Origin of the sequence: Micromonospora sp. NPDC023966 (assembly GCF_040639095.1) — a bacterium.
In the GTDB taxonomy this organism is placed as follows: Bacteria; Actinomycetota; Actinomycetes; order Mycobacteriales; family Micromonosporaceae; genus Micromonospora.
Map to the genome: position 1 here is coordinate 168,347 of NZ_JBEZZJ010000008.1, position 40,649 is coordinate 208,995.

At 72.3% G+C, this 40,649-nt stretch carries 33 protein-coding genes and 3 pseudogenes (1 of these 36 cut by a window edge); 22 read left to right on the forward strand and 14 right to left on the reverse strand.

The features are described from left to right. Nucleotides 1-281: pseudogene (locus AB0F68_RS14390) on the forward strand (pentapeptide repeat-containing protein); its annotated part reaches 75 nt to the left of the window's first position; the annotation flags it as partial. 143 nt (nt 282-424) lie between these two features. Here the strand turns inward: AB0F68_RS14390 and AB0F68_RS14395 are convergent. Then, entirely contained in the window at nt 425-2,467 is a 2,043-nt protein-coding gene (locus AB0F68_RS14395; RefSeq protein WP_357336892.1) for a glycosyl hydrolase family 28-related protein, read from the reverse strand. 249 nt (nt 2,468-2,716) lie between these two features. Here AB0F68_RS14395 and AB0F68_RS14400 point away from each other — a divergent pair, with 249 nt between their 5' ends. The 9 genes from AB0F68_RS14400 (at nt 2,717) to AB0F68_RS14440 (ending at nt 17,234) form a co-directional block, all read left to right on the forward strand. After that, on the forward strand, nt 2,717-3,718 hold the full coding sequence (locus AB0F68_RS14400) for a LacI family DNA-binding transcriptional regulator (protein WP_357336896.1): 1,002 nt from the start codon (nt 2,717-2,719) through the stop codon (nt 3,716-3,718). A gap of 382 nt (nt 3,719-4,100) precedes the next feature. Beyond that, nucleotides 4,101-5,480: a sugar ABC transporter substrate-binding protein gene (locus AB0F68_RS14405; RefSeq protein ID WP_357336906.1), complete on the forward strand. Its 1,380-nt coding sequence runs from the start codon at nt 4,101-4,103 to the stop codon at nt 5,478-5,480. A gap of 80 nt (nt 5,481-5,560) precedes the next feature. After that, on the forward strand, nt 5,561-6,517 hold the full coding sequence (locus AB0F68_RS14410) for a sugar ABC transporter permease (protein WP_357336908.1): 957 nt from the start codon (nt 5,561-5,563) through the stop codon (nt 6,515-6,517). A 12-nt stretch (nt 6,518-6,529) separates the two neighbouring features. Continuing rightward, complete coding sequence (locus AB0F68_RS14415; protein WP_355665506.1) at nt 6,530-7,417, forward strand: carbohydrate ABC transporter permease; 888 nt, start codon at nt 6,530-6,532, stop codon at nt 7,415-7,417. Nucleotides 7,418-7,497: 80 nt separating this feature from the next. Further along, nucleotides 7,498-9,156, forward strand: coding sequence for a glycoside hydrolase family 13 protein (locus AB0F68_RS14420; protein ID WP_357336911.1), 1,659 nt, complete (start codon nt 7,498-7,500; stop codon nt 9,154-9,156). 130 nt (nt 9,157-9,286) lie between these two features. Continuing rightward, a complete protein-coding gene (locus tag AB0F68_RS14425; protein ID WP_357336916.1) occupies nt 9,287-12,151 on the forward strand; it encodes a discoidin domain-containing protein in 2,865 nt (954 codons plus the stop codon). Between the two features lie 92 nt (nt 12,152-12,243). Beyond that, nucleotides 12,244-16,524 (forward strand): discoidin domain-containing protein, encoded by a 4,281-nt coding sequence (locus tag AB0F68_RS14430; protein ID WP_357336918.1) that lies wholly within the window; start codon nt 12,244-12,246, stop codon nt 16,522-16,524. Between the two features lie 114 nt (nt 16,525-16,638). Next, a complete protein-coding gene (locus AB0F68_RS14435; RefSeq protein WP_357336921.1) occupies nt 16,639-16,956 on the forward strand; it encodes a hypothetical protein in 318 nt (105 codons plus the stop codon). Continuing rightward, nucleotides 16,950-17,234, forward strand: coding sequence for a hypothetical protein (locus tag AB0F68_RS14440; RefSeq protein WP_357336923.1), 285 nt, complete (start codon nt 16,950-16,952; stop codon nt 17,232-17,234). Before AB0F68_RS14435 ends, AB0F68_RS14440 begins: the two co-directional genes overlap by 7 nt. A 15-nt stretch (nt 17,235-17,249) precedes the next feature. On the opposite strand, the gene AB0F68_RS14445 is transcribed toward AB0F68_RS14440, so the two are convergent. The 5 genes from AB0F68_RS14445 to AB0F68_RS14465 form a co-directional block, all read right to left on the reverse strand. Further along, a complete protein-coding gene (locus AB0F68_RS14445) occupies nt 17,250-18,308 on the reverse strand; it encodes a cellulose binding domain-containing protein (RefSeq protein ID WP_357336926.1) in 1,059 nt (352 codons plus the stop codon). Nucleotides 18,309-18,357: 49 nt separating this feature from the next. Beyond that, nucleotides 18,358-19,689: a low temperature requirement protein A gene (locus tag AB0F68_RS14450; protein WP_357336928.1), complete on the reverse strand. Its 1,332-nt coding sequence runs from the start codon at nt 19,687-19,689 to the stop codon at nt 18,358-18,360. Nucleotides 19,690-19,765: 76 nt separating this feature from the next. Beyond that, entirely contained in the window at nt 19,766-20,392 is a 627-nt protein-coding gene (locus tag AB0F68_RS14455) for a GNAT family N-acetyltransferase (RefSeq protein WP_357336930.1), read from the reverse strand. 46 nt (nt 20,393-20,438) lie between these two features. Further along, nucleotides 20,439-20,780, reverse strand: coding sequence for an MmcQ/YjbR family DNA-binding protein (locus tag AB0F68_RS14460; RefSeq protein WP_357336932.1), 342 nt, complete (start codon nt 20,778-20,780; stop codon nt 20,439-20,441). Nucleotides 20,781-20,811: 31 nt separating this feature from the next. Continuing rightward, nucleotides 20,812-21,402 carry a TetR family transcriptional regulator gene (locus AB0F68_RS14465; protein WP_357336935.1) on the reverse strand — a complete coding sequence of 197 codons (591 nt, stop codon included), beginning with the start codon at nt 21,400-21,402 and terminating at the stop codon, nt 20,812-20,814. Nucleotides 21,403-21,504: 102 nt separating this feature from the next. Between AB0F68_RS14465 and AB0F68_RS14470 the strand changes: the two genes are divergently transcribed. The 3 genes and pseudogenes from AB0F68_RS14470 to AB0F68_RS14480 all read left to right on the forward strand — a co-directional run. Beyond that, nucleotides 21,505-21,975 carry a MarR family transcriptional regulator gene (locus AB0F68_RS14470; RefSeq protein WP_357336937.1) on the forward strand — a complete coding sequence of 157 codons (471 nt, stop codon included), beginning with the start codon at nt 21,505-21,507 and terminating at the stop codon, nt 21,973-21,975. Further along, nucleotides 21,972-23,612, forward strand: coding sequence for an MDR family MFS transporter (locus AB0F68_RS14475; protein ID WP_357336939.1), 1,641 nt, complete (start codon nt 21,972-21,974; stop codon nt 23,610-23,612). Before AB0F68_RS14470 ends, AB0F68_RS14475 begins: the two co-directional genes overlap by 4 nt. A 227-nt stretch (nt 23,613-23,839) precedes the next feature. Next, nucleotides 23,840-24,361 (forward strand): annotated as a pseudogene (locus AB0F68_RS14480) (phosphatase PAP2 family protein); the annotation flags it as partial. Nucleotides 24,362-24,570: 209 nt separating this feature from the next. Here AB0F68_RS14480 and AB0F68_RS14485 read toward each other — a convergent pair. Then, a pseudogene (locus AB0F68_RS14485) lies at nt 24,571-26,679 on the reverse strand (cellulose binding domain-containing protein). 256 nt (nt 26,680-26,935) lie between these two features. On the opposite strand from AB0F68_RS14485, the gene AB0F68_RS14490 reads away from it, so the two are divergent. Both AB0F68_RS14490 and AB0F68_RS14495 read left to right on the forward strand, forming a co-directional pair. Then, nucleotides 26,936-27,685, forward strand: coding sequence for a lytic polysaccharide monooxygenase (locus tag AB0F68_RS14490; RefSeq protein WP_357336942.1), 750 nt, complete (start codon nt 26,936-26,938; stop codon nt 27,683-27,685). A gap of 71 nt (nt 27,686-27,756) precedes the next feature. After that, nucleotides 27,757-28,320 (forward strand): DUF305 domain-containing protein, encoded by a 564-nt coding sequence (locus AB0F68_RS14495; RefSeq protein WP_357336945.1) that lies wholly within the window; start codon nt 27,757-27,759, stop codon nt 28,318-28,320. 12 nt (nt 28,321-28,332) lie between these two features. On the opposite strand, the gene AB0F68_RS14500 is transcribed toward AB0F68_RS14495, so the two are convergent. Then, nucleotides 28,333-28,833 carry an anthrone oxygenase family protein gene (locus tag AB0F68_RS14500; RefSeq protein WP_357336947.1) on the reverse strand — a complete coding sequence of 167 codons (501 nt, stop codon included), beginning with the start codon at nt 28,831-28,833 and terminating at the stop codon, nt 28,333-28,335. A gap of 82 nt (nt 28,834-28,915) precedes the next feature. On the opposite strand from AB0F68_RS14500, the gene AB0F68_RS14505 reads away from it, so the two are divergent. Beyond that, the gene (locus tag AB0F68_RS14505; protein ID WP_357336950.1) at nt 28,916-29,848 is read left to right on the forward strand and encodes an AraC family transcriptional regulator; all 933 of its coding nucleotides are present in this window, start codon (nt 28,916-28,918) and stop codon (nt 29,846-29,848) included. A 163-nt stretch (nt 29,849-30,011) separates the two neighbouring features. After that, nucleotides 30,012-31,598 (forward strand): DHA2 family efflux MFS transporter permease subunit, encoded by a 1,587-nt coding sequence (locus AB0F68_RS14510; protein WP_357336954.1) that lies wholly within the window; start codon nt 30,012-30,014, stop codon nt 31,596-31,598. 82 nt (nt 31,599-31,680) lie between these two features. On the opposite strand, the gene AB0F68_RS14515 is transcribed toward AB0F68_RS14510, so the two are convergent. Next, nucleotides 31,681-32,196, reverse strand: a complete 516-nt coding sequence (locus AB0F68_RS14515) for a DinB family protein (RefSeq protein WP_357336957.1) — start codon at nt 32,194-32,196, stop codon at nt 31,681-31,683. Between the two features lie 157 nt (nt 32,197-32,353). Between AB0F68_RS14515 and AB0F68_RS14520 the strand changes: the two genes are divergently transcribed. Genes AB0F68_RS14520 through AB0F68_RS14540 form a run of 5 tightly spaced genes read left to right on the forward strand, consistent with a single transcriptional unit; the run spans nt 32,354 to nt 35,817 of the window. After that, entirely contained in the window at nt 32,354-32,794 is a 441-nt protein-coding gene (locus tag AB0F68_RS14520; protein WP_357336959.1) for a hypothetical protein, read from the forward strand. A 30-nt stretch (nt 32,795-32,824) separates the two neighbouring features. Continuing rightward, entirely contained in the window at nt 32,825-33,310 is a 486-nt protein-coding gene (locus AB0F68_RS14525) for a GNAT family N-acetyltransferase (RefSeq protein WP_357336961.1), read from the forward strand. A gap of 57 nt (nt 33,311-33,367) precedes the next feature. Further along, nucleotides 33,368-34,306: a sigma-70 family RNA polymerase sigma factor gene (locus AB0F68_RS14530; RefSeq protein ID WP_357336964.1), complete on the forward strand. Its 939-nt coding sequence runs from the start codon at nt 33,368-33,370 to the stop codon at nt 34,304-34,306. A gap of 54 nt (nt 34,307-34,360) precedes the next feature. Beyond that, complete coding sequence (locus AB0F68_RS14535; RefSeq protein WP_357336966.1) at nt 34,361-34,915, forward strand: dihydrofolate reductase family protein; 555 nt, start codon at nt 34,361-34,363, stop codon at nt 34,913-34,915. Then, a complete protein-coding gene (locus AB0F68_RS14540; RefSeq protein WP_357336972.1) occupies nt 34,855-35,817 on the forward strand; it encodes an SDR family oxidoreductase in 963 nt (320 codons plus the stop codon). The genes AB0F68_RS14535 and AB0F68_RS14540 overlap by 61 nt, the downstream gene beginning before the upstream one ends. Nucleotides 35,818-35,894: 77 nt before the next feature. Here AB0F68_RS14540 and AB0F68_RS14545 read toward each other — a convergent pair whose 3' ends face one another. The 5 genes from AB0F68_RS14545 to AB0F68_RS14565 all read right to left on the reverse strand — a co-directional run. Next, complete coding sequence (locus AB0F68_RS14545) at nt 35,895-36,578, reverse strand: hypothetical protein (RefSeq protein ID WP_357336974.1); 684 nt, start codon at nt 36,576-36,578, stop codon at nt 35,895-35,897. A 106-nt stretch (nt 36,579-36,684) separates the two neighbouring features. Further along, nucleotides 36,685-37,455 carry a dimethylargininase gene (gene ddaH, locus AB0F68_RS14550; RefSeq protein ID WP_357336975.1) on the reverse strand — a complete coding sequence of 257 codons (771 nt, stop codon included), beginning with the start codon at nt 37,453-37,455 and terminating at the stop codon, nt 36,685-36,687. Nucleotides 37,456-37,486: 31 nt separating this feature from the next. Beyond that, complete coding sequence (locus AB0F68_RS14555) at nt 37,487-37,963, reverse strand: GNAT family N-acetyltransferase (RefSeq protein WP_357336978.1); 477 nt, start codon at nt 37,961-37,963, stop codon at nt 37,487-37,489. A gap of 131 nt (nt 37,964-38,094) precedes the next feature. Next, complete coding sequence (locus tag AB0F68_RS14560) at nt 38,095-39,225, reverse strand: NAD(P)/FAD-dependent oxidoreductase (RefSeq protein WP_357336980.1); 1,131 nt, start codon at nt 39,223-39,225, stop codon at nt 38,095-38,097. A gap of 164 nt (nt 39,226-39,389) precedes the next feature. Further along, nucleotides 39,390-40,649 (reverse strand): transposase (locus AB0F68_RS14565; protein WP_357336982.1); only part of this gene is annotated, 1,260 nt, incomplete at its 5' end.

A 40,649-nucleotide genomic window follows, 5' to 3' on the forward strand; every position in this document is an offset into this window, starting at 1 on the left:
CCGACGTCCGCCTCAAGGACGTCCCGTTCGACGGCTGTCGCTCTGACTACGACAGCATCCCCACCTGGTCCACCTGCCGCCTCCCGGGCATCGCCCTGCGCTCCTGCGACCTAACCGGCCTGGAACTGGACGCCTGCCATCCCGTCAGCGCCGACCAGGGGTCTGCCACGACTGAAGGCAGACCTCGGAAACCTGCGGGGCGTCATCGTCGGTGAGAACCAGGTTCCTGACCTCACCCGGTTTGCCATCGACGCCCTCGCGCCACCGTACGCAGCGACTGACGCCAGGGACGGGCTCAGGCGGCGGGCGTACCCCGAAGCGGTCGTGCATCGTCGACGGCCTCCCTCGGCGGAGGGGACGGCTGAGCCACATGGAAGCGGCCCGGCGGGTGGTCACCCGCCGGGCCGCTCCGAAAGGGATCAGGTCACCAGGGCGTCGGGGCCGGTGGCGGCACCACCGGCGGGCGGTCGTTGCAGGTGATGGTGTTCGGCAGCAGCCAGAGGGCGAGCCAACCGCCGTCGTTGCCGCCCAGGTCGGTGAGGCTGAACTCCGACCCGGCCGGGGTGAAGTGGAACGAGCCGCAGTTGTTCACCCCGACGGCGCCGACGTTGCGGGCGTCCACGTTGGCGAAGGACGCGGAGCCGGCGGCCCGGGCGCTCACCACCGAGGTGCCGGTGCCGTCGACCCGGATGTCGCGGAAGTGCACGTTGCTGATCGAGTATTGGTCCTTCACCGGCCAGTCGCTGACCAGCATGATCGCGTTGTAGGTGTTGTCGAGGTAGCTGTCGCCGACCACCTGGATGTCGGCGTCGATGCTGCGGTCCAGTGCGTAGAACCAGATCGCACCGAGGCCGATGTTCCAGTTCAGCTCGTAGGTGCCGGCCCGGACCGTGGTGTTGCCGGTGATCCGGAGCTGGCCGGTGAACGGCTCGGCGCCGAACCGGGAGCCGACCTGGATGGCGCTGCCCTCGCGGACCGGGTCCGCGATCAGGTTGTGCGAGACGGTGAGGTCGGTGCCCCCGTAGAGGGCGATGCCGTTGGCGAGGACCGGGGACTGCACCGTGTTGTGGTCGAAGGTGTTGTCCGCGTTGCCGGTCCGCTCCGACCACATGGCCAGCGCGTCGTCGCCGGTGTTGCGGATGAAGCTGTGCGAGATCGAGGAGTGGGTGACGCCGGTGTGGAAGTTGAGCCCGTCGGCGATCTGGTCGGCGATGACCGTGTTGGTGACCCGCAGGTCCGTCATTGGGCCGTCGAACCACAGGCCGACCTTGGTGTGGTGCAGGTAGAGACGGTCGACGGTGGAGTGGTTGAGCGCCCCGCCGATGGCGTTGACCTGGTCGGTGTCGATGCGTTCGCGGACGTCGCCCTCGATGGCGAAGCCGGAGAGGTGGACGTCGCTGCTGCCGCCGTCGGCGGCGTCGCGGCCGTAGAAGCCGACGCCGGTGTGCACCGAGCCGTCGGGGGACGGGGTGTCCAGGGCGACCTCGCGGCCCTTGACGACGGTGTACCAGCTGCCGGCGCCCGCGATGGTCACGTCGTCGACGATGATGTGCCGGTTCACCTGGTACGTCCCTGGCGGCAGGTACAGCGTGCGGTCCACCCGGCGGGCGTAGGCGACCGCCCGGTCGAAGGCGTCGGCGGAGTCCCGCCGGCCGGTCGGGTCGGCGCCGAACGCCAGCACGTTCACGGCGTGGGGCAGCACCCGGGGCGGAGCGACGAGGTGTGAGTCCAACAGGTCGATCACGGTCCACGCCGCGGCCGTGCCGGTCGGCGCGGTCAGCCGCACCACTTCACCGGCCCGGTGGGTTCGGCCCAGCAGCAGCCGCTGCTCGTCGTAGAAGTGGTGCGGGCGGAACGGCTTGGTGATGGTGGGCGTGGGGGTGGGGGTGGTGGCCGCCGGCACGCAGGAGCACTCGGTGATCCACCAGCCGGGGTGGAGCAGGTCGGCGTCGGGGTCGTTGGTGAACGGGTACTGGTTGTAGAGCCAGGCGTACTGCGAGGTCAGCGTCATGGTGCGGGTCGGGCCGCGGCCCACGGTGACGCGCAGCGGCGCGGTGATCCCGCCACCGCCGGGCGCGTCGGGGATGCTGTACCGGACGGTGAGCGCGTTGGCCGCCGTCGGGAGGGTGAACTCGACGTACTGGCCGGGGGAGAGGCGGACCGCCCGCCGCCCGGACGCCTCGCCGGCGAGCGTGTAGGCGGCCCGGTCCGGGCCGATGTGCGTGCCGTTGGTCCGCGCGTTTTCGGCCTCCTGCTCGACGAAGTCCACGGTGGCGCCCCGGCCGGCGACCAGCGCCGGGTCGAGCCCGGCGCGGGTGACCACCGGGGCCGGGCCGGTGGGGCCGGCTGCCAGGGCGGCGCTCCCGGTTGGTACGGCCAGCGCGACGGCGGTGGCCGCCGCCGCGAGGATCCTGGCGATCGGCACGGCCGGGCGTCGGCCCGCCGCGCCTTCCACGCTCCGCTGCATCGGACTACCCACTTTCACGGGGGACGGGGGAGACGGTGGTGGCGTCGGCGCGGAGGGGGCGCGCCCGCCGAAGGGTGCCTCATGTTATTCCTGGGGCTTGTCGATATTCAAGCGCCTGTTTGTTCGAATCTTGCGAGACGTGGATCGCGGTCACGGGCACTCCGTCTGGGATACCCGGGGCCGAAGCCAGGTCGACGACCGTCAGGGCCTTGTTCATTTCTTGCAAGAACCTGACGTACGATTGCCGCCGTGACGAAGCGGTTGACGGAGGTGGCCCGCAAGGCGGGCGTCAGCGAGGCGACCGTGAGCCGGGTGCTCAACGGGCGTGGGGGAGTGTCCGAGGCGACCCGGACGGCGGTGCTGACCGCGCTCGACGTGCTCGGCTACGAACGGCCGACCAAGCTGCGCGGTGAGCGGGCCCGGCTGGTCGGCCTGGTCCTGCCCGAGCTGCAGAACCCGATCTTCCCGGCGCTGGCCGAGGTGGTGACCGGCTCCCTCGCCCAGCGCGGCTTCACCCCCGCGCTCTGTGCCCGCACGATCGGTGGGGTGTCCGAGTCGGACTACGTCGAGATGCTCCTCGACCACCAGGTCTCCGGCGTGATCTTCGCGGGTGGGTCGTACGCCCTTGCCGACGCCACGCACGAGCACTACCGCCGGCTGACCGACCGGGGCCTGCCCGTGGTGCTGGTCAACGCCGGCGTCGACGAGTTGGGCTTCCCCCGGGTCTCCACCGACGACGCGGTGGCGGTGGAGCAGGCGTACGGGCACCTGCGTTCGCTGGGACACGAGCGGATCGGCATGGTGCTCGGGCCGGAGGGACACGTGCCGTCCCGGCGCAAGCGGGACGCCATGGTCCAGGCCGCGGGCTGGACCGACGACGCCGGGTTCGTCGAGCGCTCCAGCTTTTCGATGGAGGGGGCGCGGGTCGCGGCGACGAAGCTGGTCGAGCGCGGCGTGACCGGCATCATCTGCGCCAGCGACGTGCTGGCCCTGGGCACCATCCGGGCCGCGCGGCGGCTCGGCCGAGCGGTGCCGACCGACGTGTCCGTGGTGGGCTTCGACGACTCCGCCTTCATGACCTGCACCGACCCGCCGTTGACCACCGTGCGGCAGCCGATCGAGACGATGGGACAGGCCGCGGTGGACCTGCTGGTCACCCAGATCGAGGGCGCCGGCGTGCTGCACGACGAGCTGCTGTTCGAGCCGGAACTGGTGGTGCGCGGTTCCACCGCGCCCGCCCCCGGCCGCTGACCACACCGCCGGAGGCCTACTGACGCCTCCGGCCCGGAACCGCCTTCCTGGCCACTGAACGGCCGTCGACCGCTGCTCGCGGTCGGCGGCCGTTTCGTCGCTGCCCGGTGGGCCGGGCCCTAGAGGGCGAAGGCCGGATCCCGGACGCGCGCCCCGAAACCCGTCGCCATCTGCCGTCACAAAGTCGTCTCCTTTCAAAAGTCAGTCGAAACCTTGCCGCTATCAGTCGGCCTCGCTACAGTGACTCCACTCACACCTGGCCCCGCCCCAATCGGGGGCAGGTCGCGTGGCGGATGCAGGTCGACAGTGGGCATCCCCGCGGTGACGAGCACCGCAGATCAGCGAAGGCCATGGATACACCCGTTCCCGAAGGGATGGACAGATGTCCGTACCGCAGTACCGGAAGGCTGCGGCGATAGCGCTCGTGGCCGGCCTGGGGCTCAGCCTGGCGGCTTGCTCCACGAAGAGCGACGACGCGGCGAAGGACGCCAGCGGCAAGGTCACCATCACCGTCGACTGCCAGCCGGTCGGCGCCCAGAAAGAGCTGCTGAAGAACTGGAACGACGACGTAGCCGAGTTCCAGCGGCAGAACCCCAACATCGTCATCAAGAGCGTCAGCGTCGGCGAGCAGTGCAACAACCCGCCGGACTTCACGGCCCGCCTCGCCGGCGGCACCGTGACCGACGTGTTCTACGGGTACATGACCGATCTCCAGCAGGTGCTCGACTCCGGTCAGGCCATGGACATCACCGAGTACGCCAACAAGGACACGATCCCGACCTGGGACAGCGTCGACCCGGCGCTCAAGGGGGTCTTCACCGACGGCGGCAAGCTCTACGCCGTCCCGGTGAAGAACTACTCGATGGGCCTGGTCTACAACAAGGTCCTGTTCCAGCGGGCCGGCCTCGACGTGAACAACCCGCCCAAGACCTGGGCGGAGGTCCGGGAGGCGGCCAAGAAGATCTCCGCGCTGGGCAACGGCATCGCCGGCTACTCCGAGTACAGCGCGGGCAACACCGGCGGCTGGCACTTCACCTCCCTGCTCTACTCGCAGGGCGGTCAGGTGCTGACCGAGGACGGCAAGAAGGCCGACTTCAACAACCCGATGGGCAAGCAGGTCCTGCAGAACCTCAAGGACATGCGGTACGGCGACAACAGCATGGGCAGCCGCCAGCTGCTCCAGTGGGGTGACCTGCTGACCAACGCCGGCGCGGGCAAGGTCGGCATGTTCATCGGCGCCCCGGACGCCACTCAGGCGATCGTCAGCCAGTTCCAGGGCAAGTTCCAGGACTGGGCGATGAGCCCGCTGCCCGGCCAGGACGGCCCGGCGAAGGCGACCCTCGGCGGCGGCGAGGGCTACTTCTTCAAGAAGGGCCTCACCCCGGACCAGGTCAAGGCCGGTCTGAAGTGGATCGCTTACCAGAAGTTGACGCCGGGCAAGGGCCAGTTCGACTACGTGCGGTCCAAGCCGCAGAACTACCCGGTGGGTCTGCCCCAGCCGCTGCTCTTCGCCAACGGGAGTGAGGCGCAGAAGCAGGAACTCGAGCTGCGCAAGGCCAACGCGAACGTCGACACCGCCAACTTCGCGCTCTTCGAGGCGAACCCGGTCCCGATCAAGGGTGAGCCCCGCAACGCGCAGGCGATCTACGCGGTGCTCGACGCCGCGATGTCCGGGGTGCTGACCAACCCGAACGCGAACATCGACGCCCTGCTCAAGACGGCCGAAGAAAAGGTCAACCAGCTGCTGGCCGCCGGCAGCTGACCAGCCGGGGTGGGGGCCGGCGCACCGGCCCCCACCCTCCGCCCCGCACCGTCCGGCCACCGACTTCCGCAGGAGTTGCCTTGGCGATCACCACCGTCCCGGGTACCACCAGGCCACCGGGTCGCCCAGAGCCGCCGTACCCGTCACCGCGCCGGCGTACCGGCCTCGGCCGCAAGGTACGGGACAACCTCACCGGGCACGCGTTCCTGATCGGGGCGTTCCTCTGCTTCGCGGTCTTCTCCTGGTACCCGATGGTCCGCGGCGTCGTGATGAGCTTCCAGCGCACCCGCCGAGGCGAGACCACCTGGGTGGGCTGGGACAACTACGCCCGCATCATCGACGACCCCAGCTTCTGGACCGCCTGGCAGAACACGTTCTACTTCACGGCCCTCGCACTCGTCGTCGGCTACGCGGTGCCGTTCTTCGTGGCGATCCTGCTCAACGAGTTCCGCCACGCCAAGGGCTACCTGCGGATCCTGGTCTACCTGCCGGTGATGCTGCCGCCGGCCTCGGCGCTCTTCCTGTTCAAGTTCTACGCCTACGACCCCAGCGAGGCGGGACTGTTCAACGCGATCCTCACAGCGCTGCACCTGCCCACGTCCGAGTGGATGCAGTCGCCCGGGATGACCATGCCGGCCATGGTGCTCGCGTCGACCTGGATGAACATGGGCAGCGCGGTGCTGATCTACCTGGCGGCGCTGCAGAACATCCCCGGCGAGCTCTACGAGGCGGCCGAACTCGACGGCGCCGGGATCTGGCGGCGGATCCGGCACGTGACCATCCCGCAGACCCGGCTGATCCTCGCGCTCCTGGCGATGATCCAGATCGTCGCCACCATGCAGCTCTTCATCGAGCCGCTGATCCTCGCCAACGGCGCGGGCACGGGCGACTCCGCGACCTCGGTGGCGTACCTCATCTACCAGCACGGGTTCTTCCAGAACGACCTCAACGGCGCCGCGGCGCTCGGCGTGATCATGCTCGTGGTGCTGGCCGGCTTCTCCGCCGTCTACGTGCGGCTGACCGCGAAACAGGACTAGGACGGACGAGGAATGGCACAGGACTCCGGGACCCGGACCCTCATCTCCCAGGCTCAGCTCCAGCGGGGGCGCGGCCGGGTGCTCTACTGGACGCTGCTCGCCGTCGTCGTGGTGGTGTTCACGCTCGTCTTCATCGGCCCGCTCTACTGGATGGTCACCGGCGCGCTCAAGTCCGGCCAGGAGATCGCGCAGACCCCGCCGTCGCTGTTTCCGAAGGATCCCCAGCCGCAGAACTACGTCGACGCGTGGAACAACCTGGACCTCGCCAAGCTGCTGTTCAACACGTTCTACTACGCGACCGGGGCGGTGCTGTTCCAGCTCGTGCTCGACACCGCAGCGGCGTACTCCCTGTCGAAGCTCCGGCCGGTCCTCGGCAACGTGATCCTCGGCCTGATGCTGGCGACGCTGATGATCCCGGCGATGGTGCTCATCGTCCCCCAGTACGTGACCGTGATCGACCTGCCGATCCTGCACCTCAACCTGCTCGACTCGCCGTTCGCGATCTGGCTGCCCCTGGTCGCGAACGCGTTCAACATCTTCCTGTTGAAGCGGTTCTTCGACTCGATCCCGGAGGACCTGATGGCGGCGGCCCTGGTGGACGGGGCGACGCCGCTGCGGACCCTCTGGTCGATCATCCTGCCGATGTCGCGCCCCATCCTCGGCGTGGTCTCGATCTTCGCGGTGACGGCGGTCTGGAAGGACTTCCTCTGGCCGAAGCTGGTCATGCCGTCGCCCGAGACCCGGACGGTCAGCGTCGGCATCTACGCCTTCGCGGGCGGCACGCCCATGAACGTGGTGATCGCCGCCTCGGTGATCGCCGCGATCCCGACCGTCATCATCTTCCTGATCTTCCAGCGGAACATCATGTCCGGCCTGACCACCGGCAGCCTCAAGGGCTGACCGCACCGGCAGACCACCGGCGAGACCTCCCGCGGCGACCGACGACCGCTCGCCAGACACACATCCAGGGTCCGGCGCACATGCCGACGTACCGACGCAGAAAGCAGGTGCTCGTGTCCACAGCAGACAAAGGTCCGTGGTGGCGTGGAGCGGTGATCTACCAGGTGTATCCGCGGAGCTTCGCCGACGGCGGTGGCGACGGCATCGGCGACATCGCCGGCATCCGGTCCCGGCTCCACTACCTGTCCGAGCTCGGCATCGACGCGATCTGGTTCAGCCCCTGGTACCCCTCCCCGATGGCCGACGCCGGCTACGACGTGGCCGACTACCGCGACATCGACCCGGTCTTCGGCACCCTCGCCGAGGCGGAGGCGCTGATCAGGGAGGCGCACGCGCTCGGCATCCGGACCATCGTCGACGTGGTGCCCAACCACTGCTCCGACGCGCACCCCTGGTTCCAGGCCGCGCTCGCCGGCGGACCGGACGCGCCCGAGCGCGAGCTGTTCTGGTTCCGCCCCGGTCGCGGCCCGAACGGCGACCAGCGGCCCACCGACTGGGTCGGCGAGTTCGGCGGACCGACCTGGACCCGGACCGTCAACCCGGACGGCACCCCCGGCGACTGGTACCTGCACCTGTTCGCCCCCGAGCAGCCCGACTTCAACTGGGACCACCCCCGGGTGCGCGCCGAATTCGAGGACATCCTGCGGTTCTGGTTCGACCGCGGGGTGGACGGCATCCGGATCGACTCGGCCGGGCTGCTGGTCAAGGACGGGACGCTGCCCGAGACCCGGCCGGACCGGCCGCATCCGTTCCGCGACCTCGACGGGGTGCACGAGATCTACCGCGGCTGGCGGCGGGTCGCCGACTCGTACCCCGGCGACCGCGCGCTGATCGGCGAGGTGTGGCTGCCGGACCGGCAGCGGTTCGCCAACTACCTGCGCCCGGACGAGCTGCACGCGGCCTTCAACTTCGACTTCCTCGGCTGCGCCTGGGACGCCTCCGCGCTGCGCGAGAGCATCGACGGGACGCTCAGCGCGCACGCGCCGGTCGGCGCGCCGGCCACCTGGGTGCTCTCCAACCACGACGTCACCCGGCACGTCACCCGCTACGGCCGGGCGGACACCCGGTTCAGCTTCGCGGCCAAGCGTGAGGGCATCCCCACCGACCTGGAGCTGGGCACCCGCCGGGCCCGGGCCGCCGCGCTGCTCTCCCTGGCGCTGCCCGGCGCCGCGTACGTCTACCAGGGGGAGGAGCTGGGGCTCTGGGAGGTCGAGGACATCCCGTACGAGCTGCGCCAGGACCCGATGTGGGAACGCTCCGGCCGGGTCGACCCCGGCCGGGACGGCTGCCGGGTGCCGCTGCCCTGGGCCGGTGACGACCCGCCGTTCGGCTTCAGCCCCGACGGCGCGGCGGCCGCGCCCTGGCTGCCCCAGCCGGCCGACTGGAAGGACCGCACCGTCCGCGCCCAGACCGGCGACCCGCACTCGATGCTGGAGCTCTACCGGACGGCCATCGCGATCCGACGGTCCGAGGCGGCGCTCGGCGACGGCGGGCTCACCTGGCTGCCCGCCCCCGACCGGGTGCTCGCCTTCGCCCGCGAGCCCGGCTTCACCTGCCTGGTCAACCTCTCCGCCGCGGCCGTGCCGCTGCCCGGGCACGAGCGGCTGCTGCTGGCCAGCGGACCGCTCGACGACGACCGGCTGCCGCCGGACACCGCGGTCTGGCTGCGAACCGGCTGACCCGTCCCCGGCGTCGGCGGCCCGTCCCGGCCGCCGACGCCGCCCGCCGCGCCACCTGAACAGGAAGGAGGGGAGGAACCACCGCACCGCACGGGGGACCTGGCCATCCGACGAAAGGGAGCGCACCCTCATGGCCGATCACACCACCCCGCACCACCCGCGCCGCAGCCGGCTCCGCGCGGGGCTGGCCGTCCTCGCCGGCGCCGCGCTGGCCGCCACGTCCCTCACGGTCGTGGCGCTCACCACCACCGCCACCCCGGCCCGCGCCGCCGGGCTGTCCCCGTTCGACATCGCCGGTCGCGGCGCCACCGTGCCCTTCCTCGAACAGGAGGCGGAGCAGGCCGTCCACACCGGCACCCGGATCGGCCCCGACCGGCGCTACGGCACCCTCCCGTCCGAGGCGTCCGGCCGGGAGGCGGTCACCCTCGACGCCGTCGGCGAGTACGTCGAGTTCACCCTCACCGCCCCGGCCAACGCGATCACCTTCCGGTACAGCCTGCCGGACAGCCCGGCCGGCACCGGCCGGGACGCCAGCATCGACCTGCGCGCCGGCGGCGCCCTGGTCAAGGCGGTTCCGGTCACCTCCCGGTACGGCTGGTACTACGGCGGTTACCCGTTCAACAACAACCCCGGCGACACCAACCCGCACCACTTCTACGACGAGACCCGCGCCCTGTTCGGCACCACCTACCCGGCCGGCACGAAGATCCGCCTCCAGGTCTCCTCGACCGCGCAGTCGCCCACCTTCACCATCGACCTGGCCGACTTCGAGCTGGTCGGCGGGCAGATCGCCAAGCCCACCGGTGTGCTCGACGTGGTCACCGACTTCGGCGCGGACCCGACCGGCGCGACCGACTCGACCGCGAAGTTCCAGGCCGCCGTGGATGCCGGCAAGGCGCAGGGCAGGACCGTCTGGATCCCCGCCGGCACCTTCACCCTCTGGGACCACGTGGTGGTCGACGGGGTGACCCTGCGCGGGGCCGGGCCCTGGTACTCGGTGCTCGGCGGCCGGCACCCCACCGACCGCAAGCGGGCCGCCGGCATCTACGGCAAGTACGTGCCCGGCGGCGGCTACGGCGGCGAGATCCGGCCGCACGAGGCCGGCGGGCCCAGCCGCAACGTCACCCTGCGGGACTTCGCCATCATCGGCGACATCCGCGAGCGGGTGGACGAGGACCAGGTCAACGCCCTGGGCGGGGCGATGTCGAACTCGGTGGTGGACAACCTCTGGTTGCAGCACACCAAGGTCGGCGCCTGGATGGACGGCCCGATGGACAACTTCACCATCCGCAACAGCCGGATCCTCGACCAGACCGCCGACGGGGTCAACTTCCACTGGGGCGTCACCAACTCCACGGTGACCAACACCTTCGTCCGCAACACCGGCGACGACGGCCTGGCCATGTGGGCGCAGAACGTGCCGAACGTCAACAACGCCTTCACCTTCAACACCGTCGGCGTCACCATCCTGGCCAACAACCTGGTCACCTACGGCGGCCGGGACATCCGGATCACCGACAACGTCACCGCCGACTCCGTCACCAACGGCGGCGGCATCCACGTGGCGAACCGCTATCCCGGCGTGAACGGCCCGACCGCGGTCGCCGGCACGATCACCGTCGCCCGCAACACCCTGATCCGTAACGGCAACTCCGACTACAACTGGCGCTTCGGTGTCGGCGCAATCTGGTTCTCGGCGCTCAACGAGCCGATCCAGGGCGCCACCATCAACGTCACCGACACCGACATCCTGGACAGCTCCTACGCCGCGCTGCACTGGATCGAGGGGCAGACCAGCGGGATCAACCTGAACAACGTGCGCATCGACGGCGCGGGGACCTTCGCGCTCCAGGTGCAGGCGCCCAGCCAGGTCAGCTTCACCAACGTCCGGGCCACCGGCATCGCCCAGGCCAACCCGATGTACAACTGCGTCGGCAGCGGCTTCCAGATCACCCAGGGCGCCGGCAACTCCGGCTGGTACTCGGCGAGCCCGTACTGCGGGCCGTGGCCCGAGCCGCAGTGGGGCAACGGCCCGTCCACCCCGCCCACCCCGACCCCGACCAGCCCCACGCCGAGCCCGACCCCGACCACCCCACCGCCGTCCGGCGGCAACCTCGCCCTCGGCCGGCCGGCCACCGCGTCGAGCAGCACCCAGACGTACGCGGCGGCGAACGCGGTGGACGGCAACGCCGCGACCTACTGGGAGAGCGCCAACAACGCGTTCCCGCAGACGCTGACCGTGGACCTCGGTGCGGCGCGCACCGTCGACCGCGTGGTGGTCAAGCTGCCGGCGGGCTGGGAGCGGCGTACCCAGACGCTGTCGGTGCTCGGCTCCACCGACGGGTCGACCTGGACCACGCTGAAGGCGTCGGCCGGCTACACCTTCGACCCGGCCACCGGCAACACCGTGTCGATCCCCCTGCCCGCGGGGGAGCGGCGACACCTGCGGCTCAGCGTCACCGGCAACACCGGCTGGCCGGCCGGGCAGGCCGCCGAGTTCGAGGTGTACGGCGGCACCAGCACCACCCCGCCGCCGACCACCACGCCGCCCCCGACCACCACCCCGCCGCCGCCGACCGGCAACCTGGCCGCCGGCCGGCCGGTCACCGAGACCAGCCACGCCGACGTGTACGGCGCGGCCAACACGGTCGACGGCAACGCCGGCACCTACTGGGAGAGCGCCAACAACGCCTTCCCGCAGTCGCTCACCGTCGACCTCGGCGCGACGTACCCGGTGTCCCGGGTGGTGCTGAAGCTGCCACCCTCGTCGGCCTGGCAGGCCCGCACCCAGACGCTGTCGGTTCTCGGCTCCACCGACGGGTCGACCTGGACCACGGTGAAGGCGTCGGCCGGCTACACCTTCGACCCGGCCACCGGCAACACCGCCACCATCACCTTCCCGTCCGCCGGGCGCCGGCACCTGCGGCTGACCTTCACCGGCAACACCGGCTGGCCCGCCGGCCAGCTCGGCGAGTTCGAGGTGTACGCCACCTGACCGCCCCGGGGTCCCCGCGGCGCGGCGGGGACCCCGTCCACCCCCCACCACACCCACCTCTCCACGTCCCCGGAAGAAGGTGTCCCTCCACCATGTCCAGATTCCGTACCCGGCTGGTCGCGGTGCTCGCCGCGGTCGCGCTGGCCGTCACGGCCCCGCCCCCGTCCCCGGCCGCCGCGGCCGGCGGCCCGAACCTCGCCCTCGGCCGCACCGCCACGGCCAGCAGCGTCAACGGCCCGTACGCGGCCGGCAACCTCACCGACGGCAACGCCGGCAGCTACTGGGAGAGCACCGGCACGTTCCCCCAGTGGGCCCAGGTCGACCTCGGCTCCGCCCAGTCGGTCGACCAGGTGGTGCTGAAGCTCCCCACCGGCTGGGAGTCCCGCACCGAGACCCTGTCGGTGCAGGGCAGCACCGACGGCGCCAGCTTCAGCACCCTGGTCGCCTCGACCGGGCGCGCCTTCAGCCCGGCCAACGGCAACACGGTCACGCTGAGCTTCCCGGCCACCAGCACCCGCCACGTCCGGATCACGGTCACCGCCAACACCGGCTGGGCCGCCGCACAGCTCGCCGAACTGGAGGTGTACGGGGCGGCGAACTCGTCGGCCAACCTGGCCCTGGGCCGGACCATGGCGGAGAGCAGCCACTCCGACGTCTACGGCGCGGGCAACGCCAACGACGGCAACCCGGCCACCTACTGGGAGAGCGCCAACAACGCGTTCCCGCAGTGGATCCGGGTCGACCTCGGCGCCGCCGTGGCGGTCAACAAGGTGGTGCTCAAGCTTCCGACCGGCTGGCCGGCGCGCACCCAGACGTTCACCGTGCAGGGCAGCACCGACGGGTCCACCTTCGGCACGCTCGTCGCCTCCGCCGGCTACGCCTTCAACCCCACCAGCGGCAACACGATCACCGTCACCTTCGGCACCGCCACCACCCGCTACGTGCGGCTGCTGGTCACCGCCAACACCGGCTGGCCCGCCGGCCAGCTCGCCGAGCTGGAGGTCTACGGCCCGGCCACCGGCGACACCCAGCCCCCCAGCGCGCCCGGCAACCTCACCCTCACCGAGCCCGCCGCCGACCAGGTCCGGCTGACCTGGACGGCGTCCACCGACAACGTCGGCGTCACCGGCTACGACATCTACGCCAACGGCACGCTCCGCACCAGCGTCGGCGCGTCGACCCTCACGTACACCGACACCCAGCCGGCCGGCTCGACGGTCTCCTACTACGTCCGGGCCCGCGACGCGGCCGGCAACCAGTCGGCCAACAGCAACACCGTCACCCGCACCGGCAACACCGGGGACACCACCGCGCCGACCGCGCCCGGCAACCTCGCGTACACCCAGCCGGCGGCCGGGCAGGTCCGGCTGACCTGGACGGCGTCCACCGACAACGTCGGCGTCACCGGCTACGACGTCTACGCCAACAACGCCCTGCGCGGCAGCGTCAACGGCACCACCCTCACCTACACCGACACCCAGCCGGACACCGCCACCGTCTCCTGGTTCGTCCGCGCCCGCGACGCGGCCGGGAACGTCTCGGCGACCTCGAACACGGTCACCCGGACCGGCAGCACCCCGGGCGGCAGCAACCTGGCCGTCGGCAAGCCGATCACCGCCTCCTCGGTGGTGCACGTGTTCAACGCGGTCAACGCCAACGACAACGACGTGACGACCTACTGGGAGGGCGCGCCGGGGGCGTACCCGAGCACGCTGACCGTCGCCCTGGGGGCCAACGCCAGCATCAGCGCCGTCGTGATCAAGCTGAACCCGGACCCGGTCTGGGGGCCGCGCACGCAGACCTTCCAGGTGCTCGGCCGGGAGCAGTCCGCCGCCGGGTTCACCACGGTGGTCGGCTCGGCGACGTACTCGTTCAACCCGACCAGCAGCAACACGGTGACCATCCCGGTGAGCGCCACCGCCGCGGACGTGCGGCTGCAGTTCACCGCCAACTCCGGCTCGTCCAACGGCCAGGTCGCCGAGTTCCAGGTGATCGGCACCCCGGCGCCGAACCCGGATCTCACCGTCACCGCCGTGTCCGCGGCGCCGTCCGCGCCGGTGGAGACCGACCCGGTCACCCTCTCCGCCACCGTGCGCAACGCCGGCACCGCGCCGGCCGCCGCCTCCGCGGTCACCTTCTACCTGGGTACGACGAAGGTCGGCACCGCGGCCGTCGGCGCGCTCGCGGCCGGGGCCTCGGCGACCGTCGCCGTCGACATCGGCGCGCGCAACGCCGGCAGCTACGAGGTGACCGCCACGGTCGACGAGGCCAACACGGTCATCGAGCAGAACGAGTCGAACAACAGCCGCGCCGGCTCGCTGACGGTCAGCGCGGTGCCCAGCTCCGACCTGGTCGCCGGGGCGGTGACCTGGTCACCCGGCACGCCGAGCGCCGGCGCCACGGTCAGCTTCGCGGTGTCGATCCGCAACCAGGGCACGGTCGCCTCGGCCGGCGGCGCGCACAACATCACCCTCACCCTGCTCGGCGACACCGGCGCGGTGGTACGCACCCTGACCGGCTCGTACAGCGGCACCCTCGCGGCCGGGGCGACCAGCCCGCCGGTCAACCTGGGCAGCTGGACGGCGGCGAACGGGAAGTACACGGTGCGGGTGGCGCTCGCCGCCGACGCCAACGAGCTGCCGGTCAAGCAGCAGAACAACACCAGCGACCGGCCGCTGTTCGTCGGGCGGGGCGCGAACGTCCCGTACGACACGTACGAGGCCGAGGAGGGCCGGGTCGGCGGCGGGGCGCAGGTGCTCGGGCCGAACCGGACCATCGGCGACCTGGCCGGCGAGGCGTCCGGACGCCGGGCGGTCACCCTGAACACCACCGGCGCCTACGTCGAGTGGACCACCCGGGCGGCCACCAACACCCTGGTCACCCGCTTCTCCATCCCGGACGCCCCGGGCGGCGGCGGGATCGACGCGACGTTGAACATCTACGTCAACGGGGTGCTGCACAAGCCGATCAACCTGACCTCGAAGCACATCTGGCTCTACGGGGCCGAGGCGGGCCCGAGCGACTCGCCGGGCGCCGGCGCACCCCGTCACCTGTACGACGAGGCCAACGTGATGCTGAACTCCACCGTCCCGGCCGGCGCCACCATCCGGCTCCAGAAGGACCCGGCCAACAGCACCACGTACGCGATCGACTTCGTCAACACCGAGCTGGTGTCGCCGCGGGCGAACCCGGACCCGGCCCGCTACCGGGAGCCCACCGGATTCAGCCACGCCGACGTGCAGAACGCGCTGGACGCCGTCCGGATGGACACCACCGGCAACCTGGTCGGTGTCTACCTGCCGCCGGGCACCTACGACACCGCGCAGAAGTTCCAGGTGTACGGCAAGCCGGTCAAGGTGGTCGGCGCGGGCATGTGGTACACCCGCTTCCAGACGCCGACCAACCAGCAGAACACCGACGCCGGCTTCCGGGTGGAGTCCTCGGCGAGCGGGTCGACCTTCGCCCACCTGGCGTTCTTCGGCAACTACACCAACCGGATCGACGGTCCGGGCAAGGTGTGGGGCGAGCTGAAGGACGTCGACAACATGACGCTGGACAGCGTCTGGGTCGAGCACACAGTCTGCGCGTACTGGGGCGTGAGCGTCAGCGGGCTGACCATCCGGGACAGCCGGTTCCGGGACACCTTCGCCGACGCGGTGAACATGACCAACGGCAGCACGAACAACCTGGTCACCAACTCGGAGGGCCGCTCCAACGGCGACGACGCCTTCGCGCTGTTCTCCGCGACCGACCAGGGCGGCTCGGGCGGCAACCACGGCAACGTGTTCGAGAACCTGACCGCCACGCTCACCTGGCGGGCGGCCGGGGTGGCCGTGTACGGCGGCTACGACAACATCTTCCGCAACCTCTACATCGCCGACATGCTGACGTACTCGGGCATCACCATCAGCTCGCTGGACTTCGGCTACCCGTTCGTCGGGTTCGGCGCCAGCCCGCCCACCCAGTTCCAGAACGTCTCGCTGATCCGGGCGGGCGGGCACTTCTGGGGCGCGCAGACCTTCCCGGCCATGTGGCTCTTCTCGGCCTCCAAGGAGTTCCGCGGCATCCGGGTGTCCGACGTGGACATCGTCGACCCGACGTACTCGGGGATCATGTTCCAGACCAAGTACAACGGCGGCCAACCGGAGAACCCGATCACCGACACGGTCTTCACCAACGTGTCGATCTCCGGGGCGAGGCGCAGCGGTGACGCCTTCGACGCCAAGTCCGGCTTCGGCATCTGGGCCAACGAGATGCCCGAGCCGGGGCAGGGCCCGGCGGTCGGCTCCGCCACCTTCACCAACCTCCGGCTGACCGACAACTACCAGGACATCAGGAACACGACCACCACCTTCACCATCAACCGGAACTGACCCACCGGTCAGCGGGCCGCCGGGAGGACACGTCCTCCCGGCGGCTCGACCTATAGATGAACATCACTCACACGGGTTAGGGTGTGGGCCACTGGAGAGAGAGGGGGCACCCCGATGCGTCGAACGACACGGCTGACGGCCGCGGCGGTCGCCGGCGTCTGCCTGACACCCTGGACGGCCGCGGCGGCACGGGCGGAGACCGTCGTCCCGCGGCACGCCGTCGTGGTCTGCCAGACCGCCAGCTTCTACGACAACTACGACTCGGCCCGCGGCCCGTACGGGCTCAAGCGCACCCTCACCTACGGCGACAAGATCGGGCACACCCCGGGGGTGCACCCGGTCTACAACGGCTGGGCGGCGTCCTTCGACTTCGGCCCCAACGACTGGGGCTATCTGCGGCTGGAGTGCATCGGAGGCTACGACTCGTGGTGAATTCGACCCGGCTCGCCGCCGCCGCCCTGGCCGCCGCGCTCGCGGTGACCGCCCTGCCGACGGCCGCGCACGCGGCCAACGGCACGATCGGGCAGCGGGAGACCGTCTGCGCCACCGATCTCTTCGTCCGGACCGACCCGAACGGCGCGTGGATGGGGACGCTCTACCGTGGTCAGACCTTCCTGGTCGAGGGGCCGCGCAGCGGCGGCTACGTGTACGGCTTCGCCTACGGCCACGTCAACCGGCACGGCTGGGTGCAGGACGGCTGGTTCTGCTGATCCGGCCCGCGCCGCTCACAGGCGCGAGCAGGCCGCGCCGTCTACCGTGCAGCCCTCCGGCCCGGTGGCCGTCAGGTCGGGGTCCCGGACGTCGAACCGGATGGTGGTCGACCCGCCCGGTGGCACCGCCGCGCCGGTGAAGGTGACCACCGTCCCGTCCTGCTTCGCCTCGGCCCCGTTGACGCTGCCGACGGTGGCGCCGTCGCCGAGGGTCACGGTCACCGTCCAGCCCGACCGCGCCGCCGTCCCCGGATTGCGCACCACCACCTCGCCCCGGTAGCCGAAGACCCGGTCGGAGACCGTCTCGTAGGTGGCGGTCATCGGGGCGGCGGGCGACGGGCTGCGGCTCGGCGTACGGGTGGGGGAGGCCGACGGGGTCGGGTCCGGTGCCACGCTGCGGCGGGTGGCCGACGGCGTCGCCCGCGACGGGGTGGCCCTGGGCGTTGCGCTGCTCGCGGAGGGCGCCACCAGCGTCGCCGACGGCGGCGCGGCGGCCGGTGCCGGCTGCTCGGGCCGGGTGGCCCAGACCGCAGCCCCGGCGGCCAGGCCGAGCACCGCCAGCACCGCGGCCGCCAGCACCGCCCGCCGGCGGCCGGCCCGGCTGCGCACGTCGCCGAGCAGCCGGACCACCGGCATTTCGGCAGTCAGCCCGCCCTCGGCCCGGCGCAGGTCGACCTCCTGGAACGCCAGCCAGTCGAGGATCGCCGGAAGCCGTCCGGTAACCGCCCCCTGGTGCTGCTCGGCGCGCCGGTCGGCGTCCCAGTCGCCCTCCTCCAGCACCTCCCGCACGGACAGCCGGGAACCGTGCCCCGTGCGGACGATGTCGCAGGCCAGCCGGGTGCTCCGGGCCGCCTCGCGGCAGCGCAGCACCAGCCGCTCCGGCGCGCGTAGCTCGACCACCTCCACCTCGGTGTCGGCGTCGTACCCGGGCAGCCCCGCGGTGCGCAGCAGCGTACGGTCCCCCAGCGACTCGCTTCCGGCGAACCACTTGGCGAGCAGCGCCCGTTCCGTCAGGGCCCGCCAGATCCGTGCCGGCGGGTGGAACAGGTCGACCTCGGTGGCGATCTCGATCACGCGGAGACTCTAAGGGTCGCCCGTCCCACGATGTCGGACGGGCGAGCGGCTAATCCGCGGGCCGGTCCGGGCCGCCTTCGTGCCAGCGGGCGCGGAAGGCCGCCTCGCCCGCCTCGTGGCTGGCCTTCTCCTCGTGGATCGCCCGGCGCAGGGCGGTGCGCGCTTCCGCCATGATCACCACCTCGACGGCGACGAGCGCGACGCAGATCGCGGTGAGCAGGCCCAGCGCGCCGAGCGCGGGCAGGTGCCGGCCGGCCGGCAGCCCGGCGCCGAGCGCGGCGAGGGCGGCGACCCGGGTCCACGACACGGTCCGCAGGGTGCGGAGCTGGAACGCCATGTCCGCGGCGAGGTAGAGCAGCACGCCGGAGAAGAGCAGCGGCACGGCCGGTCCGTGGACCCGCTCGGCCACCCCGCCGGCCGGGTCGGTGATCGTCCGCACCAGCTCCTCCGCGCCGATCGCGAACAGGATCACCCCGGCGATCATCGGCAGGTAGAGGTAGGCGTACGCGTCGCGGGCCATCGCCACGCGCGGGCGGCCCTCGGCGGCGTGCAGCGCGATCCGGGCGGCCGGGCCGATCACGTCGAAGTGCGCCCACCAGAGCGCCGCGGTGAACAGGATGCCGAAGATCGCCGCCGGGATGGCCGGCCAGGTGACCGGCTTGCCGATCAGGTTGCCGCCGACGCCGACCGAGATGACCGACTCGCCCAGCGCGATGATCAGGATCAGGTCGTAGCGCTCGGTCCAGTGCTCGGCGGAGGTGATCTGCCAGCCCCCGGTGCCGGCCAGGAACCCGCTGGCGTACTGGATGACCACCACGGCGATCCAGAGCCCGTCGCGCAGCCACAGCCCGAGGTCGGGGTCCGCGACCCGCGCCGGGAGCAGTGCCGCGACCAGCAGCAGGCAGGTGGTGATCAGCACTTCGGGGACGAACTGCCAGACCTTGCGCCGGGCCGCCGGGTCGCCCCGGGTGGCGTACTCGAACAGCGACAGGTGCACGGCGCGGATCACCACGTAGCTGATGGTGACCAGCATCGGCCCGGCGCTGCCCTGCTGGAGGCTGCCGAAGGTCTGCGGCAGGGCCAGCGCGAAGGTGAACAACGCGATCATGCCGATCACCATGAGCACCGGGACGAAGCCCTCACCGAGCCGGAGCCGGGTGGCCACGGCGCTGTGCACCACCCAGCACCACCAGAGCACGGCGAGGACCAGCATGGCGTGCAGCAGTTCCCGCATGGTCACGTTCGCGGCGGTGGCCCGGGTGATGATGAAGAAGGACACCACGAAGACGAGGTCGAAGAAGATCTCGAACTTGTCCACCCGGGCGGCCGGGGCGATCCGCATCGCAGGGCCCAGCCCCTTGCCCCACCCGTCGCGGCCCACCGCCCGAGTCTGTCAGCGCCGGGTCGGCCCGAGGGGCGGAATCGACCGGCATCCCGGCCGCGCCGCGACGGCGTCGTCAGGCCGTGGACCGGCCCAGGTAGGTGAGCGGGCCCGGATCGGGCACCGGGATCACGTGGAAACCCAGCCGGTCGTAGAAGCCGCGGGCGCGGACGTTGGCGGTGACCATGCCGAGATGCAGCGCGGGCGCGCCGGCCCGCGCGGCGGCGGCCAGGAAGGTCTCCAGCAGCCGCCGGCCGTGGCCGCGCCCCTGGTGGCTGGGGAGCAGGTCGATGTGCAGGTGGGCCGGGTAGCCGGCCAGCTCCGGCAGGAGCATCCGCTCGGGATGATGATGCAGGGCGATCATCTCCTCGTCCGGGGTGCGCGGCTCACCGGCCGGCGCGGGGTAGCGGTGCGCCAGCCGGGGGATCCAGACCCGCCGGTAGGCGCGGACGAAGGCGGGGGTGTCGGCGGTGCCCACCACGTAGCCGACCACCCGGCCGGCGTCGGCCAGGACGAACGCAAGCTCCGGTTCGAGGTGCAGGTAGGGGCCGGCGAAGAGGTCGGGCATCAGGTCGTCCGAGGCGTACCGCCCGCGGGCGTCGCCGCCGGCGTCGGCGGTGCGGACGCAGATGTCGTAGACCGCGTCGTGATCGGCCGGCCGGTACAGCCGGACGGCCGCCGTGGATGTCGTGGTGCCGCTCATGCCGGGACCGTACGGCGTGATACCGCTCTCACCGAAGGCCCGGAACTCACTCACCCAGCCGCTGGCGGGCCAGGAACTTCGGCACCACCATCCGCCACGCCTCACACACCAGCTCGGTCATCTGGGCGTGGTCGAGCCGGTCGAGGTGGCAGCAGACCCAGTTGAACCGCAGGTCGGAGGGGCGGGGCAGGAAGAACAGCGCCGGCTCGGCGGCGATCAGCCCGTCGCGCTGCTCCTTCGGATAGCCGAAGCCCATGGTCTGCTCGTCGCGGCTGAACGCGACGTAGACGATCGCGCCGACCCGGAACTTGATCCGGTCGTGGATCAGGTGCTCGCTGGTGCGCGGCAGCGTGCGGGCCAGGGCGCGGACCTCGTCGACGGTGACCACACCCAGGACGCTAGCCCCACCCTCCGACAGGTCAGCCGGCCGCCGGGGCGGCGTGGGCGAGCGCGGCGCGGAGCGTGTCGGCCAGCGGGTGGTCCGGCTGCTCGATCCACTGCTGGACGGCGACCCGCAGGGTGGCCAGGAAGGTGGCGGCCAGGATCCGGGCGCGCAGCGCCGAGTCGGGGCCGGCGAGCCGGCGGGCGATCTGCCCGGCCAGCTCCCGCTCGATCGCCGTGTACGCGGCCACCTGGTGCGCCACCAGGCCCGGGTTGCCGTGCAGCCGGCGGCGCCGGTCGAGCCACGACCCGGCGAGGTCGCCGTACATCTCGTCCGCCTCGTGCAGCGCGGCGGCACTGAGCGCGGCCCACGGCGGCAGGTCGGCGGGTTGCTCGGCGATCAGCTCCAGCAGCCGGCGCAGCCGCATGGTGTCGCCGTGGAAGAGCGCCTCCTCCTTGCTGGAGAAGTAGTTGGAGAAGGTGCGCCGGGACACGTTGGCCGCGTCGGCGATCGCCTCGACGGTGACCCGGTCCGGCCCCTGCTCGGCGGCGAGGCGCAGGGCCGCCTCGTGCAGGGCGAGGCGGGTCGCCGCCTTCTTCCGCTCGCGCAGTCCGGTGGCCTCCTCCATGGCTGCCCAGCGTACGTGGTCCGTTTCTCAATGAGCAAACTTGCCTACTGCGCAAGATTCGCGAATGATTGCTTGAGGCAACCAAGGCAGGGGAGGGGAACGGTGGACGCGACCAGTCGAGAACTCGTCACCCGGTTGCAGGACCTGCTGACCGGCGTGCGACTGCTCAAGCAGCGGCGCGTCCACGACCGTCCGGCCGTGCCGCCGGGCCTGGTGGGCCTGCTCCGGCACATCGACCGGGGCGCGGCCACCGGCTGCCACGCCCGGGACCTGGCGGAGCGGAGCCGGCTCGACCCCTCGACGGTCAGCCGGGCGGTCGCCGCCCTGGTGGCCGACGGCCTGGTCGACCGGCGCACCGACCCGGAGGACCGGCGGGCCAGTCACCTGACGGTCACCCCGGCCGGCCGGGCCGCCCTGACCGAGGCCTACGAGTGGTACGGCGCGGTGCTCTCCCGAGCGCTCGCCGACTGGACCCCCGGCGAGGTGGCGGCCCTGTCCGCCGCGCTCGGACGCCTCACCGGCGACCTCGAGGTCGCCCTCACCCGACACGACAACCTGGAGGACGCGCGATGAGCGCACCCACCGCGACGGCCGACGCCGAGCCCATGAACCGGCGGCAGACGCTGGAGGCCCTCAGCGGCCTGTTGCTGGTGCTCTTCGTGGCCATGCTGAGCAGCACGGTCGTCTCGACCGCCCTACCGAAGATCATCGGAGCCCTCAACGGCTCGCAGACCCAGTACACCTGGGTGGTCACCGCCACCCTGCTCACCGCCACGGCGACCACTCCCATCTGGGGCAAGCTCGCCGACCTGTTCAACAAGAAGCTGCTGATCCAGGTCGCCATCGTGGTCTTCCTGGCCGGCTCGGTCGCGGCCGGCTTCGCGCACTCCGCCGGCCAGCTCATCGCCGCCCGTGCCTTCCAGGGCATCGGCGTCGGCGGTCTCCAGGCCCTGGTCCAGGTGGCCATCGCGGCGATGATCCCGCCCCGGGAGCGCGGTCGCTACAACGGCTACCTCGGCGGCGTGATGGCCCTCGCCACGGTCGGCGGCCCGCTGCTCGGCGGCCTCATCGTGGACACCTCCTGGCTCGGCTGGCGCTGGTGCTTCTTCGTCGGGGTGCCGGTCGCGATCGTCGCGCTGATCCTGCTCCAGATGACCCTGCACCTGCCCACCGCGCGGCGGGACAACGTGAAGATCGACTACCTGGGCGCCACGCTGATCGCCGCCGGCGTCAGCCTGCTGCTGATCTGGATCTCGTTCGTTGACGACTCGTTCGCCTGGCTGTCCTGGCAGACCGGCGCGATGGTCGGCGGCTCGCTGCTGCTGCTCGCCCTGGCCGTCCTGGTGGAGTCGCGGGCCGCCGAGCCGGTCGTGCCGCTGGAGATCGTCCGGGAGCGCACCACGGCGCTGGCCATCCTGGGCAGCCTCGCGGTCGGCATGGCGATGTTCGGTGGCGCGGTCTTCCTCGGCCAGTACTTCCAGATCGGCCGCGGCTACAGCCCGACCGAGGCGGGCCTGCTCACCATCCCGATGATGGCCGGCGTGCTGCTCTCCTCGATCGTCGCCGGCCGGCTGATCACCGCCTCCGGGAAGATCAAGCCGTACATCGTCGCCGGGTCGATCATCCTGGTCGCCGGCTTCGCCCTGCTCGGCACCATCGACCACGAGACCTCGCTGGTCCTGGTCGGGGCCGCCATGTTCATCGTCGGCGTGGGCGTCGGCATGACCATGCAGAACCTGGTGCTCGCGGTGCAGAACACCGTGGCGCTCAAGGACATCGGCTCGGCCAGCTCGAGCGTGGCGTTCTTCCGCTCGCTCGGCGGCACTATCGGCGTGTCGGTGCTCGGCGCGGTCCTGGCCCGCCAGGTCACCGACCGGATCAACCACGACCTGGCCGCGGCCGGGATCCCCACCACGGGCGGCGGCGGCAGCAGCACGCTCAACCTCGCCGCCCTGCCCGCGCCGGTCCAGCACATTGTGCGGGCCGCGTATGGTGACGCGACCGGGCACATCTTCCTGATCTCGGCCGCCATCGCGGTCGTCGGGATCCTGGCCGCGCTGCTGCTCAAGCCGGTCACCCTGCGGTCCAGCCTGGACCTGCCCGACACCGCCCGATCGGTCGCCGTCGCGGCCGACGCGGTCGACGGGGCGCCCGCCTTCGACGAGGTGGCCGTGGACGTCACGGGCCCGGGCGAACGCGCCCGCCGCTGACGCCCCGTCGTCCCAGGGCCGTCGCCGATCCGGCGGCGGCCCTGGTCCGTGCCCACCGGGCCGGCGTACGCCGGCCGTGACCGAATCGAGGCGCTGTGGACACCACGCAGCCCGCGCCGCCCCCGCCGGTGGCCGCCAACGCGCGGCCGGCCGGGGCGCTGCGCCGCGCGGTCCGCGAGCTGGCCCTCGTCGCCGCGCTCTTCCTGGCGTACAAGACCGGTCGGCTGATGGTGGCCGGGCGGTCCGGCACCGCGCGGGAGAACGGGGAGCGGATCTGGTGGCTGGAGCGGCTGCTCCACCTGCCCAACGAGGCCGCCGTGCAGGCGCCGCTGCTCGTCCACGAGCTGCCGGTCCGGCTGGCCAACTGCTACTACGCGTACGTGCACTTCCCGGCCACCGCGCTCTGCCTCGTCTGGCTCTACCTCCGCCATCGCGAGCACTACCGGTGGCTGCGGCGGGCGCTCGCCGCGCTCACCGGGGCGGCGCTGGCCCTGCACGTCCTCGTCCCGCTCGCCCCGCCCCGGATGACCGCGCTCACCGGCCTGGTGGACACCGGCAGCCGGTACGGCCCCGCCGTCTACGGCCCGCCCGAGACCGACACGCTGAGCAACCAGTACGCCGCGATGCCCTCCCTGCACGTCGGCTGGGCCGTGGCCGTCGCCGTCGCGCTGGTCGCGGTAACCGCCGGGCGGTGGCGGTGGCTCTGGCTGGCCCACCCGGTCGTCACCCTGCTGGTGGTGGTCGGCACCGGCAACCACTACTGGCTCGACGGGATCGTCGCGGTGACGCTCCTCGGGCTGATCCTGGCGGCGCTGCCCCGGCCGGGCGCGCCCGCCCGCCCACCGGCCGGGCCGGTGCCCGCCGCGCGCCTGCGCCCGCACGTGGTGCCGGCCCCGCGCCGCCCGGGCGGCGCGGGCCGCCGACGGAGCCCGCGGACCGTCGGCGGCCGACGGCCGGCTCAGGCCACCCCGGCGGGGGTGACCGTCGCCCGGTTCACCGGGGTGGTGCACACGGTGCCGTTCAGCCGGAACGCGCCGGGCAGCACGTTCGGCCCGCTGTACGCGCCGACGAAGCCGGCGCTCGTGCCGCCGCCGGCGGCGAGCCGGCGAGTGTCGGCGGTGCTGGTCACCCTGACCTCGCTGCCCACCTGCGACCAGGTGGCGCTCCAGCCGCTGCTCACCTGCTGCCAGCCGGTGGGCCAGGTCCAGCTCAGCGTCCAGCCGTCGAGCGCGCTCGGACCGGTGTTCACGACGTCGACGGTCGCCACGTAGCCGTTGCCCCAGTCGGTGTCCTTGCTGAAGCGCACCGCGCAGGTGCTGCCGGCCGGGCTGCCGGTGGCGAAGGTGAGCGGCGGGGAGGACCAGGAGACCCGGCCCGCGGTGTCCTGGGCGAGCGCGTTGACTGTGTACCGGGTGCCCGGGTCGAGGTTGCCGACCGTGAGCGAGGTGCCGGAAGTCTCGCCGAGCTGCTCGCTGATCGCGCCGTGCTGCCGGTACACCTCGTACTTGGCGATCGGCGCGCCGCCGGGCGCGGCCGGCGCCCAGGACAGGGCCGCCGTCCGGTCGGTCACCGCGCCCGCGGTGGGCCGGCCCGGCGCCCCGGGCTGCCCGCCGGCCGCGCCGGCCGGGCGCAGCACGAGCGTGGTCAGCGAGTACGCCGGCAGCGTCCGGCTGGTCGCACCGCCGGACCGGCCGGTGGCCACCGCGCCGGCGCCGTTGGTCAGCGTGTGCACGGTGGGCGCCTCGTCCGCCGGGGTGAACCCGGCGTAGTCGATCTCCACCGGGTACGCGGTGTCCGGGTCCTTGTTCAGCAGCAGGACCGCCAGGCTGCCGTCGGGCCGGCGGGCCGCGTGCGCGGTGACCAGCGGCTGGTCGGTGCCGGCGCGGACGAACTGGTCACCCGCCCGGGCGAAGAGGTTCATCATGGACAGCCCGTGGTACGGCGCGAACGGCGTGTTGAACGGCGGCTCGCAGACCGACCCGTCGGCGGTGCACCCGCCGCTGGAGAGCATTCCGAAGTCGCCGTAGTCGGTCTGCCCGGCGACCTCCGAGACCGTGCCGATCCCGTTGTGCGCGTTCCACCACTGCACGGTGAAGACACCCTGCTCCAGCAGCCCGCTGTAGGCGTCGGCCAGGAACAGCGCGCCCGGCTGGGTGTTCTGGCCCGCGCCGACGTTCAACTCGGTGAAGCTGATCCCGATCCGGCCGGCGTCGGGGCCGGCGTAGCGGGCGATCTGCTGGCGCAGCAACCAGGCGGCGTCGGGGATGTGGCCGGTCCGGGCGAGGGACTCGGCTGCGGTGCCGCCCGGGTACCAGTGCACGTCGACGAAGTCGATCTTCGGCCCGGCGAGGGAGAGGACGGTCTGGTTCCAGGGGCCGGGGTCGGCGCCGGCGGTCAGCCCGTCCGGCCAGTTCGCCGGCATGGTCAGCACGGCGCCGACCTTGACGCTCGGGTCGACTGCCTTCATGGCGTCGGCGTACTAGACGACCAGCCGGGCGTACTGGGTGGCGCTCTTGTCCGGGTGGTCGTCGGCCTCCCAGGCCGAGCCGTAGTGGCCGTTGCCGTAGTTCTCGTTGCCGACCGTCCACCACCGCGCGCCGTAGCCCTTGGTGACGTTGGCGTACCGCACCCACTCGGCGGCCTCGGCCGGCGTGCCGGTGCCGTAGTTGGCGATGATCATCGGCTGGGCGCCGACCCGCTTCGCCGCCGCCATGAAGGTGTCGAAGTCGGTGTTCGGGGCGACGTACCCGCCGGTGGCGGTGTGGGTCCGCCAGTGGTAGATGTCGGCGTACGAGCCGCCGGGATACCGCAGCATCCTCACGCCGGCCGCCCGCAGCAGGTCCGACGTCTCGGTGCTGCCCAGGTGCTGGTCCCAGATGGCGTGGTTGACGCCCAGCGCGGTCTCCGGCACGGTGGCCAGCCCGGCGCGTGCGTTCACGGTCACCGTCACCGGGTCGGCCACCGCGCCGGCGGCGGGTGGGTCGACGGCGGCCGGTGCCGCGGCGGCGAGCAGCAGGACGGTGGCGTACGCGGTGAGGCGGCGCGCCGGGGATGGCGTTCTGCTCATGCGGGGGTTCCTTCGTGGATCGGGCGATCGCTGTCTGCGTCGCCCTCCCAGAGACCTTGCCGGTGTCCGGGTGCCCAAGGAACGACGATCGGTCCCGCGCGGTGAGCCATCGACGCATCAGAATCCTACGGTGGTCGCGGGCGCTCAAGGAACGGCCCCGCCTACACGGCTTAATTTATAGACAGGAGTCTTTACTGTTAACAAGGTTTAATTTATGTTCATTGCCATCTCCACTCGCCCCGAAGGAGTTGCCGCCATGCGTCGAAGAATCATCCTGCCGCTGCTCACCACGGGTGCCGTCACCGCCACCCTGGCGGTCGCCGTCCCCGCCCAGGCCCACGGCTACGTCTCCTCGCCCCCCAGCCGCCAGGCGCTCTGTGCCCAGAACCGGGTGCCCGACTGCGGCCAGATCAAGTACGAGCCGCAGAGCGTCGAGGGCCCCAAGGGCCTCAAGAGCTGCAACGCCGGCATCGCCCAGTTCGCCGTGCTCAACGACGACAGCCGCGGCTGGCCGGCCACCTCGGTCGGCAGCTCGGTGACGTTCACCTGGGTCAACACCGCCCGGCACGCCACGTCCAACTGGGAGTACTGGATCGGCAACACCCGGGTCGCGGTCGTCGACGGCGGCGGTCGCCAGCCCGACGCTACCGTGTCGCACACCGTCAACCTGGGCAGCTTCTCCGGCCGGCAGAAGCTGCTCGCCGTCTGGAACATCGCCGACACCGCGAACGCCTTCTACTCCTGCGTCGACCTGCAGATCGGCGGGGGCGGCGGCAACCCCACACCCACCCCGTCGCCCACGCCGACGCCGGCCCCGACCACCGCGAAGCCCACGCCCACCCCGACCGGCTCGCCGGCCCCGGGCGGCACCTGGACCGCCGGGCGCGCCTACCAGGTCGGGGACACGGTCACCTACAACGGCCTGACCTACCGCTGCCGCCAGGCGCACACCGCGATCCCCGGCTGGGAACCGCCGAACGTGCCGGCGCTGTGGCTCCAGATCTGACCGGACGGGTGCGGCCACGCTCCGCGTGCGCCGCACCCGACACCCGCCGTACCCGGGATCGGAGGACCGGCATGCGCCGCCCGCTCGCCGCACTCCTGCTCGCCGTGCTGCTCGGTGCGGCCGGCTGCGCCGCCCAGCCGGCCTCCACCGCGGCCACCCGCCCCGAGCCGGCCGTCGAGACCGAGACCAGCGGCATCGACGCCCTCTTCCTGGCCATGATGGTGGCGCACACCGAGCAGACCCTGGAACTCGTCCAGGTCGGGCTCGACCGCGGCACCGACCCGGAGGTCCGCACGCTCATCGCCGCCGTCCGGGCCACCGAGACCGACGAACTGGCCACCATGCGCGGCTGGCTGCGCGAGGCCGGCCCGTCCGCGGTGGCGGCCGCCGAGCGGCACGACCACTCCGGGCACAGCGACGCCACCGCCGGGCTGGCCCGGCTGCGGGCCGCCCCGGCCGACCAGGTCGACCGGGTGCTGCTCGACGTGCTCGCCGCGCACCAGCGGACCGCCGCCGACCTGGCCCGCGCCCAGGTCCAGGCCGGTACCAGCGCCCGGGTACGCGACCTCGCCGGCCGGATCGAACGGTCCCGCACCGCCGAGGTCGCGTTGCTGGCGAAGCTGGGCGCCCGGTAGGCGGGACGCCGGTCAGTCGGGCAGCGACCGGGCCACCAGCAGCGCCCACCCGAGGCAGCCGAGCGCCGCGGTGTTCAGCACCGCCCGGACCACGTTCCAGCGCACCCAGGTGCTCTCGAACGCGGCGCGCAGCTCCGCCGGGTCGGCCGGCCGGGCGGCGCCCGCCTCCAGCCGGTCGTTGAGCGGGACGTTCACCGCCGCGGTCACCGCGAGCACCAGCACGTAGAGCACCAGGGCGGCGATCAGCCAGGGCAGCGGCCCGCGCCGCCCGCCGGGCAGGTGCAGCAGGACTGCCGCGAGGGTGCAGACCAGCGCGCCGCCGAAGCAGAGCGCGAACCAGCCGTTGAGGATGGCCTGGTTGATCGAGCGCATGCCGGCCACGAACGCCCGGTCGTCCAGCTGGGCCAGGCCCGGCATCACCGCGTACGCGAAGGCCGCGAAGAGCCCCGCCGTCAACCCCGTGGTAACCGTGGCCAGCAGCAGCACGCCGGCCCGGACGTTCGATGCGATCATGGAGACCATTGGACACCGGGAAACGGTGGACGCTCCATGGCCGGAACGCCCCGGACCATACGCGAGCGTCTACGCTCGCCGGGTGGACGTCCTCGCCGACGTGCTCCGCGGGCTGCGCGCCCGGGACGCCTTCCTGCTCCGCACCGTGATGGACCCGCCCTGGTCGATCCGGGTCCGCGACGCCGCCCCGCTCAGCGTCACCACGGTGGTCCGGGGCAGCGCCTGGGTGGCGCCCGACGGCGCGGCGCCGGCGCTGCTGCACCCCGGGGACGTGGCCGTGCTGCGCGGGCCCGACCCGTACACCGTGGCCGACCACCCGGACACCCCGCCGCAGGTGGTGATCCATCCCGGGCAGCGTTGCACCACCCTCGGCGGGCAGGAGCTGACCGAGACCATGGCGCTGGGCCTGCGTACCTGGGGCACCCGGCCGGACGGCGCCACCACCCTGCTCACCGGCACGTACGCCAGCAGCGGCGCCATCGGCGCCGGCCTGCTCGCGGCCCTGCCGCCCCTGGTGGTGCTGACCGCCGCCGACGGCGACCTGCCGGTCGTGCCGCTGCTCGCCGCGGAGCTGGACCGGGACGGCCCCGGGCAGGAGGCGGTGCTGGACCGGCTGCTCGACCTGCTCGTCATCGCGGTGCTGCGCACCTGGCTGGCCCGCCCCGGCGCGCGGCCGCCCGGCTGGTACCGGGCCTACGCCGACCCGGTGGTCGGCCGCGCCGTCCGGCTGGTCCAGCACGACCCGGCCCGGGCCTGGACGGTGGCCGGCCTCGCCGCCGCCACCGGCACCTCCCGGGCCGCGTTCGCCCGCCGGTTCACCGACCTGGTCGGCGAGCCGCCCATGACCTTCGTCACGAGCTGGCGCCTCGCGCTCGCCGCCGACCTGCTGCGCGACACCGAGCTGACCCTCACCGCGGTGGCCCGCCGGGTGGGCTACAGCAGCCCCTTTGCGCTCAGCGCGGCCTTCAAGAGAGTGCGCGGCGTCAATCCGCGCGACCATCGCGCCGCGGTCTGAGCCCGCCCCGCGCCGCCGGTGATCCTGGTAAACCAGCCGCGCGATGTCGCAGCCGGTCGCTACGCTTCCTGCCGGACGCCGCCCCGGCGCACGTCAGCCCGCGCCCACACCGGCGCGCGGCGCCGCCACCGCCCCCGACCGGAACCGAACCAGGAGACTGTTTGTGACCCAGCAACCTGTCGCGACATCGAACAAGCTCGACGCCGCGGTACTCAAGGTGGCCGGCGTCGTCGTGCTCGGTGCGATCATGTCGATCCTCGACGTGACGGTCGTCAGCGTGGCGCTGCCGACGTTCCAGAACGAGTTCGACGCCTCGTACGCCCGGGTGGCGTGGACGATGACCGGCTACACGCTCGCGCTGGCCACGGTGATCCCGCTCAGCGGGTGGGCCGCCGACCGGTTCGGCACCAAGCGCCTCTACATGGTGGCGCTGGCGCTGTTCACCATCGGCTCCGGGCTCTGCGCCACCGCCGACTCGATCGGTGAGCTCATCGGCTACCGCGTGCTCCAGGGTCTCGGCGGCGGCATGCTCATGCCGCTCGGCATGACGATCATGACCCGGGCGGCCGGCCCGCACCGGATCGGCCGGCTGATGGCCGTCCTCGGCATCCCGATGCTGCTCGGCCCGATCGGTGGCCCGATCCTCGGCGGCTGGCTGATCGACACCGCCAGCTGGCACTGGATCTTCCTGATCAACCTGCCGATCGGCGTCGTCGCGCTGATCTACGCCCAGCTCGCGCTGCCGAAGGACGCCCCGGAGCCGTCGGAGTCGTTCGACTTCCTCGGCATGCTCATGCTCTCGCCCGGCCTGGCGCTCTTCCTCTACGGCGTCTCCTCGCTGCCGGAGGCCGGCACGGTCCGCGACAACAGCGTCTGGCTGCCCATGCTGGTCGGCGCCGTGCTCGTGGTGGCCTTCGTGTTCTACTCGTTCCGGCCTCGGCACCCGCTGCTCGACCTGCGGCTGTTCCGCAACCGCAACCTGAGCATCGCCACGGTGACCCTGTTCGTGTTCATCATCGCGTTCATGGGCGCGGGGCTGCTGTTCCCGAGCTACTTCCTGCAGATCCGCGGCGAGTCGACGTTGACCGCCGGCCTGCTTATGGCGCCGCAGGGCCTCGGCGCGATGTTGACCATGCCGATCGCCGGCATGCTGGCCGACAAGGTGCCGGTGGGCCGGACGGTGCCGTTCGCGCTGGTGCTCATCGCCGCCGGGTTCTTCACCTTCACCCAGGTCGACCCGCACACGTCCTACTGGCTGCTCTGCGGCTCGCTGTTCGTGATGGGCCTCGGCATGGGCGGCACCATGATGCCGATCATGACCTCGGCGCTGAAGACGCTGCACGCCGCCGAGGTGGCCCGGGGCTCGACGCTGGTCAACATCCTCCAGCAGATCGGCGGCTCGGTCGGCGCCGCGGTGATGTCGGTGATCCTCACCAGCCGGCTGAACGGCTCGGAGGTGATCCCCGGCGCGACCGACCCGAGCGGCAAGCCGGTCACCGAGGCCAGCCTGGCCATCGGCACGCAGCTGCGGCCGGAGCTGCTCCAGCAGTTCCCGGTGCCGCCGTCGCTGATCGAGCGCGGGCTGGACTTCGCGTCCAGTTCCTTCGCGACCACCTTCTGGGTCGGCTTCGGGCTGGTGCTGCTCACCTTCATCCCGGCCGCCCTGCTGCCGCGCCGGCGCGAGCCGTCGCACCTGCTCGACGGCGGGACGGGGGAGGAGCCGCGGCCGACGCCGGTCGCGATCCACTGACCGTCCGGTCGGGCCGCAGGGCACTGCCCTCGGCCCGACCTTCGGGCGGCCTTGCCGTCGCGGGGCCTGACGCCAACGGGCGTCAGGCCCCGCCGGCCGTCCAGGGTCCGGTGGCGCGGCGGATGTCGAGCAGGTGGTGCTCTGCCTCGTGGACCGTGTGCCGGCCGAGCCAGCGCAGCGTCCGCGCCTCGCGCCGGGGCCACGGGTAGACGCCCGTGCGGTCCAGCTCGACCTCGCCCAGCGTCGCGAAGCGGGCCGCGAACTCCGCGGCTGCCGTGGCCAGGTCGGTCAGCACCAGCTCCGGATCCTGCGTGTTGTAGCGCTCGGTGATCACCAGCTCGTCGCGGCCCATCGGCGCGAACTCCGGCTCGTCCACGCGCAGCGCCAGCGCCAGCCGCTCACCCTGGACCCGGAACACGTCCCGGACGTGGCAGGCGTACTCCAGCGGCGACCACACCTCCGGGGCCGGTCGCCGGCGCGGGTCCGGCACCCCGTTGAGGGCGGCCGGGTAGTGCCCGGCCACGTCGCGTAGCCGCTGGGGCAGCTCCTCCGTGCCGAGCGCGGAATAGACGAACAGGCACTCGTCACAGCGATCCACGCGTTCAGGGTAGGCGGTGCGTGATCGCCCCGGGGGGGCGCGCTCCTGCCGCCCAGGGGAGGACGGTGGCGGAATCCGCCCTCGGCCGCGGACGTCGCGGCGCAGGATGGGCGGAGTGGGCCGGCGTCCGGCCGCAGCGAGCAGACGGGAGCCGCCGATGACCGCCAACCGGGAGATCGTCGCGGACGCCTTCGCCGCCTGGTCCGCCGGCACCGGCAGCATCACCAGCATCTTCGCCGAGGACATGCGGTGGGAGATCATCGGCCGCTCCGTGGCGGCCGGGCTGTACCAGCCCGCCCGCCAGTTCATCGAGGAGGCGCTGACACCCTTCGGCGCGCGCTTCACGGCGGAGGACCCATTCCGGCCCGTGCGCATCCGGGGCATGTACGAGGACCCGACCACCGACACGGTGATCGCCGCGTGGAACGGCGCGGGCACCACCACGATCGGCACGACGTACACCGACACGGTCGCCTGGTTCCTGCGGATGCGGGACGGCAAGGTGGTCGAGGGGACCGCGTTCTTCGACAGCATCGCCTTCAACGAACTGTGGCAGGACGTGCCGGTGCGGCCGCTGGGCGTCAGGCGGGAGCGGTGACGCGGGGCGGTCTCGACGAGACTGGACGGCATGCTGACGACGGTCGTGCCGATAACCCCCGCCCATGACGGGTTCGAGCAGGTAGCCGCTCTGTTCGATGACTACCGGGCGCACTACGGCCGGCCGCCGTCGTCTCAGCTCACCCGCGCCTGGCTGCACGACCAGCTCGTACGGCACCGGCTCGCGGCCGCCGCCGCCCTTCGCGCCGATCACGTCTGCGGCTTCGTCACGACGGCGGTCATGCCGGCGTCCCTGATGCTGGGCACCGCGTGGTCGATCCGCGACCTCTACGTCGCCCCGCGTCACCGCCGTAACGGCGTCGCGCACGCCCTGCTCCAGCACGTCGTCGACGAAGCCCGGGCCGCCGGCGCGCAGCGCGTGTCGCTACAGACCGAGACCGACAACATCCCCGCCCGCACGCTCTACACCGAGGTGGGCTTCCAGCCCGTCACCGGGCTGGCACTGCTCAATCTCACCCTTGCGCCGGACCAGCGGGACTCACCGACGTCCGGCTGATCGCGGTACGGCCCCGGTGTGCTGCCGTGCCGGAACGACGTACGCCAGGATGGGCGCGTGGACTTCGAGCTTCACCGCGGTGAGTTGCTGGCGTACTGCTACCGGATGCTGGGCTCGTTCCACGAGGCTGAGGATGTCGTGCAGGAGACGATGCTGCGCGCGTGGAAGGCCAGGGACCGGTACGACCCCGCGCGCGCCTCGCAGCGAACCTGGCTGTACCGGATCGCCACGAACGCGTGCCTGACCGCGCTGGAGGGACGTGCGCGGAGACCGTTGCCGTCCGGGCTCGGCGCACCGAGTGCCGATCCGGAGGCGCCGCTGACGCCCTCGTCGGACGTCCCATGGCTGCAGCCGTTTCCCGACGCGCGGGTCGAGCTGGAGACGCGGATGGACATGCGGCTCGCGCTGGTCGCGGCCACGCAGGCGCTGCCGGCCCGTCAGCGGGCCGTGCTCCTGCTGCGCGAGGTGCTGGAGTTCACCGCCGCCGAGGTCGCCGAGCAGCTCGGCACCACGGTCGCCGCGGTCAACAGCGCGCTGCAGCGCGCCCGCGCCGCTCTCGGGGAGGTGGGGGACGCCGGCGAGGTCACCGAGCCGGACGATCCGCGGGTGCGCGCCGTGGTCCACCAGTACGTGCGGGCGTTCGAGGCGGCCGACGTTCCCGGGCTCGTGCGGCTGCTCACCGACCAGGCGATCCTGGAGATGCCGCCGGTGCCCCTCTGGTATCGGGGCAGCCGTGACTACGGCCTGTTCATGGATCGCGTGTTCCGGACCCGGGGCACCGGCTGGCGCGTGAGGCAGCTGAGCGCCAACGGGCAGCCGGCGCTCGCCGCGTACGCGCCGCAGCCCGGCGGTCCGCACCGGCTGCACACGTTGCAGGTGCTCACCGTCGCGGGCGGGCGGGTCACGCACAACGTGGTGTTCGCCGATCCGCGCGTGTTCGAGGCGTTCGACCTGCCCACGCGGATTTCTTCCGAGGATCTTCGTCAGGCGCGATGAGTCCGGCCGGTGCTGCCGGTACGTACCGGTGAGCACCTACGAAGGGACATCATCGTGAGCGTCATCGTCATCCAGTTCATCACCCTGGACGGGATCGTGTCGGACCCGGACGGGTCCGGGGGCACACCCGCGGGTGGCTGGGCCTTCCGGCACGGCCCGGAGACCGTTGCCGGGGACAAGTTCCGCCTCGGCGGGCTGCTCGACGAGGGAGTCCTGCTGCTGGGACGGACCACCTGGGAGCTGTTCGCCCGGCTCTGGCCCGGACGCGACGACCCGTTCTCCGCCCGGATGAACGCGGTGCCCAAACTGGTCGCCACCCGCACGCTCGCCGACGTCTCAACGTGGGCGAACTCCAAGATCGTCGACGGCGACCTGGTCGACGCGGTCAAGCGGGAGCGGCGTGACGTCATCGTGACGGGAAGCCTGAGCGTGGTGCACAGGCTGATGGCCGAGGACCTGGTCGACGAATACCGCCTCCTCACCTTTCCCACGATCCTTCGCTCCGGTCGGCGGCTCTTCCCGGCGGAAGGCCCGCCCACGTACCTGGAGTGTCTGTCGGCGGAGCAGGCGGGCGCCGCGGTTCTCGCGCGGTACCGGCGGGCACGCTGACGCTCGCCGCGTGCCGTGCGGAAGCAACCGTGGCCCGGATTTCGGCCGCCCTTGACCTCGAGCGTGCTCAAACTCCTAGCGTCATCGTGACGTCAGAGCTGCTGGGGACCGCAGCCGGAGAACGGCGTACGGACCGTTCGTGGGAAGGGGGTATGCCGGTGAAGGTGCTGGTGACCGGCGGGGCGAGCGGACTGGGACTGGCCATGGCGTCCGCCCTGGCCGCAGCGGGAGCGGCGGTCGCGCTGACCAGCCGATCCGGCCGTCGTGCGGACTCGGTCGCGGCCGGAGTGCCGGGCGCGGTCGGCATCGAACTCGACGTGCGGGACGAGTCGTCGGTGGCCAGGGCGGTCGACGAGGCGTGGTCGCGGCTCGGCGGCATCGACATGCTGGTGAACAACGCCGGGATCGGCATGCGGACGGTCAACCCGCGCTTCATGACGCATCCGCAGGGCTTCTGGGAGGTACCGGTCGAGGGCTTCCGCGCGGTGATCGAGACCAATCTGACCGGCTACTTCCTGGTGGCGCGGGAGGTCGTGCCGCGGATGCTGGCCGCCGGCGGTGGCCGCATCGTCAACGTTTCGGTGAGCCAGTCGACCATGCACCGAGCCGGGTTCGTCCCTTACGGGTCGTCGCGTGCCGGCAGTGAGGCGCTGTCCCGGATCATGGCCGCCGACCTGCGCGGCACAGGCGTGACCGTCAATCTGCTGCTGCCCGGGGGCGCCACCGTCACCGGGATGCTGCCCCTCGACGCCGTGCCCGAGGGCCAGAGGTTCCTGGAGCCGGCGGTGATGGGCCCGCCCATCGTCTGGCTGGCGTCCGACGACGCGGCCGGCGTGCATGACGAGCGCATCGTCGCCGTCGAATTCGAACGCTGGCTGCTCGACCGCAACGGCAGACGGTGAGGGGTGGAGACGGCCTGTTCGCCGGCGGCTCGGATCGTGGCGTGTGCCGGTGCGCGGAAACGTGAAGGGCTACGGTCTCAGGCCCGCAGTCCCTTCCCGGTGGCGACGACCGCCTTCTCGAACCACGCCGCGGTGTCTGCCTCCGAGCGGGTCCAGACCGCGACGCACTGCACCACCCGACCGTGGTGCACGCAGCCGTAGCGGTGGGGGAAGGGCGTGCCGTCAGGCAGCGTCATGGTGGCGGTGACCGCGCGGCCGGCCACGCCGGCCCCGCCCGGCAGGTCGGCGGCGGCGTGCCCATCGGTCACCTGGCCCTCCTCCACGTCCCGGTCGCACGTCTCGAACAGATCGAACAACTGCCCTACGGCGTCCGCCGCCACGGCTTCCGTCGGGTAGACCACGGTCTCCTGGGTGACCTCGACGAACTCCTCTGGCGGGGTGCCGTCCGGGGTGCCGAAGACGTGCGTCACGGCGACCAGACGCCGGTCCAGCAGCGGCAGCGGCCGGCCGCAGGCCACCCCGTCGGAGTCGAGCTTCTCGTCCCGGTAGGCGGTTTTTTCGGCGAGCCCGGCCAGACGCCGGGAGGCGGCGTACCGGTCTCGGAGCCCGCGCGCGGCGCCGCCGTCACTGGGCGAGGGAGCGACCAGAGCGGTGGCGGACACCGTGTGGCTCGACGCACCCGTGGCCGGAGCCGGGTCGCAGGCTGCGGTCGAGGAAAGCGCGGCGAGGAACGCCACCGAAGCGGACAGACGTCGGATCATGGCGGCGAGCATAGGCGGCGATTGACCTTCGCCGGTCGTCCAGGTGTGAGTGGACACCGCGACGAGGGCGTCGTCGAGCGACGTGCTGCCGCGCTCCGGGTGGGGGTCAGATCGCGGGGATCAGCACGCTCAGGCAGGTGACGCAGCCCTCGAGCTTCTCGTACTCGCCGATGTCGACGACGACCGGTGTGAAGCCGAGGTCCGCCACGAGCGCCGCGGTGCGCGGCGCCGACGCGGCCAGCAGCACGAGGTCACCCCCGAGCGGTACGACGTGGCAGCCGGCCTCCTCGTCGACCGGGCGCAGCGGCTCGCGGAGCGCGGTCGAGTCGAGCAGCTCCGGCAGCGCGAGGAGAGTGCCGTCGGGCAGGGCGGTCACGGCCGACTTGAGGTGCAGCACGTGGCGCAGCGGGACCTGGATCACCGTGCGCCCGCGGGACGCCAGGTGGGCGCGCAACTGGGCCACACCCTCGTCGTTGGTACGTCCGCCGCGGCCCACGTACACCGTGGTGCCGATCTGCAGCACGTCGCCGCCGTCGAGCGTCCCGGGAGCCTCGATGCGGACGACCTCCAGCCCGGCCTCGCGTACCGCCTTCTCCGTGCCGGGGATCTCCGGACGGCGCTCGGGCGCGCCCGGCCGGGTGATCACCGCCAGGCCGGCGCACACGACGACGGTGTCCTCGACGAACACCGAGTCGGGGCAGTGCTCGGCGGGGTCGACCTCGCGCACCTGCCAGCCGGCCTCGGCGAGCGCGGCCCGGTACGCCTCGTGCTGACGCCGGGCCCGCGCGACATCCACGTCGCTGCGCTCGATGTGGGTGACCAGGCCTTCGGCCAGCCGACCGCTGGGTCGTCGGACCAGGGCGATACCTCGCGACATGCCACCAGTCTGCCGACCACCGTCGGCCAGCTCAAGCCAGGCGGGTGGCAACCTGCGCCGAGCCGGCCACGGCCGGCTCGCGTAGCAGGAACACGTCCACCGGATCCTCTGTCTCGAGGGTGAAACCGTGCCGCTCGTACAGCCGCCGGGCCGGACTGCCCCGCAGCACGTTCAGCCGGACCTTGATGCCCTCGCGATCGCACTGCTCCAGCAGCCCACGCAGCACGGCTGTGCCGATGCCGCTGCCCTGCAGATGCGGTGCCAGGTAGAAATGCTCCAGCCAGTGGGCGTCCTCGGCTGGCCGCAGCGACACACAGCCGGCGAACGCGCCGCCCACCCCGATCAACCAGGTGTACGCCGGAGCGAAGCCGTCCCGTAGTCGCTGCCGCACCCGGTGCTCGTCGTACCGCCCGAGCCGCTCCAGGTCCGCCCGCAGCACTACGGCCCGCAACTCGGCCACCACCTCGACGTCTGCAGCCGAAGCCGGCCGAAGCTCCCAGTCCGCCATGATCGCCAGGCTAGCGCGCCGAGCTCCTCCACCCTTCGTCGAGCCTCCGGGAACCACCAGTGATCATTTGTCGGACGAGCCCTGGCACCGGCGACATCCGGCAGACCGCGCTCCGCCCGAACGAACCCCGGTCAGGGGTCGGGAAAGGATGCGTCGCCGAAGAGCACGCGACGGGCCGCGGCCCGCCCCGGCGGCGTCCGCAGCAGCGCGAACGCCGCTGCCGCGACGGCGGGCGTGCGCACCTGGGCCAATGCCCGGCGCAGCGTCAGCCTGCCCCGGAAGCGGGCACGCAGGGCGGCTCCGTCGTAACGGGTCAACGGTTCCGGACGGCCCGCGCGCAGGGCCTCGTCGAGGACATCGGCCGCGAGTGCCGACAGCCGCAGGCACGGATCGAGGCCACCGGCGGTGAGCGGAGAGACCGCGCCCGCCGCATCGCCGACGAGGAGCCCGTCGGCGCACCCTATTCGGCGCAACACCCCGCCGACGGGGATCGGGCCGCCGCGCCGCTCGACCTCGGCGGGGCGAGCCACGGCCGGCAGTCCGGGCGCCGAGGCGGCGAACCGCTCCATTGCGCGCCGGAGACCGCCGGGAAAGCGGTCGGCGTAGCCGGCCACGCCGACGTGGGCGTGCCGGCCGTCGTTGACCACCCAGGCCAGGTAGCCCGGAGCGAGCGAGGGGTCCAGGACGCAGTGGAACGTCGGCGGCTCGTCGCCGGCGGGGATGCCGAACACCTCCTCGGCGCCGACCAGCAGGTGGTGGTTGCGGTCCAGGCCGAGATCCCGGGCGACCCGGGAGCGGGCGCCGTCGGCACCGACGACGAACCGCGCCCGGACCGCGATCGGCCCGGCACCGCCGGCCAGGAGGAAGGAGCCGTCTCGTCGGCCGTCGTAGCGGGTGCCCAGGGCGATCCGTACGCCGGCGTCGGCCGCGGCGCGGGCCGTGGTCGCGTACAGCGGCGCCATGTCGGCCACCCGGTACTCGTCGCGCCTGCTGACCAGGGTCACCGGGTGGCGCAGCCCCGGCGGGTAGAGCACCACTCGCCGAATGGGTGGCCCGAGGCACTCGGGCGGCAGAGCGAAATCGTCGAGCGTGCGCCGCACGAAGATTCCCATCGTGCGGATCGCACCGGTGAGCGTGGGTCGCCGTTCGACCAGCAGCACGTCGTGGCCCCGCTCCGCAAGCAGCGTGGCCGTGTGCAGCCCGGCGAGCCCCGCCCCGACGACCAACACGTCGACAGGCGCCCCGGCGGTTCGCGCCCTCACTTGTCGGTCCCCGGGGAGTCAGGTTCGGGGACCGGTCGCTCGGCTGGCATTTATCGACTGTCGCTCGCAATCTATCGAAAGTCAATAAGTACGGACGGTTCGCCGGCAGCATCGCCTTCGACGAACTGCGGGAGGACGTGCCGGCGTAGCGCCTACGGCCTGTTTCATAACTCGGTGGAGTTGTGAGACAGCGCCCTTCTCGGGCGTCCGCGCCTCGCCCCGGGTGGGGTGGGTACGGTTCCTGCGTCATCGGGGCCGGTTTCGCCCGCGCGTGTGCGCGGGCCAGAGCCTTCCCCTCGGCCGGCGTTGCTGACCGGGCCCCCTGCGGGGAGGTCCCGGACCTGGGCGTGGTGCTGCTCGGCCCAGACAGCGAGGTTGACTGCGGCATTGTGGTCCCGATCGGCCTGATACCCGCACACCTGGCAGGTGAACGTGCGCTGGTGCAGAGGCATCGCGGTGGCCACGGTCCGGCATGCGGAGCAGGTCTTGGTCGACGGGTACCAGCGGTCGACCAGGGCGAGTTGGCCGGCGCGCCACTGCTGCTTGTAGGCCAGTTGGCGGGCCAGTTCGCCCCATGCCGCGTCGGCGACCGCCGACGCCAGGCGCCGGTTGCCGAGCATGCCGGTGATGGTGAGGGTCTCGATGGCGAGCCGGTCGTGGGTATTGACCAGCTGGTTGGAGACCTGGTGCAGGAAACGGCGCCGGATCGCGGCCACCCGGGCGTGGTGGCGGCCCAGCCGGGCCGCGGCCTTGGCACGGTTGTTGGAGCCGCGCTGTTTGCCGGTGACCTTCCGGGACAGGCGGCGCTGGCGCGCCACCGCAGCCCGGGCGGGCCGTGGCCAGCCGTCGACCCGCAGGACCTGCGTGCCGTCGGCGAGCGCTGCGGCGACGAACGTCGACAGGCCCCGGTCGACACCCACCCACCCTGCGGCGCTGGTGTTCGGCTCGTGGCGGCGGGCATCGTGCAGGTCGGCGGCTTCGCAGGTCAGTGACACCGCCCACCGGCCGGCCCGGTGGCTGACCGTCGCGGACACCACCTTCGCCCGCCCCTTGGCCAGCATGCGCCGCAACCGGCGGGTGTCCTGCCGTACCGCCAGGGTGCCGATGCCAGGCAGGGCCACGGTACGCGGCGCGCGCTCACCGACCCGGATACCCGCCCGGCCTGCGGCAGAGGTCCTGCTGCGGATGCGAAACGACAGCGGTGCGCATTTCTTCGACTTGAACCTCGGAAAACCGACCCGCCGACCCCGCCGGTGGCCGCTGCGCGATGCCGTGTACGCGGACACGCCGCGGCCGAGATCGACCGCGGCTTCTTCAAAGACCTGCTGACATACCTCGCCCCGCCATGCCAGACCGGTCACCTGCACCGTGACGGTCCCGTCACCGGCGGCGACCATCACCCGGCCCGCGTCACCCGACCGTTT

Coding starts and splice junctions, on each gene's coding strand:
- ddaH (WP_357336975.1), bottom strand. CDS start 37,455: ATGTCGCGAGGTATCGCCCTGGTCCGACGACCCAGCGGTCGGCTGGCC.
- AB0F68_RS14395 (WP_357336892.1), bottom strand. CDS start 2,467: ATGCAGCGGAGCGTGGAAGGCGCGGCGGGCCGACGCCCGGCCGTGCCG.
- AB0F68_RS14475 (WP_357336939.1), top strand. CDS start 21,972: ATGAGCGCACCCACCGCGACGGCCGACGCCGAGCCCATGAACCGGCGG.
- AB0F68_RS14405 (WP_357336906.1), top strand. CDS start 4,101: ATGTCCGTACCGCAGTACCGGAAGGCTGCGGCGATAGCGCTCGTGGCC.
- AB0F68_RS14520 (WP_357336959.1), top strand. CDS start 32,354: ATGACCGCCAACCGGGAGATCGTCGCGGACGCCTTCGCCGCCTGGTCC.
- AB0F68_RS14495 (WP_357336945.1), top strand. CDS start 27,757: ATGCGCCGCCCGCTCGCCGCACTCCTGCTCGCCGTGCTGCTCGGTGCG.
- AB0F68_RS14455 (WP_357336930.1), bottom strand. CDS start 20,392: ATGAGCGGCACCACGACATCCACGGCGGCCGTCCGGCTGTACCGGCCG.
- AB0F68_RS14545 (WP_357336974.1), bottom strand. CDS start 36,578: ATGATCCGACGTCTGTCCGCTTCGGTGGCGTTCCTCGCCGCGCTTTCC.
- AB0F68_RS14415 (WP_355665506.1), top strand. CDS start 6,530: ATGGCACAGGACTCCGGGACCCGGACCCTCATCTCCCAGGCTCAGCTC.
- AB0F68_RS14490 (WP_357336942.1), top strand. CDS start 26,936: ATGCGTCGAAGAATCATCCTGCCGCTGCTCACCACGGGTGCCGTCACC.
- AB0F68_RS14525 (WP_357336961.1), top strand. CDS start 32,825: ATGCTGACGACGGTCGTGCCGATAACCCCCGCCCATGACGGGTTCGAG.
- AB0F68_RS14435 (WP_357336921.1), top strand. CDS start 16,639: ATGCGTCGAACGACACGGCTGACGGCCGCGGCGGTCGCCGGCGTCTGC.
- AB0F68_RS14430 (WP_357336918.1), top strand. CDS start 12,244: ATGTCCAGATTCCGTACCCGGCTGGTCGCGGTGCTCGCCGCGGTCGCG.
- AB0F68_RS14500 (WP_357336947.1), bottom strand. CDS start 28,833: ATGATCGCATCGAACGTCCGGGCCGGCGTGCTGCTGCTGGCCACGGTT.
- AB0F68_RS14420 (WP_357336911.1), top strand. CDS start 7,498: ATGCCGACGTACCGACGCAGAAAGCAGGTGCTCGTGTCCACAGCAGAC.
- AB0F68_RS14425 (WP_357336916.1), top strand. CDS start 9,287: ATGGCCGATCACACCACCCCGCACCACCCGCGCCGCAGCCGGCTCCGC.
- AB0F68_RS14465 (WP_357336935.1), bottom strand. CDS start 21,402: ATGGAGGAGGCCACCGGACTGCGCGAGCGGAAGAAGGCGGCGACCCGC.
- AB0F68_RS14555 (WP_357336978.1), bottom strand. CDS start 37,963: ATGGCGGACTGGGAGCTTCGGCCGGCTTCGGCTGCAGACGTCGAGGTG.